At 67.0% G+C, this 48,796-nt stretch carries 37 protein-coding genes; 20 read left to right on the forward strand and 17 right to left on the reverse strand.

Annotated elements, in window-relative coordinates; genetic code table 11:
* Window positions 1–55: 55 nt before the first annotated feature.
* Entirely contained in the window at window positions 56–982 is a 927-nt protein-coding gene (locus tag AB4061_RS33315) for a LysR family transcriptional regulator (protein WP_441640446.1), read from the reverse strand.
* Window positions 983–1,174: 192 nt separating this feature from the next.
* Here AB4061_RS33315 and AB4061_RS33320 point away from each other — a divergent pair, with 192 nt between their 5' ends.
* On the forward strand, window positions 1,175–1,480 hold the full coding sequence (locus tag AB4061_RS33320) for a hypothetical protein (RefSeq protein WP_441640447.1): 306 nt from the start codon (window positions 1,175–1,177) through the stop codon (window positions 1,478–1,480).
* Window positions 1,481–1,831: 351 nt separating this feature from the next.
* On the opposite strand, the gene AB4061_RS33325 is transcribed toward AB4061_RS33320, so the two are convergent.
* From AB4061_RS33325 to AB4061_RS33335, 3 genes are all read right to left on the reverse strand, one after another.
* Window positions 1,832–2,302: a hypothetical protein gene (locus AB4061_RS33325; protein ID WP_043350936.1), complete on the reverse strand. Its 471-nt coding sequence runs from the start codon at window positions 2,300–2,302 to the stop codon at window positions 1,832–1,834.
* Window positions 2,303–2,534: 232 nt separating this feature from the next.
* Window positions 2,535–2,729 (reverse strand): YbdD/YjiX family protein, encoded by a 195-nt coding sequence (locus tag AB4061_RS33330; protein ID WP_006162283.1) that lies wholly within the window; start codon window positions 2,727–2,729, stop codon window positions 2,535–2,537.
* A gap of 51 nt (window positions 2,730–2,780) precedes the next feature.
* Window positions 2,781–4,853 (reverse strand): carbon starvation CstA family protein, encoded by a 2,073-nt coding sequence (locus AB4061_RS33335; RefSeq protein WP_441640448.1) that lies wholly within the window; start codon window positions 4,851–4,853, stop codon window positions 2,781–2,783.
* A gap of 392 nt (window positions 4,854–5,245) precedes the next feature.
* On the opposite strand from AB4061_RS33335, the gene AB4061_RS33340 reads away from it, so the two are divergent.
* Together AB4061_RS33340 and AB4061_RS33345 are read left to right on the forward strand one after the other, a co-directional pair.
* Complete coding sequence (locus AB4061_RS33340) at window positions 5,246–6,673, forward strand: cache domain-containing protein (protein ID WP_441640449.1); 1,428 nt, start codon at window positions 5,246–5,248, stop codon at window positions 6,671–6,673.
* Entirely contained in the window at window positions 6,670–7,338 is a 669-nt protein-coding gene (locus tag AB4061_RS33345) for a response regulator (RefSeq protein ID WP_441640450.1), read from the forward strand. Before AB4061_RS33340 ends, AB4061_RS33345 begins: the two co-directional genes overlap by 4 nt.
* Before the next feature lie 76 nt (window positions 7,339–7,414).
* On the opposite strand, the gene AB4061_RS33350 is transcribed toward AB4061_RS33345, so the two are convergent.
* Window positions 7,415–9,271 carry a phosphoenolpyruvate carboxykinase (GTP) gene (locus tag AB4061_RS33350; protein WP_441640451.1) on the reverse strand — a complete coding sequence of 619 codons (1,857 nt, stop codon included), beginning with the start codon at window positions 9,269–9,271 and terminating at the stop codon, window positions 7,415–7,417.
* 569 nt (window positions 9,272–9,840) lie between these two features.
* On the opposite strand from AB4061_RS33350, the gene AB4061_RS33355 reads away from it, so the two are divergent.
* From AB4061_RS33355 to AB4061_RS33400, 10 genes are all read left to right on the forward strand, one after another.
* Complete coding sequence (locus AB4061_RS33355; RefSeq protein WP_441640452.1) at window positions 9,841–10,854, forward strand: D-2-hydroxyacid dehydrogenase family protein; 1,014 nt, start codon at window positions 9,841–9,843, stop codon at window positions 10,852–10,854.
* 146 nt (window positions 10,855–11,000) lie between these two features.
* The gene (locus AB4061_RS33360; RefSeq protein ID WP_441640453.1) at window positions 11,001–12,176 is read left to right on the forward strand and encodes an MFS transporter; all 1,176 of its coding nucleotides are present in this window, start codon (window positions 11,001–11,003) and stop codon (window positions 12,174–12,176) included.
* 201 nt (window positions 12,177–12,377) lie between these two features.
* A complete protein-coding gene (locus tag AB4061_RS33365; protein ID WP_441640454.1) occupies window positions 12,378–13,007 on the forward strand; it encodes an MOSC domain-containing protein in 630 nt (209 codons plus the stop codon).
* A 198-nt stretch (window positions 13,008–13,205) separates the two neighbouring features.
* Window positions 13,206–14,450, forward strand: coding sequence for an efflux RND transporter periplasmic adaptor subunit (locus AB4061_RS33370; protein ID WP_441640455.1), 1,245 nt, complete (start codon window positions 13,206–13,208; stop codon window positions 14,448–14,450).
* 18 nt (window positions 14,451–14,468) lie between these two features.
* Window positions 14,469–17,666 carry an efflux RND transporter permease subunit gene (locus AB4061_RS33375; protein ID WP_441640456.1) on the forward strand — a complete coding sequence of 1,066 codons (3,198 nt, stop codon included), beginning with the start codon at window positions 14,469–14,471 and terminating at the stop codon, window positions 17,664–17,666.
* A gap of 302 nt (window positions 17,667–17,968) precedes the next feature.
* On the forward strand, window positions 17,969–20,260 hold the full coding sequence (locus AB4061_RS33380) for a TonB-dependent hemoglobin/transferrin/lactoferrin family receptor (protein WP_441640457.1): 2,292 nt from the start codon (window positions 17,969–17,971) through the stop codon (window positions 20,258–20,260).
* Window positions 20,261–20,305: 45 nt separating this feature from the next.
* The gene (gene cobN, locus AB4061_RS33385; protein WP_441640458.1) at window positions 20,306–24,331 is read left to right on the forward strand and encodes a cobaltochelatase subunit CobN; all 4,026 of its coding nucleotides are present in this window, start codon (window positions 20,306–20,308) and stop codon (window positions 24,329–24,331) included.
* 6 nt (window positions 24,332–24,337) lie between these two features.
* The gene (locus AB4061_RS33390) at window positions 24,338–24,847 is read left to right on the forward strand and encodes a MotA/TolQ/ExbB proton channel family protein (RefSeq protein ID WP_441640459.1); all 510 of its coding nucleotides are present in this window, start codon (window positions 24,338–24,340) and stop codon (window positions 24,845–24,847) included.
* Entirely contained in the window at window positions 24,844–25,164 is a 321-nt protein-coding gene (locus AB4061_RS33395; protein WP_441640460.1) for a DUF2149 domain-containing protein, read from the forward strand. The genes AB4061_RS33390 and AB4061_RS33395 overlap by 4 nt, the downstream gene beginning before the upstream one ends.
* 52 nt (window positions 25,165–25,216) lie before the next feature.
* Entirely contained in the window at window positions 25,217–26,116 is a 900-nt protein-coding gene (locus AB4061_RS33400) for a ChaN family lipoprotein (RefSeq protein ID WP_441640461.1), read from the forward strand.
* A gap of 14 nt (window positions 26,117–26,130) precedes the next feature.
* On the opposite strand, the gene AB4061_RS33405 is transcribed toward AB4061_RS33400, so the two are convergent.
* The 9 genes from AB4061_RS33405 to AB4061_RS33445 all read right to left on the reverse strand — a co-directional run bounded on the left by AB4061_RS33405 (window position 26,131) and on the right by AB4061_RS33445 (window position 36,108).
* A complete protein-coding gene (locus tag AB4061_RS33405) occupies window positions 26,131–27,615 on the reverse strand; it encodes a dihydrolipoyl dehydrogenase family protein (protein ID WP_441640462.1) in 1,485 nt (494 codons plus the stop codon).
* Between the two features lie 80 nt (window positions 27,616–27,695).
* The gene (locus tag AB4061_RS33410) at window positions 27,696–28,625 is read right to left on the reverse strand and encodes a patatin-like phospholipase family protein (RefSeq protein WP_441640463.1); all 930 of its coding nucleotides are present in this window, start codon (window positions 28,623–28,625) and stop codon (window positions 27,696–27,698) included.
* Window positions 28,626–28,692: 67 nt separating this feature from the next.
* Entirely contained in the window at window positions 28,693–29,133 is a 441-nt protein-coding gene (locus tag AB4061_RS33415) for a PaaI family thioesterase (protein ID WP_416050031.1), read from the reverse strand.
* 40 nt (window positions 29,134–29,173) lie between these two features.
* Window positions 29,174–30,232 (reverse strand): AbrB family transcriptional regulator, encoded by a 1,059-nt coding sequence (locus tag AB4061_RS33420; protein ID WP_441640464.1) that lies wholly within the window; start codon window positions 30,230–30,232, stop codon window positions 29,174–29,176.
* 144 nt (window positions 30,233–30,376) lie between these two features.
* On the reverse strand, window positions 30,377–31,891 hold the full coding sequence (locus AB4061_RS33425) for a tripartite tricarboxylate transporter permease (RefSeq protein ID WP_006162311.1): 1,515 nt from the start codon (window positions 31,889–31,891) through the stop codon (window positions 30,377–30,379).
* A gap of 16 nt (window positions 31,892–31,907) precedes the next feature.
* On the reverse strand, window positions 31,908–32,381 hold the full coding sequence (locus tag AB4061_RS33430; RefSeq protein ID WP_441640465.1) for a tripartite tricarboxylate transporter TctB family protein: 474 nt from the start codon (window positions 32,379–32,381) through the stop codon (window positions 31,908–31,910).
* Window positions 32,382–32,623: 242 nt separating this feature from the next.
* On the reverse strand, window positions 32,624–33,592 hold the full coding sequence (locus tag AB4061_RS33435) for a Bug family tripartite tricarboxylate transporter substrate binding protein (protein ID WP_441640466.1): 969 nt from the start codon (window positions 33,590–33,592) through the stop codon (window positions 32,624–32,626).
* 372 nt (window positions 33,593–33,964) lie between these two features.
* Window positions 33,965–35,434: a sensor histidine kinase gene (locus AB4061_RS33440; protein WP_441640467.1), complete on the reverse strand. Its 1,470-nt coding sequence runs from the start codon at window positions 35,432–35,434 to the stop codon at window positions 33,965–33,967.
* On the reverse strand, window positions 35,434–36,108 hold the full coding sequence (locus tag AB4061_RS33445; protein ID WP_043352486.1) for a response regulator: 675 nt from the start codon (window positions 36,106–36,108) through the stop codon (window positions 35,434–35,436). Before AB4061_RS33445 ends, AB4061_RS33440 begins: the two co-directional genes overlap by 1 nt.
* Before the next feature lie 259 nt (window positions 36,109–36,367).
* Between AB4061_RS33445 and AB4061_RS33450 the strand changes: the two genes are divergently transcribed.
* Window positions 36,368–37,525: an ABC transporter substrate-binding protein gene (locus tag AB4061_RS33450; RefSeq protein WP_441640468.1), complete on the forward strand. Its 1,158-nt coding sequence runs from the start codon at window positions 36,368–36,370 to the stop codon at window positions 37,523–37,525.
* Window positions 37,526–37,550: 25 nt separating this feature from the next.
* Here the strand turns inward: AB4061_RS33450 and AB4061_RS33455 are convergent, their stop codons facing one another.
* Entirely contained in the window at window positions 37,551–38,318 is a 768-nt protein-coding gene (locus tag AB4061_RS33455; RefSeq protein WP_441640469.1) for a TetR family transcriptional regulator, read from the reverse strand.
* A 446-nt stretch (window positions 38,319–38,764) separates the two neighbouring features.
* Here AB4061_RS33455 and AB4061_RS33460 point away from each other — a divergent pair, with 446 nt between their 5' ends.
* The 4 genes from AB4061_RS33460 to AB4061_RS33475 all read left to right on the forward strand — a co-directional run bounded on the left by AB4061_RS33460 (window position 38,765) and on the right by AB4061_RS33475 (window position 45,327).
* Complete coding sequence (locus tag AB4061_RS33460) at window positions 38,765–39,997, forward strand: efflux RND transporter periplasmic adaptor subunit (RefSeq protein ID WP_441640470.1); 1,233 nt, start codon at window positions 38,765–38,767, stop codon at window positions 39,995–39,997.
* A 30-nt stretch (window positions 39,998–40,027) separates the two neighbouring features.
* The gene (locus AB4061_RS33465; RefSeq protein ID WP_441640471.1) at window positions 40,028–43,180 is read left to right on the forward strand and encodes an efflux RND transporter permease subunit; all 3,153 of its coding nucleotides are present in this window, start codon (window positions 40,028–40,030) and stop codon (window positions 43,178–43,180) included.
* 1 nt (window position 43,181) lies between these two features.
* Window positions 43,182–44,657 (forward strand): efflux transporter outer membrane subunit, encoded by a 1,476-nt coding sequence (locus AB4061_RS33470; protein ID WP_441640472.1) that lies wholly within the window; start codon window positions 43,182–43,184, stop codon window positions 44,655–44,657.
* A 211-nt stretch (window positions 44,658–44,868) separates the two neighbouring features.
* On the forward strand, window positions 44,869–45,327 hold the full coding sequence (locus AB4061_RS33475) for a GNAT family N-acetyltransferase (RefSeq protein WP_441640473.1): 459 nt from the start codon (window positions 44,869–44,871) through the stop codon (window positions 45,325–45,327).
* Between the two features lie 4 nt (window positions 45,328–45,331).
* On the opposite strand, the gene AB4061_RS33480 is transcribed toward AB4061_RS33475, so the two are convergent.
* Window positions 45,332–46,468 carry a CapA family protein gene (locus tag AB4061_RS33480; RefSeq protein ID WP_441640474.1) on the reverse strand — a complete coding sequence of 379 codons (1,137 nt, stop codon included), beginning with the start codon at window positions 46,466–46,468 and terminating at the stop codon, window positions 45,332–45,334.
* Between the two features lie 212 nt (window positions 46,469–46,680).
* Between AB4061_RS33480 and AB4061_RS33485 the strand changes: the two genes are divergently transcribed.
* Entirely contained in the window at window positions 46,681–47,415 is a 735-nt protein-coding gene (locus tag AB4061_RS33485; protein ID WP_441640475.1) for an MBL fold metallo-hydrolase, read from the forward strand.
* Window positions 47,416–47,439: 24 nt separating this feature from the next.
* Here AB4061_RS33485 and AB4061_RS33490 read toward each other — a convergent pair whose 3' ends face one another.
* Entirely contained in the window at window positions 47,440–48,048 is a 609-nt protein-coding gene (locus tag AB4061_RS33490; RefSeq protein ID WP_441640476.1) for a glutathione S-transferase family protein, read from the reverse strand.
* Between the two features lie 155 nt (window positions 48,049–48,203).
* On the opposite strand from AB4061_RS33490, the gene AB4061_RS33495 reads away from it, so the two are divergent.
* The gene (locus AB4061_RS33495; RefSeq protein ID WP_441640477.1) at window positions 48,204–48,653 is read left to right on the forward strand and encodes an Lrp/AsnC family transcriptional regulator; all 450 of its coding nucleotides are present in this window, start codon (window positions 48,204–48,206) and stop codon (window positions 48,651–48,653) included.
* Window positions 48,654–48,796: the final 143 nt, after the last annotated feature.

Below are 48,796 nucleotides of genomic sequence, written 5' to 3' on the forward strand. Positions count from 1 at the left end.
GCGCGGGCGCCGGGCGGGCGCCGCGCGCTCCGCGCTTCCCTTCCCTTTACCTTTACTACCCTTCGATCCTGCGCTCTCCTTCTTGGTTGTCGCTGCGGATCTTGCCCTCTTCGAGCAGGAAATCGATAAAGGCGCGGACCTTGGTCGGCAGGAACTTGCGACTCGGGTAGACCACGCTGATATCGCGCTTGGGCAACTGGTACTGCGGCAGGATGTGCGTCAGCCGCCCCGCCTCGATATTGGGGCGCGCCAGGTAGGACGACAGCATCGCCACACCCATGTCGGCCAGTGCCGCCTGGTGCGCCAACTCGGCATTGCTGCACAGCAGGCCCGGGCGGATCGGCACCGTCACCTCGCCCTCCGGGCCCGACAGCGTCCATTCATGCTCAGCGGTGGGGATGCGCATCGCGATGCAGCGGTGGTTGGTCAGCTCGTGCGCGTGGCGCAGCGGCGGGTGCTGGCGCAGGTAGCCTGGCGAGGCGCACAGGATGATCTCGGCAGAGATCAGCGGGCGTGCCACCAGGTGCGAACCCAGCCCCAGGTCCGACAGCACTACGCCCACGTCGCGGCCCTCTTCCACGATATCGACGATACGGTCCGATAGCAGCACGTCGAACACCACTTCCGGGTACAGGGCCTGGAAGCGCGCCAGCGTGTCCGGCAGCAAGTGCAGCCCGAACATCACCGGCGTGACCAGCCGCAGCGTGCCGGAGAGCGACTGGCTGCGCGCCGTCACCACGGCCTCGGCCTCCTCCACGTCCTCCAGGATCTGCTGGCAACGCTGCAGGTAGGTCTCCCCGGCGTCGGTCAGCGACAGGCTGCGGGTGGTGCGGTTCAGCAACCGCGTGCCAAGGTGGCTCTCCAGGTCGGCCACATAGCGCGTGACTACCGCATTGGACATTTCCAATTGTTGCGCCGCACGAGCAAAGCTGCCCAGTTCGACCACTTTGGAAAAGACGCGCATCGATTGCAGCCGGTCCATGACATAGTCTCCAGTCTTGCCCGCGAATTTTTACGGAAAGTGGGTTATTTATTGTTGAAACTACAACTAATCATTGTCGGCGGCAATATTTATTCATATCAGGGAAATGCCTAATATGACGCCATCGGATGCCGCATTGCAGCGAAGGCTGCTGAGAAGACTAGGTGTCCTGCCTGTGGAAAGGATTCAATCATGAAAAGCCAACGTTTCGCCCTGATCGCCGCTGCCGCCACGCTCGCAGCCACCCTGACCGCCGCCCCCGCCTTTGCCAAGGCCGGCAAGTTCGACCCGTACACCGATGGCGCCCGCGCCACCCAGACCTCGGTCTATAGCAACGGCGGCAAGGCTGGCAAGTTCGACAGCTTCACCGACGGCGCCCGTGCCGGCAAGTTTGACGCGTTCACGGACGGTGCCCGCGTTGGCAAGTTCGACCCGTACACCGACGGCGCCAAGGCCGGCAAGTTCGACGTATTCAGCGACGGCGCCGCCACCCTGTAATTCAGGCGTCCTGTCGGCGGGAACCGCGTCTTGTGGCGGTTCCACCCCTTTTCGGCTGATCTCCACAGGCCGACGGGGAGGGTGCGAAAGTGCCTTCTCCGTACTTACTGGAGGACACGCCCGTACCACGCCGGTACGGGCGTGTTTGTTTTGGGGCGCCGCTTTTGCTGTGCATGCATACGGGTGTTGGGTGATGCATGATACCCCCGGCGAGGTTTTCGGGCTGCGTCGTCGCATAAATCACGGCAATCACGGCATAAAAAAACGGGCCAGTCATGGCCCGTTCTTGTTGCCGGCATCGCAGGCCGGCTGCCGGCGGGCGGGGGATGATCCCCGCCTGCGCCAGGCAGATCAGTCGTCGTGATGGTGGTGGCCACGGCCGTGCTTGCGCTTGTAGCCGCTGCGGTAGTAGCGGTCATCGCGGTAGCCGCGGCCGCGTTCGTCCGCGTAGGAGTTGCTGCGCGAGACGTTGCCGCCCAGCGCCGCGCCTGCACCGCCGCCAACCGCTGCCCCCAACAGGCCGCCGGTGCGCCCGCCCATGGCGTTGCCCGCTGCCGTGCCTGCGCCGCCGCCCAGCGCGCCGCCGATGATGGCGCCAGTGCGCTCGCGGCGGTTGGACGTGACCGCGCCGCCTGCGCCGCCGCCAACCGCGCCGCCGATCACCGCACCGGTCGAGCCGCCAAGCGCGCCACCGACCGCCGCGCCGGCGACACCGCCGAGTGCGCCGCCGAGGGCATTATTCATATCGCCCGCAAACACCGGCAGCGCGGATGCCGCCAGGGCGATGGCCAGGGTGAAACTGCGAACGGGATGACGAGACATGTTCTTCTTCCTTGGGTTGAGCAACTGTGACGCAAGTGTAGAGATGTAGCCGCGAGCTTGCTGTAACCACGTGTAAGGCCCTGTAACCGCTGCAGAAACGTAAAACGGGCCGCCAGAATTGGCGGCCCGTTCTTTAACGGCGTGAAGCGCGGAGTTACTACGGGGTTAGGACTATTGTGCGGCTACGCGCACTCGCATTTTCCCCTTGAGTGAGCCGCGTGCCACGTGCAGATCAACAACATTTTCCCTGTCCCCCGCCGTAGCGGGCCTCCTGCCGTTCGCGAAAGAACGCCTCGTAGGTCATGGGCTCGCGGTCGGGGTGGGTGGCCTCCATGTGCGCCACATAGGTCTGGTAATCCGGCAAACCCACCATCAGGCGCAGGGACTGGCCCAGGTAGCGTCCCATGGTTCCAAGTTGCTCAAGCATGATGGATCTCCTGTTCTCGGGTCAGCGCTGGCCGGTGGCCAGCGCACGCATTCAATGCTGCGCCGAAGCCGAAGCCGGCATCGGTTCAAACGGCGTTTCGCGGTCGGTCGGCCGGTTTTCCGCGCGGGCCTTCATCGCAGTCTTGAAACCGTAGAACACGATCGACAGCACCACGAACATGAACAACGCGCATAGCCCGGCATCCAGGTAGTCGTTGAAGACGATGCGGTGCATCTGCTCCATCGACTTGGCCGGGGCCAGCACCTTGCCCTGGGCGATGGCGTCGCTGAACTTGGCCGCGTGGGTCAGGAAGCTGACCTTGGGATCGGCGTCGAACAGTTTTTGCCAGCCAGCGGTCAGCGTGCAGATCAGCAGCCAGATGGTGGGCACCAGGGTGACCCAGGCGTACTGCCCGCGCTTCATCTTGACCAGCACGCAGGTACCGAGCACCAGCGCCACCGCGGCCAGCATCTGGTTGGAGATGCCGAACAGCGGCCACAGCGTGTTGATGCCGCCAAGCGGGTCGACCACGCCCTGGTACAGGAAGTAGCCCCAGAACGATACGGTCAGCGCGGTGGCGATCAGGTTGGCCGGCAGCGAGTCGGTGCGGCGGAACGAGGGCACGAAGCTGCCCAGCMGGTCCTGCAGCATGAAGCGCCCGGCGCGGGTGCCCGCGTCCACCGCGGTCAGGATGAACAGCGCCTCGAACAGGATGGCGAAGTGGTACCAGAAGGCCATCATGGCCTGGCCGCCCACCACCTGGTGCAGGATGTGGGCAATCCCCACCGCCAGCGTCGGTGCGCCGCCGGCGCGCGAGATGATGGAGTTCTCGCCAACGTCCTTGGCGGTCTGGATCAGCACATCCGGCGTGATCACGAAGCCCCAGCCCGAAACCACCTGGGCCACCGATTCCGGCGAGGTGCCGATCACGGCTGCCGGGCTGTTCATGGCGAAATACACACCCGGCTCGATCACCGAGGCCGCGACCAGCGCCATGATGGCGACGAACGATTCGGCCAGCATCGCGCCGTAGCCGATAAAGCGCATATGCGCTTCGCTCTCAAGCAGCTTGGGCGTGGTGCCCGAGGAGATCAGCGCGTGGAAGCCCGACACCGCGCCGCAGGCGATGGTGATGAAGAGGAACGGGAACAGGTTGCCCGACCACACCGGGCCGCCGCCCTTGGCGAACTGGGTGAACGCCGGCATCTTCAACTCCGGCGCCACGATCAGGATGCCGATGGCCAGCGCGATGATGGTACCGATCTTCAGGAAAGTGGAGAGATAGTCGCGCGGGGCCAGCAGCAGCCACACCGGCAGCACGGCAGCGATAAAGCCGTAGATGATCAGCATCCACGTCAGCGCCTTGCCGTCGTAGGTAAACAGCGGCGCGAGCACGGCGCTCTCATGCACGTACTGGCCACCGATGATGGCCAGCATCAGCAGCACGAAGCCGATCACCGACACCTCGCCGATGCGGCCCGGGCGGATGTAGCGCGTGTAGATGCCCATGAAGAGGGCGATAGGAATCGTCACCCCCACCGTGAACGTGCCCCAGGGCGAGCCCGCCAGCGCCTTCACCACGATCAGCGCCAGCACCGCCAGGATGATGATCATGATCATGAAGCAGCCGAACAACGCGATCATGCCTGGCACCGTGCCCATCTCGGACTTGATCAGGTCGCCCAGCGAGCGGCCGTCGCGGCGCGTGGAGATGAACAGCACCATGAAGTCCTGCACTGCCCCGGCAAACACCACGCCCGCCAGGATCCACAGCATGCCGGGCATATAGCCCATCTGCGCGGCCAGCACGGGACCCACCAGCGGGCCGGCGCCGGCAATGGCGGCAAAGTGGTGGCCGAACAGCACGGCCTTGTTGGTCGGCACGTAGTCCAGCCCGTCGTTATGCCGCCAGGCCGGCGTCATGCGCTTGGGGTCGAGCTGCATCACCTTCTCGGCGATGAACTTGCTGTAGTAGCGGTAGGCGATCAGATAGATACAGATCGCGGCGACCACGATCCACAAGGCACTGACGGCTTCGCCGCGAGACAGTGCAACGGTGGCAAAGGCGAAGGCGCCAAGGATGGCGACGGCCAGCCACACCAGGTGTTGCCCGATGCGATTCATGATGAGGGTCTCCTCAGACCATTTTTAGGAATGCCGGCGGCGGCAGGTGCCGGAAGCAAGGGGGGCACCTGGGCGGCGTCCCCTGGTGGCGGCGGGCGGAGGGGTGGGTGGCGGGATGGTCCCAGCCATGTCTCCGTCGACGCCCGGTATGTCTCGCAAGATCCGGATCTGGTCGTCGCAGGCGGGCGATGCAAACAGCATTGACGCTAGCCGCACCCACTGCGCAGGACGCATGCATGACGCCGCTTGAGCGGCGCGCGCGCGTCCGGCGTGTAGTATTGACACCCGTCCCTGGCGGCACAAGCGCGGAACTACGCAGCGATGCTGCGTGTTACTACGTAGATCGACGCTCGCATGCCGCTTGCGCGTCATCCGTGTTTACCCCGGTCCCGATGAAACTCCGTCAGAAAATCCTGTTATTGGCCGTCGCGCCGCTCGCCGTGGCCATGTTCGGCATCGCGCTGGCCGTGCGTTACCAGGCCACCCAGCTGGCAAGCCACGAGCGCGCCCTGGTCGAGGCGGCCTACCTGCAGAGCAAGGAAGTCGAGCTGCGTCACTACGTAGAACTGGCACAAAGCGCGATCGCGCCGATGGTGCGCTCGGGCCACAACGATGCGGCCACCCGTGACGCCGCCATGCAGGCCTTGGCGCGCCTGGACTACGGCCCCGACGGCTACTTCTTCCTCTATGACCTGCAAGGCCGCAATCTGATGCACCCGCGCCAGCCCGAGCTGGTCGGACAGGATTTGTGGAGCCTGCGGGACCCGCAGGGCGCGCTCACCATCCAGAAGCTGATCGCCGCGGCCCGTTCCGGCGGCGGGTCGGTGCGCTATATGTGGAAAAAGCCCTCCTCGCGGCAACTGGCCCCCAAGCTGGGTTACGTGGTCGCCGTGCCGGAGTGGAACTGGATGCTGGGCACCGGCATCTATCTCGACGACGTGGAGCGCACCCTGCGCCAGCTCGATGCGCGGGCGGAGACCGATATCCGCGAAACCATGGCGTGGATCGGCGTGATTGCCGCGATCAGCATCCTGCTGGTGGCCGCCAGCGGACTGGCGCTCAATGTGAGCGAGCACCGCGAGGCCGACGCCAAGCTGCGGCAGCTGGCCCAGCGCGTGGTGCAGTCGCAGGAAGAGGAGCGCGCGCGGCTGTCGCGCGAGCTGCACGATGGCATCAGCCAGCTGCTGGTGTCGGTCAAGCTGCTGCTGGAGACGGCCGCCAACCGCCTGCGCATGGCCCCGGACCAGGGCCAGTCGGTTGCGCCCGTGCTCGGCACGGCGCTGGTCCGCCTGGATACGGTCTTCAACGAGGTGCGCCGGGTGGCGCGCAACCTGCGCCCCGCTCTGCTTGACGACCTTGGCCTGTTCGCCGCGCTGGAGCACCTGGCACGCGAGATGCAGGAAGGCAGCGGGCTGCAGATTTCCGTGTCGCACACGGGCAAGCCGCGCGAACTTGCCGACGAGCAGGCCACAGCCCTCTATCGCATCGCCCAGGAGGCCCTGACCAATGTGGAGCGGCATGCGCATGCGCGCCATGTCACGCTGATGCTGGCGTTCGATGCCAACGCTACCCGGCTGACCGTGCAGGATGACGGCGCCGGCTTCGACGTAGCGCGCATGCAGCTCGATCCGAAGCGCGGCATCGGCCTGCGCAACCTGCGCGAGCGCATTGCCGCGCTGGGCGGCGAGTTCGATATCGTCTCCGGGCCGGGCTCGACCCGGCTGAGCGCAGCGGTGCCGGTGGTGCCGGCACCGTCGGCCGCACGCCACCACCCGGATTCGCCAGATTCGCCAGATTTACGAGGAAACCCCCACTCATGACCCCCGCCCCCGCCCGCGTCCTGTTGATCGACGACCATGCGCTGGTGCGCGACGGCATGCGCATGCGCCTTGCCCTGCAGCCCGAGCTTGCGGTGGTGGGCGAAGCCGACGACGGCGAGGCCGCGCTGGCTTGGCTGGCGCGGGCCAGCGCCGAGCACATGCCTGAGCTGGTCATCACCGATATCGGCATGCGAGGCATGGGCGGCATCGCGCTGGCCGCCGCGCTGCATGAGGACTATCCGGAGCTGGCCGTGCTGATCGTGTCGATGCACGACAACCTCGAATACGTGCGCCAGGCGATCCGCGCCGGCGCGCGCGGCTATGTGCTCAAGGATGCGCCCGCCGACGAGCTGATGGCTGCCATTGCCGCGGTGCTGGCCGGCCGCGTCTTCTACAGCGCCCGCATCGCCCGCAGCATGGCCGAGCAAACCCCGGCCGCCGGGCCGCTCGATGCGCTCACCCCGCGCGAGCGCGACATCTTCAACTGCATCGGCCGCGGCCAGGCCAACAAGGACATTGCCGCCGCGCTGGGCGTTTCGGTGCGCACCATCGAGACCCACCGGCTCAACCTGCGGCGCAAGCTGGGCATCGAAGGCCGCGCGGAGCTGGTGAAGTTCGCCGTGGAGCAAGGCAGCACGGAGGGCGGCCCGAGCGGGTCCCAATGAAAAAAGCCCACCCCTGTTAACGGAGTGGGCGTGTGGCTTTGGCCTGTTCGACGGCTTCGGCTGGTGTGCCTGTTATTTAGGCAGCAAGACGCTTGGCCAGCGCGGCCTTGGCATCCACCAGGGCTTGCGGCAGGTTGTGCTTGAGTTGCGTGAACAGCTCCTCATGCAGCGCCAGTTCCTGTTGCCAGGCGGCGTGGTCGATCGAGGTGACCTGCTCGAACTGCTGCTTGGTGAAGTCCAGGCCTTCCCAGTTCAGGTCCTCGAAGCTGGGCGAGGTGCCGAACACGTGGTCGGTGCCCTTGCCACGGCCTTCGACGCGGTCGATCATCCACGACAGCACGCGCATGTTCTCGCCAAAGCCCGGCCACACGAAGTTGCCGGCTTCATCCTTGCGGAACCAGTTGACACAGTAGATGCCCGGCAGCTTGGCGCCGGACGCTTCCAGCTTCTTGCCCAGCGCCAGCCAGTGGCCGAAGTAGTCGCTCATGTTGTAGCCGCAGAACGGCAGCATGGCGAACGGGTCGCGGCGCACCACGCCTTGCTGGCCAGCAGCGGCGGCGGTGGTTTCCGAGCCCATGGTGGCGGCCATGTAGACGCCTTCGGTCCAGTTGCGCGCCTCGGTCACCAGCGGCACGGTGGTGGAGCGGCGGCCGCCGAAGATGAACGCGTCGATGGCGACGCCAGCGGGGTTGTCCCAGTTATCGTCGATCGACGGGCACTGCACGGCCGGGGCGGTGAAGCGGGCGTTGGGGTGGGCAGCCTTGGCGCCGGTTTCCTTGGCGATGGCCGGGGTCCAGTCCTTGCCCTGCCAGTCGATCAGGTGCGCCGGGGCTTCCTTGCTCATGCCTTCCCACCACACGTCGCCGTCATCGGTCAGCGCCACGTTGGTGAAGATGACGTTTTCCTTCAGGGTAGCCATCGCGTTGAAGTTGGTCTTCTCGCTGGTGCCCGGGGCCACGCCGAAGTAGCCGGCTTCCGGGTTGATGGCGTACAGGCGGCCGTCCTGGCCCGGCTTGATCCAGGCGATGTCGTCGCCGATGGTGGTGACCTTCCAGCCTTCGAAGCCCTTGGGCGGGATCAGCATGGCGAAGTTGGTCTTGCCGCAGGCCGACGGGAACGCGGCGGCCACGTGGTACTTCTTGCCTTCCGGCGAGGTCACGCCCAGGATCAGCATGTGCTCGGCCAGCCAGCCCTCGTCGCGGCCCATGGTCGAGGCGATGCGCAGCGCGAAGCACTTCTTGSCSAGSAKSGCGTTGCCGCCGTAGCCCGAGCCGTACGACCAGATTTCGCGTGTTTCCGGGAAATGGACGATGTACTTGGTCGGGTTGCACGGCCAGGCCACGTCTTTCTCGCCGGCAGCCAGCGGCTTGCCCACGGTGTGCACGCACGGCACGAACTCGCCATCGGTGCCCAGCACGTCGAACACGGCGCGGCCCATGCGGGTCATGATGCGCATATTGACGGCAACGTACGGCGAATCCGACAGTTCCACGCCAATGTGGGCGATCGGCGAGCCCAGCGGGCCCATCGAGAACGGCACCACGTACAGCGTGCGGCCGCGCATGCAGCCGTCGAACAGGCCGGACAGCGTCTGGCGCATTTCAGCCGGGGCGGTCCAGTTGTTGGTGGCGCCGGCGTCTTCCTTCTTCTGCGAGCAGATGAAGGTGCGGTCTTCCACGCGCGCCACGTCGGATGGGTCGGACAGTGCCAGGAACGAGTTCTTGCGCTTGGCCGGGTTCAGGCGCTTCATGGTGCCGGCGGCGACCATCTGCTCGCACAGGCGGTCGTACTCTTCCTGCGAGCCGTCGCACCAGTAGATACTGTCGGGTTTGGCGAGGGCCGCGAACTCGGCCACCCAGGCGACCAGCTTCTGGTGCTTGACCCAGGCCGGTACGTTGAGTGCGGGCGTGCCCTGCATGGTGGGGTGGTTCATACTGCTACTCCAAAGCGTAAAGGAAATCTTGCAAAGCCAGGCCGGTTGCCGCGGCCGGGAGACGGCTGGCAGCGGCCCCACGACCTGGGCAGACCGCGGCAATTCGCCACTGGTTCCGCACCGGGCCGCGTAGGGCGGCTCTGACCAGGATCGTCACATCCCGTTACAACTGCACAGCGACCGGAACTGCGCAAAAGGTCGCGACAGGCCCCGCGGCTGCGCTACAGTTGCGCTTCGCCTTTGGCAGGGCCGGGCAGGCTTTGTCCGGCGCGGCTCGGGTGACGGGAGCACGGCTCGACCGACAATCTGGGGCGGCACCGGAACCGGCAAGGATACCACCGCCGCACGCCGCTGTTTTTTGCTCCGCAGCAATGTTTGTGCGCGATTCCGGGCCATGCCGTATTGTCTCGTCTGCCTGTCCGTCGGCTCACTTTCGTGTCGAGTGGGATTGTTCCCGCCGCGTGCGGCATTCGGTGCGGTGTCGGGCGGCAGATGCTAAAACTATAACGTTGATGGGTGCGCCTCAATGTGGGTGTGCGCACCTTGCGATAGCCAAAATAGAGTTTCCGATGAAGATTGCCGTACTCGACGACTATCAGGATGCCGTTCGCAAGCTGTCGTGCTTCAGCCTGCTCGATAGCCATGACGTCAAGGTGTTCAACAACACCGTCAAGGGCGTTGGCCAGCTGGCGGCACGCCTGTCCGACGTGGAAGCCGTGGTGCTTATCCGCGAACGGTCGCGCATCACCCGGCAACTGCTGGAAAAACTCCCCAAGCTCAAGATCATCAGCCAGACCGGGCGCGTTGGCGGCCATGTGGATGTCGAGGCCTGTACGGAGCGCGGCGTGGCGGTGCTGGAAGGCGCCGGCTCGCCCGTGGCCCCGGCCGAGCTCACCTGGGCCTTGATCATGGCGGCCCAGCGCCGCATTCCCCAGTACGTGGCCAGCCTCAAGCACGGCGCCTGGCAGCAGTCCGGGCTCAAGTCCACCACCATGCCGCCCAACTTCGGCCTGGGCCAGGTGCTGCGCGGGCAGACGCTCGGGATCTGGGGCTACGGCAAGATCGGCAAGCTGCTGGCGGGCTACGGCCGGGCCTTCGGCATGAATGTGCTGGTATGGGGACGCGAGAACTCGCAGAATGCCGCGCGCGAGGACGGCCTGGCCGTGGCCGAGTCGCAGGAGCAATTGTTTACCGACAGCGACGTGCTGTCGCTGCACCTGCGCCTGAATGACGAGACCCGCGGGCTGGTCAAGCTGGCCGACTTCTCCCGCATGAAGCCCACCGCGCTGTTCGTCAACACCAGCCGCGCCGAGCTGGTCGAGGAAAACGCCCTGCTGGCCGCGCTCAACCGCGGACGTCCCGGCATGGCGGCGGTCGATGTGTTCGAGTCCGAGCCCATCCTGCAGGGCCACGCCCTGCTGCGCATGGAAAACTGCATCTGCACGCCGCACTTGGGCTATGTCGAACGCGAAAGCTATGAGATGTACTTCCGCATCGCCTTCCAGAACATCCTCGATGTGCTGAGCGGCAAGCATGACAGCATCGCCAATCCCAAGGCGCTGACCCCGGCGCTGTCGCGCTAAGCGCTGGCCCGCAGGCGCCCACCCGCCGGCCCCCTCGCCGGCGAGTGCGCTACGCGCAACGCGAACCGGGCAAAACCGCTACACTCGGACTTCCCGCGCGGCCTCTGGCCGCGTTTTTCGTCCCCCCCTTCTCCGCCCCCGTCGCCATGGATCCCAGGCTCGTGATGCTGTGCCTTGGCAATTTTGTCATCGGTACCGGCGCGATGATCGTCACCGGCATGCTCAACGACATTGCCGGCGATTTCCAGCTCGGGGCCGGCACCGCAGGCCAGTTGATCTCCGTGTTCGCGCTGGCGACCTGCGTCGGCGCGCCCTTGTTCGCCACGCTCGGCTCGCGCATCGACCGCCGGCTGCTGCTGGCGGGCTCATTGCTGGTCTATGCCGCGATGCACCTGGCCGCGGCTTTTGCGCCGAGCTTTGCCAGCCTGATGGCGATCCGCTTCCTGAGCGCGATCGGCGCGGCCATCTTCACCCCGCAAGCCGCCGCCACCCTGCCGTTGCTGGTCAACGCGCAGACGCGCGGGCGCGCCATCAGCTTTGTCTTCCTGGGCTGGAGCGTGGCCAGCGTGGTGGGCGTGCCAATGGGGACGTGGATTGCCAGCACGCTGGGCTGGCGCTTCAGCATGGGGCTGGTGGGTTTGCTGGCGCTGGGCGCGTCGGTGGGCGTGTGGCGGGCCTTGCCGGCGCGGCTGTATGTGGAACCGGTGGGCCGCGCGGCCTGGGGCGCGGTGCTGCGGCACACGCCGATGGTGCTGGTGGTGGCCACCACCATGATCCAGTCGGCCGGAATGTTCACGCTGTTTACTTATATTGCCCCGCTACTGCGCGACGTGCATGGCATCAGCGGCGGCACGCTCAGCCTGATGTTCCTGGCTTACGGCGCCTGCGGCGTCAGCGGCAATGTGCTGGCGGCGTCGCGCATGGACCGTGCCACGCCCGCGCGCATCGTTCAGGCCGCCATGCTGACCTCGCTGGCGGCCATGCTGCTGTGGCCGCTGGCGACACTGGGGCCGGTGGCGCTGGTGCTGATCTTCATGCTGTGGGGTGTCGGCGGCTTTGCCACCAACAGTGCGCAGCAGGCGCGGCTGGTCGCGCTGGCGCCGGAGCGCGCGGCGGTATCGATCTCGCTCAACTCGTCTTCCATCTACCTCGGCCAGGCCCTGGGCGCGATGGGCGGTGCGGCGATCTACGCGACCGCTGGCGCCGACTCCCTGCACTGGGGGGCGGCGGCGCTGATGCTGCTGGCGCTGGTGGTGTCGCAGCGGGCGCGGGTGCTGGGGCAGCGCTGGTGCCTGCGCGAGACGGCGCGGCAGCAGGCCTGAGCCAACCGACTCATCGCCCCACTGGACCGAGCAGACAAAGCAGACAAAGCAGACAAAGCGGACAAAGCGGACAAAGCGGACAAAGCGGACAAAGCGGACAAAGCCGCCAGCCGTGCGGCGCCGCACACGCGGCAGCCGCTTGATACCTCTGTTTGGAAAATCCCGGCGCTAAGATAAAGGACACAGGATCAAGGAGACGGCATGAGCACATCCATCGGCATGCGCCTCATCGCCATCAGCGTCGGCAAGGCGGTCCCGCTCGTCGTGGCGGCGGTGGGCACCGAGGCGGTGGTGATGTCCGGCATCCGCAAGCATCCGCTCAGCACCTTGCTGCACCCGCTGTCGGTGGCGGTGAGCCCGCTGGGGCTGGCGGGCGACGAACAGGCCGACCTGAGCGTGCATGGCGGCCTGGACAAGGCGGTCTACGCCTACCCGGCCGAACACTACGCCTGGTGGAACGCGCGCCGCCGGGAAGCACGGCTGCCCGAGGCCGAGAAGCCGCTCGTGCCCGGCGCCATGGGCGAAAACCTGACCCTGGAGGGCGTGCTCGAGACCGATCTGTGGGTGGGGGATCTGCTGCGCATTGGCGACGTCGTGCTCCGGGTGGAGTCGCCGCGCCAGCCCTGCTACAAGTTCAACGCCGTGATGGGCTACCGCCATGCGATCAAGCATATGGTGCAAAGCGGCTATTCCGGCATTTACCTGAGCGTGGTCACCCCCGGCGAGCTCCAGGCCGGCGCCGCGGTGATCATCGCGCCGGGACCGCGCGATGTGTCGATAGAAAGCATCAACACCCGGCAACGCAATGGCCGCCTGAAGCCGCTTTTCTGATAATGTTTGACTCTCGATACAAGCAGGCATCTTTTCGCGCTGTAATAGTTTGTAATGGCGTGGATTGCGCGGGCACTGGCCTTCAACGCCCCTGATCCTGTACTACTAGCGGTTTTCCGCAGCGCGGCACCGGTTTCCCAGAAGGCCGGGCCACCGGGGAGCGGGCGCATTTTGCGCGCACTGTCAGAGAGTCCTCACATGAAAACGAACGGGATCGACCAGGCCAAGGGCTTCGTCGACGCTAAGTGGAGTCCTTCCACGGGTACCGGCGAGGGTGTGTCGCCCTGGTTGCTCGGTGTGGTCTTGATCGCGCTGGCTGCTGGCGGATGGTTCGGCTGGCGTGCCTGGACGGCGCCCAAGCCGGCGGCCAAGGCGCCGCCCGTGGTGGTAGTGACCACTGCGGTGGTGCAGCAGGGCGACGTGCCGCTGCGGGTGACGGCCAACGGCACGGTGAGCGCGCTCGCCACGGTGGAGATCCGCCCGCAAGTGTCCAGCACCGTGCGCACCGTCCATATCAAGGAAGGCCAGACCGTCAAGCCGGGCGACCTGCTCTTCACGCTCGACACCCGCATGGACGAGGCCAACCTCGCCAAGGCCCAGGCCCAGCTGATGCGCGACCAGGCCGACCTCTCCGATGCCCGCCGCACGCTGGTGCGCAGCAATGAGTTGCTGCAGCGCAACTTCATCTCCAAGAGCGCGGTGGATACGGCCCAGGCCAAGGTCGACGGCTTCGAGGCCACCCTGCGCGCCGACCAGGCCGCCATCGAAGCCAGCCGCGTGGCGGTCAGCTACGGCGCCATCCGCGCCACCATCGGCGGGCGCACCGGCGTGATCAATATGTTCCCCGGCTCGCTGGTGATGCCCAACAGCGCCCTGCCGATGGTCACCATCGCCCAGGTGCAGCCGATTGCCGTCACCTTCACCCTGCCCGAGCGCCAGCTCGCCGCGCTGCGCGAGGCACTGCACGCCGGCCCTGTTGCCGTGACCGCGCTGCCCAACGACGGCAGCAAGACCCCCGTGACCGGCAAGATCAGCTTTGTGGACAACACGGTGGACCCGCAGTACGGCAGCATCCGCATCAAGGCGCAGTTCGACAACGACGAGCAGCGCTTGTGGCCGGGGACGTATGCCAACGTGGACGCCGTGGTGCAGACCCTGAAGAACGCGCTGTCGGTGCCGCCGCAGGCGGTGGTGACGGGGCCGGAGGGCCGCTTTGTCTACGCTGTGCAGGCGGACAACCGCGTCAAGCCGATGCCGGTGAAGGTGCAGGTCTCTACCGCCAGCGCCGCCGTGATCGATGGCGTGCCGCCCGGCACGCGCGTCGTGGTGGAAGGCGCGCAGAACCTGCGCGCCGGCAGCATGGTGCGGGAAGCGACGCCCGCGGCCAAGGCCGGCGCGGCAAGCGCTGCCGCCGCCGATGCCAACGCCAATGCCAAGCATTGAGCCCAGGGCACTGACACCATGACCCTGTCCGAGCTTTGTATCCGCCGCCCGGTGATGACGATCCTGCTGTGCCTGGCAGTCATCGTCACCGGCATTGCGCTCTACCCCACCATCCCGATCGCGGCGCTGCCGTCGTTCAACTCGCCGGTGATCCAGGTCACGGCCACCTTGCCCGGGGCCAGCCCCGAGACCATGGCGGCCTCGGTGGCGACCCAGCTGGAAAAGCAGTTCGCCACCATTCCCGGCGTGTCGGTGATCAGCTCGTCGAACACGCTCGGCAACTCCAGCATCACCATCGAGTTCAACAACGACCGCGACATCGATGCCGCGGCCGTGGACGTGCAGGCGGCGTTGTTCCGCGCGCAACGCGCGCTGCCAATCGAAATGACGGTGCCGCCGTCGTACCGCAAGGTCAACCCGGCCGATGCGCCGGTGCTGCTGCTGGCGATCAACTCGCCGGCCATGAGCCTGGCCGAGCTCAACGCCTTCGGCGACAACCTGATCTCGCCCAGCCTGGCCACCTTGCCGGGCGTGGCGCAGGTGCAGGTGTTCGGGCAAAAGCGCTTTGCCGTGCGCGTGCGCGCCCACCCGGACGCGCTTGCCGCGCGCGGCCTCACGCTGGATGAGCTGGCCACGGCGCTCAACCGCGCCAACGCCAACACGCCGGTGGGCACGCTGGACGGCGCGCGCCAGACGCTCACCATCCAGGCCAACCGCCAGCTTGCCAGCGCCGACGCGTTCCGCAACATCATCGTGGCCAGCCAGCCCAGCGGCGCGCTGGTGCGGCTGTCTGACGTGGCCGATGTGGAAGACAGCGTCGAGACCATCAAGACCGGCAGCTGGCTTAACAACGAGCGCTCGATCGTGCTGGCCGTGCTGCGCCAGCCCGATGCCAATACGGTGGCGGTGGTGGACGCCATCAAGAACGCGCTGCCGCGCCTGATCCAGCAGATGCCGGATTCGGTCAACGTGGCCGTGGTCAACGACCGCTCGCAGTCGATCCGCGAATCCATCCACGACGTGCAGTTCACGCTGGCCCTGACCGTCGGGCTGGTGGTGATGGTGATTTTCCTGTTCCTGCGCCGCGCCGCCGCCACGCTGATTCCCACCGTGTCGCTGCCGATCTCGCTGATCGGCACGGTGGCGCTGATGAAGGCCTTCGGCTACAGCCTGGACAATGTGTCGCTGCTGGCCATCACGCTCGCCGTGGGTCTGGTGGTGGACGATGCCATCGTGATGCTGGAAAACATCGTGCGCCATATCGAGGAGGGTGTGCCGCCGCTCAAAGCCGCGCTGGTCGGCTCGCGCGAGATGGGTTTCACCATCCTCTCGATCTCGATCTCGCTGGTGGCGGTGTTCATCCCCATCTTCTTCATGCCGGGCGTGATCGGCTTGCTGTTCCACGAGTTCGCGGCGGTGGTATCGCTGGCCATCCTGGTGTCGGCGCTGGTGTCGCTCACGCTGATCCCGATGTTGTGCGCGCGTTTCCTGTCGGCCGAGAACGTACCGATCGACGAGTCGCAACATGCCTATGGCGACCACGCGGATGCCGGCCATGCACCGGCCATCGTGCAGAAGCAGACCATCGGGCTGCGCTCCACCCAGTGGTTCGAGAACCTGTTCGAATTCACGCTCCACCGCTATGCGCGCGGGCTTGACTGGTGCCTGGCGCACCGCAAGTCGGTGCTGGCGGTGGCCGGCCTGACCTTCGTGCTGACCGCGGTGCTGTTCGTGATGATCCCCAAGGGCTTCTTCCCGGAAGAAGACATCGGGCAGATCCAGGTCAATGCCGAAGGCCCGCAAGACATTTCCTTCGACGCCATGGCCGAGCGCCTGCGCGATGCGGCCGAGCGCATGCGCAAGAACCCGGCGGTGCGCAGCATCGTGATCTCGATCGGTGGCGGGCCGTCCCCCGCTATCAACACGGGCCGCATGTTCGTCGAGCTCAAGCCGCTGGGCGAGCGCCCCAAGATGGCCAAGGTGGTGGAGTCCCTGCGCAAGGACGTGTCGGGCATCGCCGGCCTGGCGGTCTACTTCTCGCCGGTGCAGAACCTGCGCCTGGGCGGGCGCCAGAGCAAGAGCCGCTACCAGTACACGCTGCAAAGCGTGAAGGCCGGCCAGCTGCAGGAGTACTCCGACAAGCTGATGGGCAAGATGCGCGCCGATCCGCTGTTCCGCGATGTCACCAGCGATTCGCAGCAGTCGGGCCTGGAAGCGCAGTTGTCGATTGACCGCGACAAGGCCAACGCGCTGGGCGTGCAGATCCAGGACGTGCGCCAGGCGCTGTACTCCGCCTTTGGCGAGCGCCAGGTCTCCACCATCTACACGCCGATCGACAACTACTACGTGATCCTGCAGGCGGCCGACATCGACCGCGCCGACGAGACCGCGTTCTCCAAGATCTACGTGCGCAGCAAGACCGGGCAGATGGTGCCGATCTCCGCTTTCGCCACCACCGAGCGCCGGGTCGGGCCGATCGCCGTGAACCACCAGGGCCAGCTGCCCTCGGTGACGGTGTCGTTCAACCTTGCGCCCGGCGCGGCGTTGGGCGCGGCCTCGGCCAAGATCGATGCCTACAAGCAAGAGATCGCCATGCCCACCTCGATCTTCACGAGCTGGGGCGGCGACGCGGCGGTGTTCCAGTCGTCCCAGGCGACGCAGGTGCTGCTGCTGGTGGCGGCGCTCGCGGTGATCTACACGCTGCTGGGCGTGCTGTACGAGAGCTACATCCATCCGCTGACCATCCTGGCCGGGCTGCCGTCGGCGGCCGTCGGCGCGCTGCTGACGCTCTTCCTCTTCAACGTGGAGCTGTCGCTGATCGCCACCATCGGCGTGCTGATGCTGATCGGGATCGTCAAGAAGAACGCCATCATGATGATCGACTTCGCGCTGGCCGCGCAGCGCGAGCAGGGCATGGCCCCGGCGCGCGCGATCCGGCAGGCCTGCCTGCTGCGCTTCCGCCCGATCATGATGACGACCTTCGCCGCCGTGATGGGCGCGCTGCCGCTGGCGCTCGGCCTGGGCGCGGGCGCCGAGCTGCGCCAGCCGCTGGGCCTGGCGGTGGTGGGCGGCCTGCTGTTCTCGCAGGTGATCACGCTGTTCATCACCCCGGTGATCTACCTGGCGCTCGATCGGTTCTCGGGCACCGGCCCGCTGCAGATCGACGAAGAAGGCAATCGTCTGCCGGCCCTGGTGGGCGGGGAGGCTGCGCACTGAGCGTGCTGCCGTAGCAAATTGCGACGCCTCGGGGCGGTGCCGGATCGGTCGGCACCGCCCTTTTTGTTTCGGCATCGTTTCGGCATTGTTGCGGCTTCGTTGCGGCGTTGCCACTAATTGCAGCGCTTCGTGCGCAGGGGCATGAATTGTGATGACTCATGCTTTACAAATAGTTATTTATTGATAATACTTCGCATTCTCAATAACGCGTGACCGGGTTCACCGAGCCACGCCTGACCACGCGAGCGAGCCACAGTTTTCGCACTAGCCAGCCAGCGTTTCGCTTTCTTTGGGGAAATTCCATGAAACGCCGCTGTCTGGCGCGCTTGCGCGCCTCCGTCCGAGTCACGCCTGTCGCTGCCGTGTGCGCCGCCCTTGGTGGTCCCGTCCTGGCTGCCGATCCAGCCGCCGATCTGGCCGCCGATCCGGCCCGCCACTTAAGCGAGGTGGTGGTCACCGCCACTCGCACCGAGGAGCGCGCCGACGCCGTTGCCTCCACCATCACCGCCATCGATGCCAGCCGGATCGAACGTGCCCAGCCCGTTGACGAGGCCGCCCTGTTCGCCGATGAGCCCGATATCGACGTGCCCCGCGACCGTCGCCGCTTTGGCGCCGGCAGCATCAATATCCGCGGCATCGAAGACAACCGGGTGCTGCTGATGGTCGACGGCGTGCGCCTGCCCGACTACTACAACGGCGGCGGGCCCTCCAACCTGTCCAGCGCCACGCGCGACGCGCCCGAGTTCTCCTTCCTCAAGCGGATCGAGGTGCTGCGCGGGCCGGCTTCCAGCCTGTACGGCTCGGACGCCATCGGCGGCGTGGTGTCGTACGTCACCAAGGATCCCGAGGACATCATGCGCGGGCGCGCGGTGGGCGGCGAAGCCGGCCTGTCGTGGAACGGCATCGACCGCAGCTTCGGCCAGACCGCGGGCGTGGCCGGTGGCAACGAGACCATCAAGGGCTTGTTCATGTACGCGCACCGCAAGGGGCACGAAGTGCAGAGCATGGGTGGCAACGACACCACCTCGACTGGCCGTACCAAGGCCAATCCGCAGCACAGCGAAACCAACGCGTGGCTCGGCAAGATCGTGCTCGACCCCGCCGCGGGCCATCGCCTCAAGCTGACTTACGAGCATCGCGACAACGACACTTTTACCGATATCCGCCGGCTGTCCACCGCGCTGCCGCGCGTGACCTCCGCCAGCGGCACCGAGGACCTGTCGCGCAACCGCGTCAGCCTGGACTACGAATGGAAGCCGGCCAGCCGTGTCATCGATCGCCTGAGCGCGGCGGTGTTCTACCAGGAGAGCGAGTCCARCACCGTGACCAACCAGGTGCGCAGCCGCACCAGCTCGGGTTGCTCGGGCTCCACGGCTGGCAGCAGCCTGTGCGACGTCAACCTGCTGTTTGGCTTCCGCCAGCAGCAGACCGGCTTCAACTTGCAGGCCGACAAGTCGTTCAACACCGGCGTTGTTGGCCACCGCCTGATCACCGGCGTGGATTTCTTGCGTACCCAGACCAGCGAGATGCGCGACGGCACCACCTACAACCGCACCACCGGCGTGGTGTCGAAATCGCTGGCCGGGGACAATTTCCCGATCCACGATTTCCCCAAGGGCGAAACGCGCCAGACCGGCATCTTCGTGCAGGATGAACTGCAGTTCGCCGGCGGCCGCTTCACGCTCACGCCCGGCCTGCGCTTTGACCACTACTCGCTCGGCCCGGATGACGACAAGCTGTACAACAGCGTGGCTTCCAGGCCGGCTATCAGCAAGAGCGATTCGGCACTGTCGCCCAAGCTTTCCGCGCTGTGGCAAGCCACCGACCGCATCAACCTGTGGGCCCAGTACGTATTCGGATACCGCGCGCCCAACTACCAGGAGATCAACGGCAGCTTCCGCAACACCATCCAGAGCTACGGCGCCGCGCCCAATGGCGACCTGAACCCGGAGAAGAGCCGCTCGTTCGAAATCGGCGCGCGCTATACGGATGAGCGCGTGCAGACCAGCGTCGCGGTGTTCGACAACCGCTACAAGGACTTCATCGAGCAAGTCGCGCTACGCTGCCCGTCGGACCCCGCCTGCCTTGCCGGCCTGCGCGCGACGTACCAGTACCGCAACCAGAGCAGCGTGCGCATCTACGGCGCCGAGTGGCGCGGCAGCTACCGTTTCCTGCCGCAATGGCGCGTGGACAGCGCCGTGGCCTACGCGCACGGCAACAACGAGCAGACCGGCCAGCCCCTCAACAGCGTCTCGCCGCTGCGCGCCAGCGCCGCGCTGACGTGGGAGCGCGGCAGCAGCAGCCAGGGCCAGGGCGCCAGCCTGCGCTGGCGCGGCGCGCGCGCCGTGACGCGCGCCGACGACACCTCCTTCGCCTACTTCAAGCCGGGCGGCTATGGCGTGGCCGACATCCAGGGCTGGTGGCGCTTTAACCGCTATGCCAGCCTGGTGCTGTCGGTGAATAACGTGTTCGACAAGAAGTACTGGCTGTGGGGCGATGTGCGCCAGGGCAGCGTGGCCGCCAGCGAGCCGGGCCTGGATTTCTATACGCAGCCAGGACGGACCTTTGCCGCCAGCGTGAAGCTGTCGTTCTGACCGGAGGCGAATCGACCCGACATGTCCCCACAAGATAAAACCCAGATGCGGTTTCTCCGCGCGCTGTGCCTGCTGTGGATAACCTGGCTGGTGCTCGGCATGCAGCCAGCGTCGGCCGCGCCGCGCATCGCGGTGCTGACCACCTCGCCGGTGCCCGCCGGCAAGTTCGAGCCGCTGCAGGCCATGGCGCGCGCGCACGGCATGACGCTGGACGCGCGCTACCTGGAGCGCATGAACGCGCAGGATATCGCGCCGTTCATCGACGGCGCCGGCCTGCTGATCGTGGATGCGCCGCGCGACCATATCGTCACCGAGATGCTGGCCAAGCTCGGCCCGCTTTGGACCAATGCGCGCGTGCCGCGCCTGCTGATTGCCACTGACCGCTTCGATGCGCATGGCATCGACAATGCGCTCGGCGCGCGGCTGCAGGCGTACTACGTCAACGGTGGCCGCGCCAACTTCGACGCGATGATGCGCACGCTGGCGGCGCAGCAGTTCAAGCTGCATGCGGACAACGCCATTCCCGCGCCGGTCGTTTTCCCCAAGGCCGCTTACTACCATCCGCGGCTTGCCAGCGTGGTCACCGCCTCGCCGGACGACGCGCTCAAGGTGTCTGGTCACGCCGGCCAACCGGTGATCGGCGTCGCCATCCACCAGGCCTACGTGTCGGGTCTGGACAGCGCCTTCATCGATGACCTGATCAAGCGCATCGAAGCGCGTGGCGCGCGTGCGCTGGTGTTCTACAGCGGCGTGATGGACGCGGACGGCGTGCTGCGCATGGCAGCACCCGGCGGCAGGCGCATCATCGACGTGCTCATCAACGGCCAGATCATGCTCAACGCGGCAGGCCGCAAGGCGGAGTTCGAAGCGCTCGGCATCCCGGTGCTGCAGGTCATGCCCTATCGCAAGGGCGACGCACAGGACTGGGAGCGCGACCCGCACGGCATCAGCCTCACCGACACGCCCTTCTACCTCGTGCAGCCCGAGCTGGCCGGTGTGAGCGATCCCATGCTGGCCGCCGCCACCTCGCGCGAGGACGGCAGCATCGTCAGCCTGCCGGCGCAGCTCGATGCCGTGGCCGACAAGGCGCTGGCGCTCACGCGCCTGCAGCGCACGCCGAATGCCGACAAGCGCGTGGCGATCCTGTTCTACAACTATCCGGCGGGCGAGAAGAATCTGTCGGCGTCGTTCCTCAACCTGCCGCGCAGCCTGTCGTCCACGCTGGCCGCGCTGCATGCCGCGGGCTACCGCACCGAGGCCGCCGGCGAACTCGCGCTGCAGCGCGATCTTGGCGCGCTGCTCGCGCCTTTCTACCGCGAAGGCCAGCTCGGCGCGCTGCTCGATGCAGACCGCGCCGCGTGGATGCCGATGGCGCAATACCGCCGCTGGTACGATGCGCAACCCGCCGCGTTCCGCGCCGAGGTCAGCGCGCGCTGGGGCGAACCCGAAGCCTCGTCGATGGCGATCAGGCGCGACGGCGTGGCCGGCTTCGCCATCCCGCGCCTGCAGCTCGGCAACGTGGCGCTGATGCCGGTACCGCCACGCGGCGAGCGCGCAGACGCCGCCGAGAAAGCGCTCTATCACTCCACCAAGACGCCGCTCAACCATTTCTACATGGCGGCCTACCTGTGGGCGCGCGAAGGGCGCGAGGCGCTGGTGCACTACGGCACCCACGGCACGCAGGAATGGACGCCGGGCAAGGAGCGCGGCCTGTCGGTGACCGACCAGCCCTACATGGTGCTCGGCAGCGTGCCGGTGATCTATCCCTACATCGTCGATGACGTGGGCGAGGCGCTGCAGGCCAAGCGCCGTGGCCGCGCCACCATCGTCAGCCACCAGACGCCGCCGTTCAAGCCGGCGGGCCTGCACACCGATCTGTCGGCGCTGCACGACCAGTTGCACAACTACCTGCAGCAGGACGACGGCGCAGTGAAGGACACGCTGCGCGAGGACATCCTCAAGCGCAGCGCGCGCATGCACCTGCTCGACGACATGGGCTGGCCGCAGGCCCGCGCGAGCGCGCAGTTTGCCCAATACCTCGATGCGCTGCACACGCATCTGCACGAGCTCGCTGGTGCATTGCAGCCCTACGGCCTGCACACGTTCGGCCAGTCGCAGGATCCCGAGCTGCGGCTGTACACGGTGATGGCCATGCTCGGGCAACCATGGCTCAAGCGCGTGTTTCCCGATGAGCCGGAAGAACTGTTCGCGCTCGACTACAAGCAGCTCGCGCAGTCGGCGCCGTACGCCATGCTGCGCAACTACGTGATCGACGGTGCGCCGCTGACCAGCCTTGCCGACGCCGTACAGCGCGAAGACATGCAGCGCGCCCGTACGCTGTACGCCAGCCTGGACGCCGCGCCGGAGAGCGAATCCATCCTCACCGCGCTGGCCGGGGGCTACGTGCTGGCCGGCACCGGCGGCGACCCGGTGCGCAATCCCGACGCTCTGCCGACCGGGCGCAACCTGTATGGCTTCGATCCCTCGAAGGTACCTAGCCGCGAAGCGTGGCAGGCCGGCCAGGCCGCGGCTGAGAGCATGATTGCCGACTGGCGCAAGCGCCACGGCAAATGGCCCGCCAAGCTGGCCTTCTCGCTGTGGAGCGTGGAGACCATGCGCCATCAGGGCATGCTCGAAGCGCAGGCGATGGCCGCCATGGGCATCCGCCCGAAGTGGGACAGCGGCGGCCGCGTGGCCGGGGTGGAAGCGATTCCCGCCGCCGAGCTCGGGCGGCCGCGCGTGGACGTGGTGCTGTCCGCCACCGGCCTCTATCGCGATCACTTCCCCAACCTGATCAAGTGGCTGGCCGAGGCGGTCAAGCTCGCCGCCGCGCAGCCCGAGCCCGACAACGCCGTTGCCGCCAGCACGCGCGCGGTCAGCGCGCGGCTGGCGCAGATCAAGGCCGCGGACATGACCCCGGAGCGCATCGCGTCGCTGGCGCTCACGCGCATCTTCGCCAGCGAGAGCGGCAACTATGGCACGGGACTGAACGACGCTACGCTGGCCAGCGACAGCTTTGGCAGCGGCAAGGAAGCGGACGCCAAGCTGGCCAACCTCTATCTCGCGCGCATGCAATACGGCTATGGGCCCGACGAGAGGACGTGGGGCGAGAAACTGCCACAACTGAATCTCTACGCGGAGAACCTCAAGGGCGTGGAAGGCGCGCTGCTGGCGCGCAGCTCCAACCTGTACGGCATGCTGACCACCGATGATCCCTTCCAGTATCTCGGTGGCATCGGCCTGGCCGTGCGCCACCTGACGGGCAAGGCGCCGGAGCTGCTGATCGCCAACCTGCGCGATGCCAACAACGCGCGCACGCAGACGGCGGCATCGTTTCTCGCCACCGAGCTGCGCACGCGCTACTTCCATCCCGGCTGGATCGAAGGCATGAAGGCCGAGGGCTATAGCGGCGCGCTCAATGTGCTCGATACCGTCAACAACTTCTGGGGCTGGACCGCAGTCGCGCCGGAGATCGTGCGCGACGACCAGTGGACCGAGTTCGCCGAGGTCTACGTCAAGGACAAGCACAAGCTCGGCCTGGACGCATGGTTCGAGAAGAACGCGCCACAGGCCCAGGCACAGGTGATCGAGCGCATGCTGGAAGCCGCGCGCAAGGGCTACTGGGGGGCCGATCCCGAGATGCTCAAGACGCTGGCTGACAGGTGGCAGGCGCTGTCGCAGCGGCACGATATCCGCAGCGACAACCGCAGCTTCAATCGCTACGTGCAGCAGCAGGCCACGGCGCCCGGCGCCGCAGGCTATGGCACGCAGGATCGCGCGGCACCGCCCGCCGGCGCACCGGCGGCACCGCGTCCCGCTCAGCAGCAAGCGCAGCCCAAACCCAAGCTGCAGCCCGAGCCGCAACCCCAGCCCAAGGCGCAGCCGCAAACGGTGCCGGTGCAAGGCATGCAACTGGTCGAGAAAACGCCGCCCGCGGCGGCTCTCGTGCCCGTGCTGTCGTGGCTTGCCGCCGGCATCGCACTGGCCGGCGCCATGCTGGGTGGCGGCCTCAGCGCGCGCCGCCGCGCTGGCGCTGCGCCCTTCGTCCAAAAACAATCCGAAACCCGCTAAGGCATCATGACCCCTACCCTGCTTGAAACCCTGATGTACGACGTCGGCCAGTTGTTCCTGTTTCCGACGCTGGCCCTGATCGGGCTGCTGTTCCTGTACGCCTTCTGGGCGCTCGGCGAGTTCATCACGCAAGGCTGGCAACGCCGCCGCCACGGCATCGAGACGGGACGCGGCTATGTGCTGGTAGCGTTCGCGCTGCGCCACCGCATCAAGGACCCGGACACGCTCGACGTGGCCGCGCACCGCCTGCTGGAGTGGCCGCGCATTGCCACGCGCGTCGCGCCGATGCTGGGACTGGTGGCCACCATGATCCCGATGGGTCCCGCGCTCAAGGGCCTGTCCGGCGGCAACCTCGCCAACGTGGGCGAGAACCTCACCATCGCGTTTTCCGCGGTGATTCTCGCGCTGATCGCTGCCAGCATCACCTTCTGGGTGGTCAACGTGCGCCGCCGCTGGCTCGCCGAGGAGCTGGTGTGGCTGGGCAAGCATCAACCGCAGTGGGAGGCCGGCGCATGAAGTTCCTGGAGGAAAGCGAGGCCGACGATCCCATCCTGTCGGTGGTCAACCTGATCGACGTGTTCCTGGTGGTGATCGCCGCGTTGCTGGTGGCCATCGCGCAGAACCCGATGAACCCGTTTACACACGCGGACGTCACCATCATCACCAATCCCGGCAAGCCCAACATGGAGATCGTCTCCAAGCAGGGCGAGAAGGTCGTGCGCTACCAGGCCAGCGGCCAGGTCGGCAGCGGCGACGGCACCAAGGCCGGTGTGGCGTACCGGTTGCAGGACGGCTCGATGGTGTATGTGCCGGAAGCCGCGGCTGCGCAGTAAAACTGCGCAATAATGAGCACGAGCGAGCCATCGCAACCAGGATTACCTAGCCATGCAGATTCGTCACAGCGTTGCCAGCCTAGCCAGCTTTGTCCCTACCCGCGCCGCCGGACTGGCGCTCGCGGCCGCCATGTTCGCCGCGCTCGCCGGTTGCGCGGGCACGCCGCCTGCCGCCGTGGCTGGCGATGTCGCGCATCAGTTCACCGGCAAGACCTACGTGCTGCTGGGCGAGGTCCACGACAACGCCGATGGGCAAAAGCGGCGCCTGCTGGCGTTGTCGGATGCACTGGCAGCCGGTTGGCGCCCGGCCATCGCGATGGAACAGTTCGACCGCGAGCGCCAGGCCGATATCGACCGCGCCCGCCGTGAGCGGCCCGGCGACGCGGCGTATGTCGTGGCGCAGGCGGGCGGCAAGAGCTGGCAGTGGGAGCTTTACACGCCGGTAGTGGCGCTGGCCTTGCGCTACGACCTGCCGCTGGTGGCGGCCAACCTGTCGCGCGCGGACGCGAGCAAGATCGTGCGCGGCGGGCTGGATGGCGTGTTCGATGCGACAGAGCGCAAGCGCCTCGGCCTTGCCGCGCCATTGCCCGCGGACGTGGTGACCGAGCAGACCGCCGTGCTCGACCGTGGCCACTGCGGCAATTTCCCCAAGGCCATGCTGCCCGGCATGCTGGACGCGCAGGCCGCGCGCGATGCGGTAATGGCTGCCTCCATGCGTGAGTACGCCGACCGCGGCGCCGTGCTGATCGCCGGCAACGGCCACGTGCGGCGCGATGTGGGCGCGCCGCGCTGGCTCGCCGCCGAGCCGGGCGCGATCTACAGCGTGGGTTACCTGGAGCAGGCCAGCGGCCGCGAGATCGGTGCCTATGATCGCGTGGTGCTGGTGCCGGCGCACAAGCGGCCCGATCCGTGCGAGGGCGCCAAGCCGGCGGCGATGGCCGAGCCGGCCTGACTCCGGCGGCGCGCCTAGCCGAACAGCTCCTCGGCCACGGTGGGATGCAGCTGCACCGTGGTCTGCAGGTGTGACAGCTTCACCCCGAGCCGCACCGCCACGGCAAACGCCTGCATGATCTCGGCGGCGGCATTGTCCATCATGTGCGCGCCCAGCACGCGCCCGCTGCGCGCATTCACCACCAGCTTGACCATCGAGGCCTGCTCGCTGCCGGCAAAGCGATTCTCCAGCGAGACGAAGCGGCGCACCACGGTGTGGATGCGCTCCGGCTTGCCAGCTTCCTCGATGGCGGCATGCTCCGTCAGTCCCACGCTGCCGATGGCCGGCTCGCAGAACACCGCCGTTGGCACCAGGTCGAAATCCGCGCGGTCGCCGCGGCGGCCGAACAGGCGGTCGGCCAGCCAGCGGCCCTGAGCGCCGGCGACCGGCGTGAGGTGCAGGCCGTCGATGACATCGCCAATGGCATGGACCGAGCGCACCTTGGTGCGGAACGAGCGATCCACCTGGATGCCGCCCTTCTGCGTTTTCGCGATGCCCAGCGCCTCCAGGCCGAGCCCATCCCAATGCGGGTCGCGCCCGATAGCCGCCAGCGCCGCCTGCGCGCGCACGGTCTGGATGCGGTCCCGCCCGTTGCCATTGTTGCCGCCGTTCGCGCCATTGCCATGCTGCCGGTAGCACACGTCAATGGCGCCATTGGCCTGGTTCAGCAGCGTCACCTCGGCATTGAAATGCAGGCGCACGCCCTTGGCGGTGAGCGCCTCGGCCAGCGCCTCGGCCACTTCGTGGTCAAAGCGCGCCAGCAGGCGCGCCTCGCGCACCAGCATCTCCACCTTGACGCCATAGCGCGACAGGATCGAGGCTTGCTCCACCGCCACATAGCCGCCGCCGATCACCACCAGCGAGGCTGGCAGGCTTTGCCAGGTGAAGATGTCGTCGGAGGTACAGGCCAACTCGCCACCCGGCACCGGCAACGCGCGCGGCCGTGCGCCGGTGGCAATCAGGATGCGTTTGGCGCGGATGGTCTCGGCGCCCACCTGTACCTGGTCTGCGGCGCTCACCGTGGCATCGCCGCGCAGCAGCTCCACGCCGGCTTGCTGCAGCCGGTGCGTGTAGGCCACGTGCAGCCGCGCCATCTCGGCGTTGACGCGCACAATGGCATCGCTCCAGTCTTCCTTGCCGCCGGTGTGCGAAAGGCAGCCAGACAGTACGGCCGCGAGGCTGGCGCCATACGAGAGCATTTTCTTGGGCACGCAGCCGCGGTTGATGCAGGTGCCGCCGATCTCGTCGCGCTCCACCAGCACCACGCGCGCGCCCAGCGTGGCCGCGCGCCGCGCAGCCGCCACGCCGCCCGAGCCGGCACCGATCACCACGAAATCCGCTTCGCGCTGCGCGCCGGGCTTGCGCTTGCCACGACGGGGGACTTGCTCGACAGCCTGCTCGGTGCTGGCCCTGCGGGCGCTCTGACGCTCGGTCGTGGATCTTGTCTGGCGTTTCGTCATCAATGCCTCCAGTAGCGGCGCGAAGGCCGCATTGCACATCGTGATGACGGAGCCGCGAGCATGGCCGGCGCGCTGGAGCGCTACCCGGCGGTGCCAAGCTCCGTCTTCATGACAGACGGCCACTCGCGCAAAAAGGTTTCCCCGTCGCGCCGGCCGAGTTCGTAGGCACCGATCATCGCGCCGGGCTGGGTGTAGTCCCAGCTCGAGATCGGAACCCGTTGCGAAGGTTGCAGGTAGAGCCGGCGCTGCGCGCCGTGTTGCAGGACAAAGCGGCGCGGGCGCGGGTAGAGCCGCGTCACCAGCACCAGCACATTGCCGGGCGTTGCGTCGAGCGCGTCGACCGGCACATTGTCGACCATGCCGCCATCCAGCACGGGCCGGCCGTCGCGCCGCAGCACCGGCGTGAAGGGCGGGGTCGAGGACGATTGCAGCAGCAGGTCCGCCAGCTGCTCGGGCGAGCCGCAATCCTGCGCGCGCACGAACTCCGGATGGAAGCCCAGCTTGCGGCCCAGGCGCGGGTGCAAGGTCTTGAGCCAGTGCTTCTCGATGTTGTAGGCGACCAGCCCGGCCATCACCGCTAGCCGCGGGCCGCTCCAGCGCGGGATATGGGCCACGCCGATGCGGATCTCCGGTGCCGTCTTCAGGTTTGCCAGGCGGCCCTCGCCGAAGATGTTCAGCAATGCGGTGCGGTAGATGCCGTAGTGCGGAAACACGCGCTGCTTGCTCAGCAGGTTGCCCCAGTACGCATTGCGCCGGTTGCCGGCAAGCACCTCGCCGTAGTACGCCATCACCTGGCGGGAGTCGTGCGCATAGATCATGCACGCCGTGGCGGCCCCGGCCGAGATCCCCGTGATGACGCGCGGGCGCAGCCCCAGCTCGGGCGCCACCGTATCCCACCAGCCTGCCTGCCACCAGCAGCGGTTGCCGCCGCCGGCAAACACCACCTGGTCGAACGGCGAGGCAGCGGCGGGCTGGTTGGGGGCAGGCGTCAGGCTGTGGGGCTCATGCATGGAGATAGCTTGGGGGATTGCGCGCAATGTAGCGTGCAATGTAGCGTGCAATTGGGTGATGCGCCGCTCACAGCAGCGCGTAAGTGGTGGTGGCCTGCACGGCCAGCTTGCCATCGGTGCCGGTCAGCTCGATCTCGCCGAACACCACGGTCTTGCCCAGGCGCAGCACATTGGCGCGCACCAGCACATCGCCCTCGATCACCGGGCGCATGAAGTTGGTGGTGAGCGTGACGGTGGTCATCGGCCTGAAGGCGCCGAGCGCATTGGCGACGGCCACGATCATGGCGGTATCGGCCGCGGACATCAGCACCTGGCCGCACACCACGCCACCCGCATGGCGAAATGATTCGTCAAAAGGCAGGCGCAGCGTTACGCCCTGTGCATCAACGTGCTCGGCACGCAGCCCGAGCTGGCGCACCCATGGCGCCAGTACCCGCTGCAGGGTGTGGTCGATATCGGCAAGCGTGAAGCCGGATTCCGGCGTTGGTTCTAGCGTTGGCTCTGGCATGGCACGCCCGTTTTGTCTGGGATGGGGCCGGGCCAGGTTGCTATTCCGTCTCCTGCGGCGCGGCACGATGTTTGAGCCAATGATACAGGGGGCCGGTGCACAGCACCACGAAGGCCATCCGGATCACGTGGAAGGCGGTGACCAGCGGCACGCCAAGCTCCAGCACCTTGGCCGTGATGCACATCTCGGCAATGCCGCCGGGCGTGGTGCCGAGGATGGCGGTGGCGGGATGCACGCCGGACAGCGCCGACAGGCCCCAGCCGAACAGCGCGGAGAGCACCAGCGCCGCCAGCGTGTACACCGCCACGCCGCCGAGAAAGCGCGGCGCGGTATGGAGGAAGTCGCGCGAGAAACGCGCGCCCAGCGACACGCCGATCATCAACTGGCCGGCGCGGCTCATCCACGTGGGGATGGCGGACAGCTCGAAGCCCGAGGCGGTCAGCACGGCGGCCGCCAGCAGCGTGCCGATCACGAAGGGATTGGGCAGGTTGAAGTGCTTGAGCACCAGCGCCACGCTGACCGTGATCGCGATCAGCACGGGCAGCCACAGGTAGTCCACTGTGCGTGGCCCGGGCACGTATGGGTCAAGCCCGTGGATGCCGCCGTACTGGAGCAGCGCGGGCACGGCTACCACTACCATCAGCACGCGCAGCGAATGCGCGGCCGCCACCTGGTCGATGCGCGCGCCGTTGCGCTCGGCCAGGTTCGCCATCTCCGACGCGCCGCCGATGGCGGTGGAGAAGTACGCCGTCTTGAACGCCACGCCGGTGGTCTTGCGCAGCAGCCAGGCGCCGCCGCAGCCGAGCAGCAGCGCAAACAGCGAGCCCGCGACGATATACGGCAGGAACTCGATCAGCCGCGCCACCACGTCGGACGTGAAGTAAAGCCCGAGCGAGGTGCCAATGGCCCACTGCCCGGCATTGCGCGCCTGCGTGGGCGCGCGCAGGTCGGCACCGCGCATGCGCGCGATGGCGACCGCCAGCAGCGGGCCGATCATCCATGGCAGCGGTGTGTGCAGCAGCGTGCAAACGAGCGCGGCGGCCAGGCCGAGCAGCAGCGTCAAGAGGACCGGACGCCAGCGGTGAAGGAGAGAGGGCATGTGGCAGCGGCCTGGCGCGCGGGCGCCGGCGCGATGTTCTTGTGATGGAGCGCAATGTAGAGACAACAGCGCCAATGCCATGGCGCCGCAAATGAAAAGGCCCGGCACCCTGGAGTGCCGGGCCTTGCCCGCATTTTGCGCTAATCAACCTGTGGCGTCAGCCACTTTGCCACGCGCCGAGCGCCGGGCCAGCCAGCCCAGGATGCGCGGGATCAGCACCACCGCCACCGTCATGGCCAGGATGGTGGCCGAGATCGGCTGGGTCACGAAGATCGACCAGTCGCCCTGGCTGATCGACAGCGCATTGCGCAGCTGCTTCTCAGCGATGGGGCCAAGGATCATGCCCACGATCACCGGCGCGGTGGGGAAGTCGAAGCGGCGCATGGCCATGCCCAGCACACCGATGATGAACAGCAGCAGCAGGTCGAACCACGACTGGCGGATGCCGTAGGCACCCAGGCCCGCGAAGATCAGGATGCCGCCGTACAGCAGCGGCGTGGGGATGCGCAGCATGCGCACCCACAGGCCGATCGCCGGCAGGTTCAGCACCAGCAGCATCACGTTGCCGATGTACAGCGAAGCCAGCAGGCCCCACACCAGGTCGCCCGAGGTCTGGAACAGCATCGGGCCCGGCTGCAGGTTGTAGTTTTGGAACGCCGCCAGCAGGATCGCGGTGGTGTTCGAGGTGGGGATGCCCAGCGTCAGCAGCGGAGCCAGCGTGGCCGTCACGGCTGCGTTGTTGGCGGCCTCGGGGCCAGCCACGCCTTCGATCGCGCCCACCGTGCCGAACTCATCCTTGTGCTTGGACAGCTTCTTCTCGGTGGCGTAGGACAGGAAGGTCGGGATCTCCGCGCCGCCGGCCGGGATCAGGCCGAAGGGAAAGCCGATGATGGTGCCGCGGATCCAAGCCGGCACCGAGCGCTTCCAGTCCGACTTGGTCATCATGACCGAGCTGAGCTTGTTGAAGCCGCCTGCGGGCTGCGGGAAGAAGGCGTTGAACAGCGCCTCGCCCACCGCGAACAGGCCGACCGCGACCACCACGATGTCGATGCCGTCGTACAGCTCCTGCACATTCATCGAGTAACGCGTCTGGCCCGACAGCGAGTCCATGCCGATCAGGCCGATGCCCAGGCCCAGGAACAAGCTGGTCATGCCGCGCAGCAGGGAAGAGCCCAGCACTGCCGACACCGTGGTGAAGGCCAGCAGCATGATCATGAAGTATTCGCCGGGCCCGAACTGCAGCGCCACGTCGGCCGCGACCGGCGCGAACATCGACAGCAGCACGGTGGCGATGGTGCCGGCGGCGAACGAGCCGATGGCCGCGGTGGCCAGCGCCGGGCCGGCGCGGCCGCTCTTGGCCATCAGGTTGCCTTCCATCGCCGTGACCATGGTCGACGACTCGCCCGGCGTGTTCATCAGGATGGAGGTCGTGGAGCCGCCGTACATGGCGCCGTAGTAGATGCCGGCGAACATGATCAGCGCGGCGGTGGGTTCCACCTTGGCGGTCAGCGGCAGCAGCATCGCTACCGTGAGCGCGGGGCCGATGCCCGGCAGCACGCCAATGGCGGTGCCCAGGAAGCAGCCCACCAGGGCCCACATCAGGTTGATTGGCGTGATGGCGATGGCAAAGCCATGCATCAGCAGGTTAAGCGTATCCATGGATCATCAGCTCCGTTCAGAACCCGGCGACGGGCAGCAACGGCAAATTGATGCCGAGCAGGAATTCAAACAGTGCCCACATCGGCAACGTAATGCACAGGCCGATCAGGGCATCGCGCAGGAAGCGCTTGCTGCCGTAGCCACGCGCCACGCAGACCATCAGCAGGGTCGACGCCAGCACAAAGCCCAGCGTGCCGATCAGCGCCATGTTGGCCACCAGGCCGGCAGCCACCCACAGGAAGCCGCGGAAATTGTGCGGGGCGTCGGGCAGTTCGGCGTCTTCTTCCGGCATATTGCGAAAGCCGCCGCGAATGCCTTGCCAGGTCAGCGCCGCGCCGCACGCGGCCAGGCCGATGGCGACCAGCGTGGGCATGAAGCGCGGCGACAGGCCGGCATAGCCTTCGTCGCCGGAGATGCCCGACAGGCCGACGAAGTAGAAGGCGGAGAGCAGCAATATGGCAATGCCGATCGCCAGGTGTGAGGGTTTCATGATTGGAAGTGGCTCCTTCAAGCGGTGCCTGCGGCCGTGTTGTCCGGCCCTTGGCGTCCCGCGGTTTGTCGTCCCCGCTTAAGGCGGGGGCCCGGCGATGTGTAGTTTGGTTTTTAGGTATCGCAGGTGGACACCGGACCCCCGCCTGCCGCATGCGCACCGAGCGTTACGGTGCGCCGCAGGCAGGGCCGACAGGTAAAACGCTGAAACGATAAGGCGGTGAAACGCTCAGGCAGCGTGGCTTACTTCGCCACACCCAGCTCGCGCAGCGAACCGCCCAGGCGGGCCGACTCGCTGTCCACGAACTTGCCGAACTCGTCGCCGGTCAGCAGGAACGGGGTCCAGTCATTCTTGGCCAGCGTTTCCTTCCACAGCGGGGTTTCGGTTGCCTTGACCACCGCATCCACCAGCGCCTTGCGGTGCTCGGCCGWGATGCCCGGCGCGCCGTACACGCCGCGCCAGTTGTAGATTTCCACGTTGATGCCCTGCTCCTTGAGCGTCGGGATATCTGCGGTGCGTTCCTTGGAGGTCACGGCCAGCGCGCGCATCTTGCCGCTCTTGATGAAGGGCAGGAACTCGGACACGCCGGCCAGGCCAACGGTCACGTGGCCGCCCAGGATCGAGGCSGACGCTTCACCACCGCCCTGGAAGGGCACGTAGTTGATCTTCTTCGGGTCCACGCCGCTTTCCTTGGCCACCAGGCCCGCCAGGATGTGGTCGATCGAACCCTTGGAGCCACCACCCCAGCTCACGCTGCCCGGGTTGGCCTTGAGCTGCGCGGTCAGGTCCTTCATGGACTTCAGCGGCGAGTTCGCCGGCACGGTGATCACCATGGTGTCGGCGAACAGGCGCGCGATCGGGGTGGCGTTCTTCAGCGTGACCGGGGGGTGGTTGGTTTCGATTGCGCCAACCATCACCGCGCCGGTCACGATCAKCGCGTTGGGGTTGCCCTTGTCGGTRTTGACGAACTGSGTCAGGCCGATGGTGCCGCCCGCGCCGCCCTTGTTGTCGTAAGAGGCCGTCTTGGCCACGCCGGCGGCAACCAGCGCCGCGCCCAGCGAGCGGCCGGTCTGGTCGAAGCCGCCGCCCGGGTTGGCGCCGATCATGAACTTCACGCTGTCGAGCGCGAACGCGGGCGCGGCAGCCACGGTGGCGGTGATCGCGGCCGAAGCCATGACGACGTGGGCAAAGCGATGAATCGAGCGACGCATTACGGTCTCCTGTTCTTTTTCAGAGGATTGCCGGTGAGCGGTTGCCGGCGTTGCTGGCGAGGACCGACCCCGGAGGTGTCCGGCTGGCGGTGAAGCTGGCTGTCGGGGGCGGGAGAGTCGTGCGGTGCGCCGGCGCTGCGTGCGTTGACCGGGTGGCTAGGCGTTGTCTCCAGTCCCTGGCAGCGCTTGCATGCCGGACTTGTTCTTTGGCTTTCTGACTTGGTCTGGCCGGTACAGCGACCATGGCGCGATTCTAGGGGGTAGAAACTGTCAAAAGGCTGTCAATTTGTCAGGCAATGGGGTGGGGTTTACGTGGGGTCGTATGTATGGACATTTGCTTTTTTTAGATTTTTTGGTCTCTTTAGCGCCCTCTCATTCCCCGATCGGCAGCGTCAGTACCGCCCGGACCCCTTTGCCCTGCAGCGCAATCCCCAGCGCTACCGTTCCCCCGAAGCGCGCCGCCATTTCGCGGGAGATCGCCAGTCCCAGGCCGGAGCCCGGCTCCACATTCCCGACCCGGCGGTAAAACCGCGCAAATACCTTCTCGCGTTCCTCGGCAGGAATGCCCGGCCCATCGTCCTCCACCACCAGGCAGGCGGCGTCCCCGATGCGCGTGGCGGAAAGCGTGATGCGGCTGCCGCGCGGCGAATACTGGATCGCGTTGTGGGCGAGATTGGCAAAGGCTTCGCGCAATAGCGCGGCATCGGCCCGTACTGGCAGCGCCAGCCCCTGCGGCCGCTCCCAGCCAAAATCCTGCTGCTTGCCGCGCGCCAGCGGCAAGTAGTCCAGCGCCACCTGCTCGGCCACGGCCACGGCGTCGATCAGCTCCAGCGGCTCGGCTTCGCCTGGCGCGTCGCTGCCCGGGTGCTGCCGTACCCGCGCCAGCGCCAGCAGCTGGTTGGTCAGGCGCGCGGCCTGCTCCAGCTGCGTGACGATGCCGCCTACCGCCTCCCCGGCGGCATCCCGCGCCCGCGCGGGATCGGCGCTGGCGCAAAGCTGGCGCTGGGCGAATTCGGCTTGCGTCTTGAGGATGGCCAGCGGCGTGCGCAGCTGGTGCGCGGCGTCGGCGATGAATTGCGCCTGGGCCTGCGTCATGGCGGCCGAGCGCGACACGTGCAGGTTGACCGCATCGACCAGCGGGCGGACTTCCATGGGCACATGGTCGAAGGCCAGCGGTGTGAGGTCGTCGGCGGAGCGCGCCTGCACGTCGTCGCGCACGCGCGCCAGCGGGCGCAGCACATAGGTGATGCCGGCCACCAGGATGCCCGCGCTGATCAGGATCAGCAGCACGTCGCGCGCCAGCGCGCCGCGCCACACGGTGGCGATCAGCGCAAAGCGCGGCTCCGCGGTTTCGGCCACCTGCACGATCACGCGCATGTGGGCATTCGGGCGATACACCGGGTGCGCCAGCACGGCGATGCGCACCGGGTCGCCGTGATAGTCGGCGTCGTAGAAGCGCGGCTGGTTGCTGGCGATCTCCCCCTTGGGCAACGGCAGGTCGTCGTAGCCGGTGACGGTTTCGATCTTGCCGTTGCGTTCCAGCGAGACGCGATAGAAGACATGGGTCTGCGCCGCGGTCTCGAACATCTCCATGGCGGCGTCCGGCAGCGCGATCTGCACGCTTTCGCCGGCCATGCCGATGGCGTTGTCGATGGCGCGCACCGAGCCGTACAGCGAGCGGTCGTACGCCGCGTTGGCGGCGTCGCGCAGCGTGCCATAGGTCAGCCACGTGTCGAGCGCCATCATGGCTGCCAGCGCGGGCACGAGCAGCAGCAGCAACTGGCGGCGCAGGCTGCCTTGCAGCCAGCGCCGCAACCAGTGCCGTGGCAGGCGGCGCAGCATCAGGGCTGTCCTTCCGGTTCCAGCAGGTAGCCGAAGCCGCGCAGCGTGACAATGGTCACGCCGTGGCCCGAGAGCTTCTTGCGCAGCCGGTAGACCAGCACTTCGATGGCATCGGGGCTGACGTCGGCATCGAGGGAGAAGACCTTGTCGAGCAGTTGTGCCTTGGTCAGCGGCTGGCCGCTCTTGGCCAGCAGCGCGCCCAGCAGGGTCGATTCACGCGGGGTCAGCGCGAGCGGCGCACCTTCGAGCGTAAAGCTGCGCGTTTCGCCGTCGAACACCAGCGTGCCGCACTGCAGGCGCGGATGGGCGCGGCCGCGGCTACGCCGGATCAGCGCCAGGATGCGGGCTTCGAGCTCGGCAATGGCAAAGGGCTTGGGCAGGTAATCGTCGGCGCCGAGGTTGAGGCCGCGCACGCGTTCGTCGAGCGTGTCTTGCGCGGTCAGGATCAGCACCGGGGTGCGGTCGTCGCGCCCGCGCATGGATTTGAGCACCGCCAGCCCGTCCTTGCCGGGCAGGCGCAGGTCCAGCACCACCACGTCGTATTCCTCGGCCATCAGCCGCGCCTCGGCCTGCAGGCCGTCGGCCACATGCTCGATGACAAAGCCGCCCTGCTCCAGGGCACGCGCAACCCAGCGCGCCAGTTCAATCTCGTCTTCCACCAGCAATAAGCGCACGGCGGTCCTCCCCTGCCAGGTAAGCGTCCGTTTGAAATCACGCGATGGCTTTGCCACCATGGCTGGCAAGGCCGCCGCCCCCCGCGAGGACACGCCGCGGGCGCTTATAATACCTCCGCCCCGGGCTGCGCGCGGCGAGTGCGCCATGGCCCCTTTTTGGCCACCGATGTCACCGCCGATGGTTCCCGCCTTGCGCAAGCTGCCCCCCTCCCCGTCCCCCTTGCCCTTCCCCTTGTCCTTGCCCTTCACGCCCCCCTCCATGGTTGCCGAACTACCAGAAAGCTGGCACCGGCGGCGCGTCCTGGCCGGCGCCGCCGCGGCCACGCTGGCGGGGCTGAGCCATGGCGTGCATGCCCAGGCCGTGCCGCCGGTGCCGGCGGGCTACCCGGCAAGCTATGCCGAGATCATCGCGCGGGGCGTGCAGGAAGGCTCGGTCAACGTGCATGCCTCCACCGACATGGAAATCGCGCGGCCGCTGCTGGCCGCGTTCGAGGCACGCTACCCCGGCATCAAGGTGCGCTATCAGGACCTCAACACGCTGGAGCTGAACGGCCGCTTCCTGGCCGATAGCGCCGCGCTGGGCGCGGGCCAGGTGGGCGGCCCCGACTACGCCGATGTGCTGTGGAGCACGGCAATGGACCTGCAGATCAAGCTCGTCAACGATGGCCATGCCCTGCGCTACCCCTCGCCCGAGCGGGCGGGCCTGCCGGCGTGGGCCGCCTGGCGCGACGAAGCGTGGGGCACCACCTTCGAGCCCGCCGTGATTGTCTACAACCGCCGCCATTTCGCCGGCATGCGCACGCCGCGCAGCCGCACCGGCCTGGCGCGCCTGCTGCAGGAAAACACGCCGCGCTGGCGCCAGCGGGTGGTGACCTACGATGTGGAAAAATCCGGGGTGGGTTACCTTCTGGCGCAGCAGGACGCGCGCATGGGCGATGAGTTCTGGTACCTGGCCCAGGCGCTGGGGCGCTGCGGCGTGCAGTTGTCGGCGTCCACCGCGAACATGATCGARCGCATCGCCTCCGGTGAATTCGTGATGGGCTACAACCTGCTGGGTTCGTACGCGCTGTCGCTGATGGAGCGCGGGGCGGAGATCGATGTCATCGCGCCGCGCGACTACACGCTGGTGATGTCGCGCGTGGCCTTTATCGCGCGCCGCGCGCCGCATCCCAACGCGGCCCGGCTCTGGCTGGATTTCCTGCTCTCGCGTGCGGGCCAGACGCTGCTGGGGCAGAGCGCCTCGCAGCTCTACACGATCCGCACCGACACCGACAGCGAGCACACCGCCGCGGCGCTGTCGGAGCGGCTGGGCTACGCGCTCAAGCCGATCAGCGTCGGCCCCGGCCTGCTGGCGGCGCAGGACACCCTGCGCAAGCGCAATTTCCTGGCGCGCTGGCGCGAGGCCGTGCGAGGCTGAGCGGCGCACGGCGCCGCTGCGGCGATCAGCCGGGCAGCGCCTTGGCGGCGAGCGTTGGCGCAGCCCGCTTGGCCTCGGCCTCGGCCTCGGCCTTCTTCTTGGCCTCCTGGCACATCGAGGCAACTTCTTCCTCTAGCTTCGGCACGGGACGCGCCACATAACCCTGGCGCAAGGCTGGCGACAGCTTGAGGGTGTCGATGAAGGCGTCGGCCACCCGCTCGGCATTGCTCTCGAGATCGAAATCTTCAGGGGCGAACAGCCAGTGCGACAGCATGCCGCCAATCGAGGCGTGGAACACATTGACGGCAAGGTCCAGGTCGAGGTCGGCCGGCAACTGCCCGCGCTCCATCGCCATGCGCAGGTGCTCGCGCATCTTCACCGCGCCTTCCTGGTGCGACTGGCGCTGCCGCTCGAAGATGGCGCCGTTGTCCGCCACCATCTCGCACTTGTGGAAAACGATCTCGAACACGCGCCGCCACTGCGGGTTTTCCACGGTCTGGCGCAATACAAAGGCGCAGATGTCGCGGATGCTGGCAAGCGGGTCTTCCTGGCTCGCGACGCGTCCCGGCTCGCACAGTGCCTCAAGCGGCAGGTGGACGCGGTCGGACATCGCGGCGAAGACATCGCTCTTGTTCTTGAAATGCCAGTAGATGGCGCCGCGCGTCACGCCGGCCGCCTCCGCAATATCGGCTAGCGAAGGGCGGGCAACGCCGCGGGCGTGAAATACCGCCTCGGCCGCGTCGAGAATGCGATGGCGTGTTTCAAGCGCCTCTTCCTTGGTGCGTCTGACCATGATGTTCTCTGGTGCCGGCCACAAAAGACCGGTCTGGTTCTGTCTCCCTGAGTGCTGGCGGTGAAGCCCGCCTTGCACTGTGCGCGCCGCGCCGGCGCGTTAGGACGTGGATATATAGGGCGGCTATCGCCGCGTTGCAACAAGTTCTTACATACATGCTTGAATGTATATATAATACGCGTTCGCCTGACTTTCGGCCAGCCCATCGGCGTGATGGGCTGGCAGACGGCGGCGCACACCGCTCCACGGTTCGCGCTGCCATGTCGGCATGTCGTTACTAATTTGCAACCTTTCGTCGCATGTGCCACGTCAGCGTTGCAAATTGTGGCTAGCATTAATCTTTTTGCCCGCCTCTGTGCCATCTGCCAGCGGTGGGCCGCGCCGTATCCGGATACGACACCGGGAGCGCATGCGGCCGATCTCAAATTGCCATCATGGGGTTATCGATGAGGAAGTCCCAACGTATCACTTGCGTTGCCGCTGCCGTGTTGTCGGCGCTTGCGCTGTCCGCCTGCGGCGAAAAGAAGCCGCAGGGCGGCGCCATGCCGCCGCCGGAAGTGGGTGTCGTTACCGTCACACCTACGACCGTTTCTGTTATCAATGAACTGCCGGGCCGCCTCGAAGGCGTGCGCACCGCCGAAGTGCGTGCGCGGGTTGCCGGCATCGTGCTGTCCCGTAACTACACGGAAGGCGGCGAGGTCAAGGCAGGCCAGTTGCTGTTCAAGATCGACCCCGCGCCCTACCAGGCACAGCTCGAGTCGGCCAAGGCCAGCCTTGCCCGCGCCGAAGCCAACGCCGTGGCAGCCCGCCAGAAGGCCGAGCGCTACAAGCCGCTGGTCGCCGTCAATGCGGTGAGCAAGCAGGAATACGACGAAGCCGTGGCGGCCGCGGGCCAGGCCACCGCCGATATCGCCTCGGCCAAGGCTGCCGTTAGCACTGCCCAGATCAACCTCGGCTACACCGCCGTCACCGCGCCCATCAGCGGCCGCGTGGGCCGCGCGCTGGTGACCGAAGGCGCGCTGGTCGGCAGCAGCGAAGCCACCAAGCTGACCATGGTCGAGCAGGTCGACCCGATCTGGGTGACCTTCACCCAGCCCGCGAGCGAAGTGATGAAGCTGCGCCGCGCCATCGAGAGCGGCAAGGTCAAGGGCGTCGACGGCGGCGCCCGCGTCCATCTGTTCATCGAGGACGGCCGCGAATACGAGCAAACCGGCAAGCTGCTGTTCTCGGACATGACGGTTGACCCGACCACCGGCGCCATCACGCTGCGCGCGCAGTTCCCCAACGCCAAGCGCGATCTGCTGTCGGGCACCTTCGTGCGCGTCAAGATCGAGCAAGGCGTGGACGAAAACGCGCTGACCGTGCCGCAGCGCGCGCTGATCCGCAATGCGCAAGGCGCATCGGTGATGGTGGTGGGCGGCGACGGCAACGTCGCGGCGGTGCCGGTCAAGGCGCCCCAGGCCATCGGCGAGAGCTGGATCGTTACCGAGGGCCTGAAGGGTGGCGAGAAGGTGATCGTCGAGGGCTTGCAGAAGGTCAAGGTCGGCGCGCCCGCCAAGGCCGTGCCGTTTGTCTCGAAGACCGCCGCCGCCTCGGCTCCCGCCACGCAGCCGGCCGCCAGCGCAGCCTCGGCTCCTGCCGCGGTGACCGCTGAAAAGGCCGACGCCAAGCAGGGCTAATCACAGCGCAATTCGAAGGGAGCCAGTGTTATGGCCAAGTTTTTTATTGACCGGCCGGTGTTCGCGTGGGTGCTTGCGCTGATCATCGTGCTGGGGGGCTTGCTGTCGGTGGTGCAACTGCCGATCGCCCAGTACCCCAACATCGCCCCGCCGACGATCTCGGTCACGGCGACCTATCCGGGCGCATCCGCCAAGACGCTTGAAGACTCGGTCACCACGGTGATCGAGCAAGAGCTCAACGGCATTCCCGGGCTGCTTTACTACAACTCCACCAGCGAAGCCACCGGCCTGTCGACGATCACGATCGCCTTCCAGCCGGGCTCCAACATCGACCTGAACTCGGTCGAGGTGCAGAACCGCCTCAAGCGCGTCGAAGCGCGCCTGCCGGCGGAAGTGCGCCAGCAGGGCGTGCGCGTGGACAAGGCCGGGAACAACTACATGATGTTCCTGACGGTCACGTCCAAGTCCGGGCAGGCCGACGCCATCCAGCTGGGCAACTACATCTCGTCCAGCGTGATCGATTCGATCCGCCGCGTGCCGGGCGTGGGCCAGGCCGACCTGTTCGGCACCGAGTACGCCATGCGCATCTGGGTGGATCCGGCCAAGCTGACCGGCTTCAACCTGACGCCGCAGGACGTCACCGCCGCCATCTCGGAGCAGAACGTCCAGGTCGCCGTGGGCGAGCTGGGCGGCACGCCGTCGCCCAAGGGCACGGAGCTCAACGCCACCGTCACCACCGAGAGCCGCCTCACCACGCCGGAGCAGTTCGCCAACATCCTGCTGCGCACGAACCCGGACGGCTCCTCGGTACGCATCAAGGACATCGGCCGCGTCGAACTCGGCGGTGCCGACTACTCCACGCTGGCCCGTACCAACGGCAAGGCGTCGGCGGCCATCGCCATCAAGCTGGCCCCGAGCGGCAACGCCCTGGCCACCGCCACCGCGGTGCGCGCCAAGATGGAAGAGCTCTCCAAGTTCTTCCCGGCCGACTACCAGTACACCGTGCCTTACGACACCTCGGCCTTCGTCAAGATCTCGATCGAGGAAGTGATCAAGACCCTGGTCGAAGCCGTGGTGCTGGTGTTCCTGGTGATGTACCTGTTCCTGCAGAACATCCGCGCCACCATCATCCCGACGGTGGTGGTGCCGGTTGCCCTGCTGGGCACCACCGGCATGCTGCTGGCGTTCGGCTTCTCCATCAACGTGCTGACCATGTTCGGCATGGTGCTGGCGATCGGTATCCTGGTGGACGATGCGATCGTGGTGGTGGAAAACGTCGAGCGGATCATGAGCGAGGAAGGACTCTCGCCACGCGACGCCACGCGCAAGGCCATGGGCCAGATCACCGGCGCCATCGTCGGCATTACGCTGGTGCTGACCGCTGTGTTCATCCCGATGGCATTCTTCTCGGGCTCGGTGGGTAACATCTACCGTCAGTTCTCGCTGTCGCTGATCGCGTCGATCGCGTTCTCGGCGCTGCTGGCCTTGACGCTCACGCCGGCGCTGTGCGCCACGTTGCTCAAGCCGGTCGAGGCTGGCCACCACCACGAGAAGAAGGGCTTCTTCGGCTGGTTCAACCGCACCTTCGCACGCGCCGCCACCGGCTACCAGAGCATGGTGGGCCGCATCCTGGCGCGCGCCGGACGCTACCTGATCATCTACGCGGTCATCGTCGTCGGCATGGTGGTGCTGTTCAAGCGCCTGCCCTCTTCCTTCCTCCCCGAGGAAGACCAGGGCTACATGATCACGGTGGTGCAGCTGCCCAACGGCGCCACGCAGGAACGTACCATCGGCGTGCTCAAGCAGATCGAGGACTACTACCTGCAGAAGGAATCCAAGGTGGTGGACCAGATGATCACCGTGGCGGGCTTTTCCTTCTTCGGCCGCGGCCAGAATGGCGGTATCGCGTTCGTGCGCCTGAAGGACTGGAAGGAACGCACCGGCAAGGACGAGACCGCGCAGGCACTGGTTGGCCGGGCGTTTGGTGCGCTGTCCTTCATCAAGGACGCCATCATCTTCCCGCTTAACCCGCCGGCGATCTCCGAGCTGGGCAACTCCTCGGGCTTCGACTTCCGCCTGCAGGACCGCACCGGCCAGGGTCACGCCAAGCTGATGGAAGCGCGCAACATGATGCTCGGCATGGCGGCGAAGAATCCTGCGCTGGTGGGCGTTCGCCCCGAAGGCCAGGAAGACGCGCCGCAACTGCAGATCGACATTGACCGCGAGAAGGCACGCGCGCTGGGCGTCTCGGTGGCCAACATCAACGCCACGGTGGCCATCGCCTTCGGCTCCTCCTACGTCAACGACTTCATCTATGAAGGCCGTGTGCGCAAGGTGATCGCCCAGGCGGAAGGCGACGACCGCAAGCTGCCCGACGACCTGACCAAGCTGCGCGTGAAGAACAAGAACGGCGACATGGTTGCGTTCGCCGCCTTTGCCACTTCCAAGTGGATCATGGGCTCGCCGCGCCTGGAGCGCTACAACGGCTTGCCGGCGGTGAAGATCGCTGGCCAGGCCGCTCCGGGACGCAGCACCGGCGAAGCCATGAAGATCATGGAAGACAACTTCGCCAAGCTGCCGCCGGGCTTCGGCTTCGAGTGGTCGGGCCAGTCCTATGAAGAGCGCCTGGCCGGTTCGCAAGAGCCGATGCTGTACACGCTGTCGCTGATCATCGTGTTCCTGTGCCTGGCCGCGCTGTATGAGAGCTGGTCGATCCCGGTCGCGGTGCTGCTGGTGGTGCCGCTCGGCGTGCTGGGCGCGCTGCTCGGCGTGACCCTGCGCGGCATGCCCAACGACGTGTACTTCAAGGTGGGCCTGATCGCGACGATTGGCTTGTCGGCGAAGAACGCCATCCTGATCGTGGAATTCGCCAAGGATCTGCAGGCCCAGGGCCGTGGCGTCATCGACGCTACGCTCGAAGCCGTGCACCTGCGGTTCCGCCCGATCCTGATGACCTCGATGGCCTTTATCCTGGGCGTGCTGCCTCTGGCGATCGCCAGCGGCGCGGGCTCGGGTGGCCAGCGCGCCATCGGTACCAGCGTGATCGGCGGCATGATCACTGCCACGGTGCTGGCGATTTTCCTGGTGCCGGTGTTCTTCGTGGTGATCCGTAGCCGCTTCAAGGGCAGCAAGCGAGAGCAGATGCTGAACGAGCAAGGGCTCGAACCCAAGGAAGGAATCTGACATGACAAAGACACTGACCACGCTGTTGCTGGTGGCGGGCGTCCTCTCGGGTTGCACACTGGCACCCGTTTATGAACGCCCTGCCCCGCCGGTGGCCACCAGCTTCCCGGCTGCGCCGGAAGGCTACGCGGCCGCCGAAGTGAAGACCGGCGAAACCCGCCGGGCGAGCGAGATCGGCTGGCGCGAGTTCTTCCGCGACCCGCGCCTGCAAGGCCTCATCGCGACCTCGCTGGAGAACAACCGCGACCTGCGCACTGCCGCGCTGCGCATCGAGGAAGCGCGCGCGCTGTACCAGGTGCAGCGCGCCGACCTGCTGCCCACGGTGAACGCCACCGGCGGTTTCAACCGTTCGCGCACCCCGGCCCTGCAGTCGGCCACCGGCAAGCCGGTTGTTTCCGAGTACTTCCAGGCGGGTGCCGGAGTGACTTCGTTCGAGCTGGACTTCTTCGGCCGCGTGCGCAGCCTGTCCAACGCGGCGCTGTCGCAGTACTTCGCCACCGAGGAAGCACGCCGTTCCGCGCAGATCTCGCTGGTCTCCGAAGTCGCCAAGGCCTACCTGTCCGAGCGCTCCTTCGCCGAGCAGTACGAGCTCGCGCAGAACACGCTGAAGACGCGCGAGTACACGCTGAGCCTGGCCAAGCAACGCTTCGATGCGGGCGCCACGTCGGCGCTGGACCTGCGCGACAACGAATCGCTGGTGGCGCAGGCCCGCGTTTCCGCCGCACAGCTGGCACGGCAGCGCGCGCAGGCGCAGAACGCGCTTGAGGTGCTGGTGGGCAAGCCGCTTGGCACCATCGAGAACCTGCCCGCACCGATGCGCCTGTCGGACGAGCGCATCATCAGCGACATCCCGGCAGGGCTGCCGTCGGACCTGCTCGAGCAGCGTCCCGACATCCGCCAGGCCGAGCAGTTGCTGCGCTCCGCCAACGCCAATATCGGTGCGGCGCGCGCTGCGTTCTTCCCGCGCATTACGCTCACCGCCAACGCTGGTGCGATCAGCCCGACGTTCTCGAGCCTGTTCGACTCCGGTACCGGCGCGTGGTCGTTCGCACCGCAGCTGGTGCTGCCGATCTTCGACTACGGCCGGAACCTGTCCAACCTGGACCTGACCAACGTGCGCAAGAATATCCAGATCGCCAACTACGAGAAGACCATCCAGACGGCCTTCGCGGAAGTGGCGGATGCACTGGTGGCGCGCGGCACGCTGGAGGAGCAGGTTACCAGCCAGGAGCAGGTGCGCAACGCCGAGGCAGCGCGCTACGAGTTGTCGACGTTGCGCTTCACGAACGGCGTGGCCAGCCAGCTGGACCAGCTCGACTCGCAGCGTCAGCTGTTCGCTGCCGACCAGGCCCTGATCCAGGCGCGGCAGCTGCGCCTGAACAATGCCATCGACCTGTACCGGTCGCTTGGCGGCGGCCTGAGCGAGACCGGACCGGTGGCCTCGGCGGACGTCAAGCCGGCGGTGACCACGCAGTAAGGCAGACAGGTTCATCCTGCCATCCGGTGCGGTCTGCCGGATGGCCTCGAAGCGAAGCGCCAACAGCGCTTCGCTTTTTTTTGTTTCCCGGCTTCGGGCCATGGCGCCGGTGGGAAGTTCTCCAAATCGCAAGGCACTGCGTTAGGATGGCGGTGCGCGCCGCGCAAACTCTCTCTCCCACCACCCACGCAAATCCCCAAGGAAGCCTGTCATGGAAGTCCGCCCGCTTGATGCCGATGATGTCGAGTTGGTCTGCCGCCATCGCGAATCCATGTTCCGCGAGGCCGGGCGCGGCGATGAGGTGCTGCAGGCCATGACGCAGCAGTTCCGGCCGTGGCTTGTGCCGCGCCTGCGCGATGGCAGCTACTTCGGCTTCGTGCTGGTGGACCAGGGCCAGCCGGTGGGCGGCATCGGCCTGATGGCGATCGACTGGCCGCCGCATCCGGCCCATCCCATGCAGGACAAGCGTGGCTACGTGCTGAACGTGTATGTGGAGGCAACGCATCGCAAGCAGGGGCTGGGGCGCCGCCTCATGCAGCTGGCGGAAGATGAGTTCGCCAGGCGCGACCTCCAGTATGCGATCCTGCATGCCACCGAGATGGGGCGGTCGCTGTATGTCGCGCTGGGCTGGCACGCCACGAGCGAGATGGCGAAAGCCATGCGCGCGTAGCGCGCTAGCCGTCCCAGCGCAACGCCAGCGTATCGTCCGCCGCGCGGGTCGCGTGCGTGCCCTGCTTGCCGCTTTCCCGGTCCAGCGTGGCGCAGAGCCACGACACGCCTTGCGCCGGCGCGCGGCGCAGGCTGAAATGACGGATCTGCATCGGCACCGCGGACAACTGGCGCAATGCGCCGGTTGCGCCGTCGACAAGCGGGAAGTACATCAAGGCCAGGTCGGGCCGGTATCGCTCGTATCCGCCGATGCCTTCGTAGTCGTTGAGGAAGTCACCGCAGCCATAGAGAATCAGGCGGCCGCGATACACCTCGGCACCCCTGATGTGATGGGACGAGTGCCCGTACACGATATCGGCGCCGCCCGCATCGATCAGCCGGTGCGCGAAGGCCTGCTCCTGGCGCGAAATGTCGAAGCCCCAGTTGCCGCCCCAATGCAGCGACACCACCAGGATATCGCCCGCGCCCTTCGCCGCTGCCGTCAGGCGGGCAACCCCATCGGCCGCGCGCACTGAAATGTCGGGCAGGAAATGGATGCCGGCGCGCCCGGGGGCCGCGGCCCAGTCTGCCGGCACGCCGCTCGCCGCGGTGGCATAGGCAAAGACGAGCACCCTTGCCCCTTGCGCGAGCGCGATCGCCGCAGGCGCGCTGGCCTGCGCCTCGTCGCGTCCGGCGCCCGCGGTCCGCATGCCAGCGCCGTGCAAGGTTGCCAGGGTTTCGTCGAGCCCGGCGCGCCCCCAGTCCAGCACGTGGTTGTTCGCCAGCACGCAGCAATCGAGCCGCGCGCTGCTCAGGCACGCCACATTGGCGGGGTGCATCCGGTAGTGGATGCCCTTGCCTGGCTGTGCGTCCTCGCTCGCGGTGACGGCCGTTTCCAGGTTGACGATGCGCACATCCGGCTGGAAGCGATCCAGCTGCGCGAGCGCGTCGCCCCACGGATAAGCGGGATCAACCGGCCGCTGTATCGCGCCTGTGGCACGCTCGGCCAGCTCGACATAATCGACTGCCGAGCGTAGCCAGCCCTCGAACAGGTGCGGCTTGCCCGGATGCGGCAGGATCTGGTCGATGCCACGGCCGGTCATCACATCGCCGCACAGGAACAGACGCACGCTGTCGCGCGCTGTCCGAGTCACGTCATCCATCGCGCTTTTCCCTCCTCCCGGCTGGCGCGGCTGCCTGCTCGCCGGAGCGTCGGATCGTCGGATCCGTCGCCCCTATTTTGCGCCGTCGAGCGTCACATGTGCCGCCCGGCCAGGCAAAAGGTGGCATGCCTGTGGCGTTGCAGTGACTAGAATGAAGCAGGCCGGCGCCGACGGCCGGGCTCCCGCGCCCAGACGATTTCCAGGAGACAACGATGACCGTCACCAACGCCCGGTCGGGCACCAACGTCCACGAAATCGCGGACGGGATCTATCGGATCAATACCCCGGTCCACATCGACGGGGGCCCGGGCGGCTTCTCCTTCAACCAGTACCTGATCGTCGACGACGAGCCGCTGTTGTTCCATACGGGGCTGCGCAAGATGTTCCCGTTGGTGCATGAAGCCGTCGCCAGCGTGATCGCACCGGGCAGGCTGCGTCATATTGCCTTTTCGCACGTGGAAGCCGACGAGTGCGGCTCGCTCAATGAATGGCTTGCGGCGGCGCCCCACGCATCGCCGCTGTGCGGCACCGTTGCCGCGATGGTGTCCGTCAACGACCTGGCCGACCGGCCCGCGCAGGGCCTGGCGGACGGGCAAGCCGTGCCGCTTGGCCGCCATACCGTGCGCTGGTTCGATACGCCGCACTTGCCGCATGCCTGGGAGTGCGGGCTCATGATGGAGGAACACACCGGCACGCTGCTCTGCAGCGACTTGTTCAGCCAGGGCGGTGCCGAACTCCCGCCTCTGACCGAGGCCGACATCCTCGGGCCGAGCGAAGCGTTCCGGCGCGGCATGGATTATTTCTCCCACACGCCGAGCGCCGGCGCCATGCTGGAACGCATGGCGCTGCTGCAGCCGACCACCCTGGCCTGCATGCATGGCAGCGCCTGGCGCGGCGACGGCGCCGGCCTGCTGCGCGCGCTTGCCCAGGCCCTGCTGGCGCACTAAGCACGGCTGGCGCGCGGCAGTGGATCAGGTCTGCGGTGTGTCCTTGAACACGGCAAGGCGTTCGGCCGCCGCGCTGAACGCCGCCAGCGCAGGATATGCCGGCGCCTCGACGCATGCGGGCAGCATCAGCTGCGTGAAGCTCCACGCCACGGCGGCGCTCACCTCGGCCTGCGTAAGCAAGCGCTCGTCCGCGGGAAGCGCGGCCCCCGTCAGTTCCGTCTCCAGCGCCCCGTAGGCGGCATGCAACTGCCCCTGCACGCGCTCGATCCACGGCTCGTGCTGTTTTTCCGCCGGGCGCAGGTTGCGCTCATAGACGATCTGCACCGTTTTTTCGCAGGCGGCGAGCGCCAGGCCGATCACGCGCAAGGCGTGCTGGCGCTGCTCTTGCCGCGCGGGCATCAGGCTGCGCGCGGCCAGCGTCTCGGCGTAGTCGAGGATCAGGCCGGACTCCATCAGCACCACGCCGTTGTCGCAAACCAGGGTGGGCGCCTTCACCACGGGATTGATCGCGCGAAACTGCTCGAACGTGCTGAACACCGAGACGGCCTGATGCTCGAACGGCAGGTCCAGCAGCCGCAGCGAGATCGCCACGCGGCGCACATAGGGTGAGTCGAGCATGCCGATGAGTTGCATATTGCCTCCGGAAGGATATCGGGTTGCGCATTGAGCCGCGCGGAGTTCCAGCATAATCGCGGCACGCCATCGCCATGAATGGCAAGGCATCGGAAATCGGCACCGCGCACCGATGAATCATAGGTGGCGCACGACAGGTGCCATAGGAGGATGGGGTGGAACTGGACAAGAAAGACCGACTGATCCTGGAGGCGCTGCAGGCCGATGCCCGGCAGAGCCTGGCAGCGCTGGGCAAACGCATCGGCTTGTCGCAGCCGGCCATGAGCGAGCGCGTGCGCAAGCTCGAAGACGCGGGCGTGATCGAGGGCTACGGTGCGCGGGTGAACCTGCGCGCGCTGGGTGTCGGCCTGCAGGCGATCATCCATATCGAGACCACGCACGCCTATATCCAGAAGTATGTGAAGCTGTTCGAGAGCATGCCCGAAGTGCTGAGCGCCGATCGCGTGACCGGGGCGCATTGCTTTATCGTGCGTTGCGCCATCGCCGATCCGGCCGACCTGGAGCACGTGGTCGACACGCTCGCGGCCCACGGCTCGGTGACCACATCGCTGGTGCTCTCAAGCCCGGTGCGCAAGACCGTGACGGTACCGGCCRTGAGAGTTTGAACGGCTTGATCTAGCGCTGGTTTGCTCCCCTCTCCCCATGCTCAGGATTACCCACAAATCTGGGGGGCGAAGGTGGAAAAGCGGTTGTAAACCGCTGTAAACCTGTGTTAACTTGCTTGCCGTCATTCACCGCGATGTACGCC

The organism is Cupriavidus sp. YAF13, from assembly GCF_052113425.1.
Lineage (GTDB): Bacteria > Pseudomonadota > Gammaproteobacteria > Burkholderiales > Burkholderiaceae > Cupriavidus.

What these genes read in the sequence shown, in the direction of transcription:
- AB4061_RS33315 (WP_441640446.1), bottom strand. Translation starts at nt 982, where the DNA reads ATGGACCGGCTGCAATCGATGCGCGTCTTTTCCAAAGTGGTCGAACTG.
- AB4061_RS33320 (WP_441640447.1), top strand. Translation starts at nt 1,175, where the DNA reads ATGAAAAGCCAACGTTTCGCCCTGATCGCCGCTGCCGCCACGCTCGCA.
- AB4061_RS33325 (WP_043350936.1), bottom strand. Translation starts at nt 2,302, where the DNA reads ATGTCTCGTCATCCCGTTCGCAGTTTCACCCTGGCCATCGCCCTGGCG.
- AB4061_RS33330 (WP_006162283.1), bottom strand. Translation starts at nt 2,729, where the DNA reads ATGCTTGAGCAACTTGGAACCATGGGACGCTACCTGGGCCAGTCCCTG.
- AB4061_RS33340 (WP_441640449.1), top strand. Translation starts at nt 5,246, where the DNA reads ATGAAACTCCGTCAGAAAATCCTGTTATTGGCCGTCGCGCCGCTCGCC.
- AB4061_RS33345 (WP_441640450.1), top strand. Translation starts at nt 6,670, where the DNA reads ATGACCCCCGCCCCCGCCCGCGTCCTGTTGATCGACGACCATGCGCTG.
- AB4061_RS33355 (WP_441640452.1), top strand. Translation starts at nt 9,841, where the DNA reads ATGAAGATTGCCGTACTCGACGACTATCAGGATGCCGTTCGCAAGCTG.
- AB4061_RS33360 (WP_441640453.1), top strand. Translation starts at nt 11,001, where the DNA reads ATGGATCCCAGGCTCGTGATGCTGTGCCTTGGCAATTTTGTCATCGGT.
- AB4061_RS33365 (WP_441640454.1), top strand. Translation starts at nt 12,378, where the DNA reads ATGAGCACATCCATCGGCATGCGCCTCATCGCCATCAGCGTCGGCAAG.
- AB4061_RS33370 (WP_441640455.1), top strand. Translation starts at nt 13,206, where the DNA reads ATGAAAACGAACGGGATCGACCAGGCCAAGGGCTTCGTCGACGCTAAG.
- AB4061_RS33375 (WP_441640456.1), top strand. Translation starts at nt 14,469, where the DNA reads ATGACCCTGTCCGAGCTTTGTATCCGCCGCCCGGTGATGACGATCCTG.
- cobN (WP_441640458.1), top strand. Translation starts at nt 20,306, where the DNA reads ATGCGGTTTCTCCGCGCGCTGTGCCTGCTGTGGATAACCTGGCTGGTG.
- AB4061_RS33390 (WP_441640459.1), top strand. Translation starts at nt 24,338, where the DNA reads ATGACCCCTACCCTGCTTGAAACCCTGATGTACGACGTCGGCCAGTTG.
- AB4061_RS33395 (WP_441640460.1), top strand. Translation starts at nt 24,844, where the DNA reads ATGAAGTTCCTGGAGGAAAGCGAGGCCGACGATCCCATCCTGTCGGTG.
- AB4061_RS33400 (WP_441640461.1), top strand. Translation starts at nt 25,217, where the DNA reads ATGCAGATTCGTCACAGCGTTGCCAGCCTAGCCAGCTTTGTCCCTACC.
- AB4061_RS33405 (WP_441640462.1), bottom strand. Translation starts at nt 27,615, where the DNA reads ATGACGAAACGCCAGACAAGATCCACGACCGAGCGTCAGAGCGCCCGC.
- AB4061_RS33410 (WP_441640463.1), bottom strand. Translation starts at nt 28,625, where the DNA reads ATGCATGAGCCCCACAGCCTGACGCCTGCCCCCAACCAGCCCGCCGCT.
- AB4061_RS33415 (WP_416050031.1), bottom strand. Translation starts at nt 29,133, where the DNA reads ATGCCAGAGCCAACGCTAGAACCAACGCCGGAATCCGGCTTCACGCTT.
- AB4061_RS33420 (WP_441640464.1), bottom strand. Translation starts at nt 30,232, where the DNA reads ATGCCCTCTCTCCTTCACCGCTGGCGTCCGGTCCTCTTGACGCTGCTG.
- AB4061_RS33425 (WP_006162311.1), bottom strand. Translation starts at nt 31,891, where the DNA reads ATGGATACGCTTAACCTGCTGATGCATGGCTTTGCCATCGCCATCACG.
- AB4061_RS33430 (WP_441640465.1), bottom strand. Translation starts at nt 32,381, where the DNA reads ATGAAACCCTCACACCTGGCGATCGGCATTGCCATATTGCTGCTCTCC.
- AB4061_RS33440 (WP_441640467.1), bottom strand. Translation starts at nt 35,434, where the DNA reads ATGCTGCGCCGCCTGCCACGGCACTGGTTGCGGCGCTGGCTGCAAGGC.
- AB4061_RS33455 (WP_441640469.1), bottom strand. Translation starts at nt 38,318, where the DNA reads ATGGTCAGACGCACCAAGGAAGAGGCGCTTGAAACACGCCATCGCATT.
- AB4061_RS33460 (WP_441640470.1), top strand. Translation starts at nt 38,765, where the DNA reads ATGAGGAAGTCCCAACGTATCACTTGCGTTGCCGCTGCCGTGTTGTCG.
- AB4061_RS33465 (WP_441640471.1), top strand. Translation starts at nt 40,028, where the DNA reads ATGGCCAAGTTTTTTATTGACCGGCCGGTGTTCGCGTGGGTGCTTGCG.
- AB4061_RS33470 (WP_441640472.1), top strand. Translation starts at nt 43,182, where the DNA reads ATGACAAAGACACTGACCACGCTGTTGCTGGTGGCGGGCGTCCTCTCG.
- AB4061_RS33475 (WP_441640473.1), top strand. Translation starts at nt 44,869, where the DNA reads ATGGAAGTCCGCCCGCTTGATGCCGATGATGTCGAGTTGGTCTGCCGC.
- AB4061_RS33480 (WP_441640474.1), bottom strand. Translation starts at nt 46,468, where the DNA reads ATGGATGACGTGACTCGGACAGCGCGCGACAGCGTGCGTCTGTTCCTG.
- AB4061_RS33485 (WP_441640475.1), top strand. Translation starts at nt 46,681, where the DNA reads ATGACCGTCACCAACGCCCGGTCGGGCACCAACGTCCACGAAATCGCG.
- AB4061_RS33490 (WP_441640476.1), bottom strand. Translation starts at nt 48,048, where the DNA reads ATGCAACTCATCGGCATGCTCGACTCACCCTATGTGCGCCGCGTGGCG.